This window comes from Sphingobium sp. RC1, from assembly GCF_059738765.1.
In genome coordinates, this window is the sequence record NZ_AP027309.1 from 351260 (window position 1) to 407546 (window position 56287).

Here is a 56287-nt window from a genome sequence, read left to right on the forward strand (position 1 = left end):
GATTGCAGTGTCATGCCCACCGCCATATCCCGCCGTTCGGGCAGGCCGGACGCTTCGCCCCGGTGGAACATATGCTGGTTGTCGGTCACCAGACCGCTGTTCCAGATGGGAGCGGACAGCCGCTGCGGTGCTTGGTCAGGCCCGTCGGGCCAAAAGGTGAAACCGCCGTCGATGTCGCTGTCATAATACCAGGCGATCACCTGGCCGGCTTTCACCTCCCATGGTTCGAACAGGCCGGACTTGGCCATGACCGCGCCCAGCCATGCGGGCATGTTGGTCGGGTCCAGCCCGCGCCAACTGCGGCCGTCGATATGGCCCGGATCAAAGCCGTGCGACGGTGCGTTGATGTTGAACTGGAAAAGATAGGGCGCGCCGTAGCGGGCGCCGTGCATCGCCTTCACAAGATCCAGCAATTTGCGGCTGTAGAAGATCTCATGTGCTTCTTCGATATAGGGCAGGCCGTTATTGCCGAAGGTGCCGCGAAAGGCGGGGGTCAACAGGTCTGATAGCTTCAGCCCTTCATTCCGTCCGCCCGATGGGCTGGAAACGGCGAGCATTTCTTCAGCGGATTTGAAGTGGATGGCCTGGATCAACTGCCATGGTCCCTGCGTGCGCAGGATGTGCATCATCCGCGCATATTCATCATCCGTGAAGATGTCGCTGATCGCACGGGGCGGCACGATCGGCGTCATGGGACGGCGGCGCTTCGATACTTCCATGAGTCCTCTCCATTATCCATTCGAACTTTATACTGGCGCTGCCGTGCATGCACCTATTGTCAGGCGGCCAATGCTTCTTCCGGTTCCGGGGGGAAGATGGACGGCTTGCCGGGATCATAGGTCTGGACCAGCAAGCGGATGAACTGTTGATCGGTGAGCGGATCGCTGGGCACCTCGAAAGTAGCGCCGCGTGCGCGAAGATCGGCGATCAGCATGTCGAATAGCTGATCATGGCTGATGTCGTCGGTGTGGTCGAGCGAGCGCTTGAGTTCGCTATAGTCCATGAAGATGTCCGCGCCCCAGTGGATGAGGAAACGGAATTCGTCTTCCGGTATCTTCTGGATAACCTTGCCGTCCGTGGTGATCTGCCAGCCATTGGGATCTTCGGGATCAGCGCTCATGAGCGAATTGATCGCGAGCCCTTCGGGTCGGCGCAGGGCGGCGGGGCCGCTGGCTTCTGCCGTGTGGTACATCATTTCATTTTCAACGACGACCGCGCGGCTCCACATCGGCGCCTTGATCTGGGCAGGCTGTCCCTGCGGGCCATCGGGCCAGTAGTTGAAGCCGCCGCCGATCTTGCCCCTGTAATACCAGGTGACGACCTGCGCCTTTTTTGCGCGCCAATGTTCGAACAGGCCGGATTTCACCATGATGTTCATCAGCCATACGGGGGATGTCTGCATCGAAACGCCCCGGAAGCGAGTGGCGTCAACATGGGGCGCCCCAGCACCGGGACACGGCCCCTGAATGTTGAACAGCATATTTTCGGGCCGGGCGTATTCTGCCTTCCAATATCCCCGAACCAGATCGAGGAATTTCTTGTTGAAGAAGCAGTCTTCGATATCAGGATGCTGGACTGTCGATCCTTGCGCAAGGTAGCCACGGAATACCGGCGAAAGGAACATGTCCCATGTGGGGGTAAAGCCTGCGGGAAGGCCGCCGGAGGTGGTGGCGACGACTTCTTCGGGTGACTTGAAATGTTGTGCCAGGATCAACGACCAGGGGCCGTTTTCCCGAACGACGTTCAGCATGCGGCGATGCTGGTCCTGCGTATAGGCGTTCTCGATGATCTGGGGCGGGGCGACCGGGCGGAACTGGGTGGTCATGCGAACTCTCCTGAGTATCTATATCGTCGGCCGCCTTATGATGTGTTGCCCGTTAAAGCAGTGGCGGTTCGGTAACTGAGTGAATCCTAACTTATTCCGCCTCGGCCTGCAAGATATGACAACATATGATGTAATTCAGACCGGTTCGCTCCCCGCCGTTTGGGGCAGCCATTCGCGAACCGCGGTTTTCAACAGCTTGCCGTTGGCATTGCGGGGAAGCGGCCCCTCCACGATGTAGACATGGTCGGGCACCTTGTAGTCGGACAGATGCCGTGCGCAGAAGTCGCGCAGGCTAGTGCCGTCTACCTGACCGGGCGCGACCACGAACGCTTCGACCCGTTCGCCCAGGACAGGGCAGGGCTTGCCGATCACGACGGCCTCAGTGACGGCCTCATGCGACATGAGCATGTTTTCGACCTCGATCGAATAGATTTTGAAGCCGCCGCGATTGATCATGTCCTTCATCCGGTCGAGCACGCGGATATAGCCGTTCGCGTCCATCGTGCCGATGTCGCCCGATTTCCAAAAGCCGCCGGTAAAGCCCCGCTCGGTTGCTTCCGGATTGTTCCAGTAGCGCGGTATCGTCATCGCGCCCGCGATCCAGATTTCGCCTTGCTCGCCGCGTGGGCGTTCGCGGCCTTCCTCATCCATGATGAGGATGTCGGCATAAGGCAGGGCCTGGCCGACCTTGTCCGGATGAGCGGGACCGTCCCCAAGCGGCATCATGACCGCCGGGGAGGAGGTTTCGGTCGATCCGTAGATGTTCACCAGCGTCAGTTGCGGCAGCTGCGCGGCCAATGTTTCGATGCTGGATTCGGCCATGGGCGCCCCGCCGAACGCGCCTATCCGCCAGCTGGACAGATCGAAATCCGCGAAGTCAGGCTCCATCAGGCATAGCTTGTACATGGCCGGGACCATGATGACGTAGCTCATGCGTTCGGCCTGCGCGAGTTCCAGGAAGGGGCGGGCCTTGAACGCGTGCTGCATCACCAGCTTGCCCGCTACCCGGATGCTGAGCATCAGGATCAGGGCTATGCCGGTCACATGCGAGGCAGGGACGGCGAGGATGATCGACTCGCCATCCTTCAGTTGCAGGTGCTGCTGGCTGCCGATGCAGTTGGTGACAAGGCCGAGATGCGTGAGCACCGCGCCCTTTGGACGGCCGGTGGTGCCGGAGGTGTAGAGGATGCAGAAGGGGTCATCTTCCCCAACGGCCGAGCGGTGTGGGGCGTCGGTCAGCGCTTCGGGTGTGGCGTTGGACCAATGGGCAGCTTCGTCGGAATAGCGGAGCCAGTGGCGCAGTTGGGGGTGGTCGGAGCGGCCGGGCAGTTGGTCTGCCAGCGCATCGTCATAGATGATGGCCGCGGCGCTGCTGTCATCGAGCAGATAGGCTGTTTCTGGCGCGCGCTGGCGGATATTCATGGGCACGGCGATCAGGCCGAGTCTTGCCGACGCCAGCAGCAGGGTGGAATAATCGGCACGGTTGGAGAGCAGGATGGCCAGCCTGTCGCCCGTCGCAAGGTCGAGGGATGTCAACCGCGCGGCGCAGGCGGCGACGCGGGTGGCGAGAAAGGCATAGCTCCACCGCTCTTCGCCTTCGACAAGGGCGATGGTGTCGGGCGATCGGCTGACGGCGTCCAGGAACATGGCGTAAATGTCTGCGGGGCGATCCTGATGACAATCGACCAGTCTGCCGTGATGCACTTCCTTGCGGAGTTGCAGATGCTTCATCTCTTTCTCGGTCCTCTCCATCCGGCCTGTTATGCTATGCCGGGAACAAAGCTCTTCTATGGCTTTCTAATTACACCTTGCATTGTGGTTCTTCCCTTGGCAAGCGCCAAGAAACGATAAGGAGCGGAGACGAGCCATGGCAGATCATGAGGATGGCGCGGCGATTGCCCGCAAGGTCGAGGATTTCGTTCGCGACGTGGTCGTTCCTTATGAGACGGACGGCCGTCGGGATGAACATGGTCCGCTGGACGCGCTGGTGCAGGAAATGCGCGGCAAGGCGCGAGAAGCTGGCGTGCTGACGCCGCATATCCGCGCCGACGGAACGCACCTTAGCCACCGGGCGACGGCGCGGGTGCTGCGTGCTTCGGGATTGTCGCCGCTGGGGCCGCTCGCCTGCAACACCAATGCGCCCGACGAAGGCAATATGTTCCTGTTGGGGAAGGTGGCTACGGCGGAGCAGAAGCGCCGTTACCTCGATCCGATGGTGGCGGGGAATGGGCGCTCCTGTTTCCTGATGACGGAGCTCGCGGCGGAAGGCGGGACCGGATCGGACCCGTCGATGATGCAGACCCGTGCGCGGATGGAGGGCGGCGAATGGGTGATCAATGGGCGCAAGGCGTTCGCCACCGGATTTGCCGGGGCCAGCTTTGCGATCCTGATGGCGAAGACGGAGCGTGACGATGGCGCAGCGGCGGCAACTATGTTCCTGGTTCCGTTGCCGCATCCGGCGCTGGTGCAGGAACGGCTGATCGGCACGATCGACAGCTCGATGCCCGGTGGTCATGCGGTGGTGAAGGTCGAGAATTTGCGCCTGCCGCCCGAAGCTGTGCTGGGCGCGCCGCATGAGGGCTTTGCCTATGCGCAGGTTCGGCTGGCTCCCGCGCGGCTGACGCACTGCATGCGCTGGCTGGGCGCTGCGACGCGGGCGAACGAGATTGCGACGGACTATGCGGTGAAGCGGCAGGCGTTCGGCAAGCCGCTGATCGATCATGAGGGCGTTGGCTTCATGCTGGCGGACAATCTGATCAACCTGAAACAGTGCGAGCTGATGATCGATTGGTGCGCGGACGTGTTGGACTCAGGCGAAAAGGCGATCACCGAAAGCTCGATGGCGAAGGTCGCCGTATCGGAAACATTGTTCCGGGTGGCCGACCGGTGCGTCCAGGTGATGGGCGGGACTGGGGTCAGCCATGACACGATCGTGGAGCAGGTATTCCGCGAAATCCGCGCCTTCCGCATTTATGACGGGCCGACGCAGGTGCATAAATGGTCGCTTGCCAAGAAGATCAAGCGCGAGGTGCTGGCGAAGTCATGAATGCCGAGGAGTTGAACGCCGGGCTTTCCGAAGTGCGCGAGGCGCATCGTTTCGATGAGGGTGCGTTGCGGGCATGGCTGAAGGAGCATGTGCCCGAGGCGGAAGGGCCGCTGACCGTGCGGCAGTTCAAGGGCGGGCAGTCCAATCCGACCTTCCGGCTGGACGTTCCGGGACGTTCCTTCGTCATGCGGCGCAAGCCGCCCGGCGTGACGGTACCCGGCGCCCATGCCGTGGATCGCGAGGCGCGGGTGATCGCGGCGCTGGGCAAGGAAGGTTTTCCGGTGCCCCGTATTTATGGGCTTTGCACGGACGATGCGGTGATCGGCAGCTGGTTCTATGTCATGGAGTGCGTCGACGGGCGCGTTTTCTGGAGTTCGCGTTTCGAGACCGTCGCGGCGGAGGAACGGGTTGCCTATTTCGACGCGATGAACGCGACCTTGGCTCAGCTTCACAATTTCGATCCCGTGGCGCTGGGCCTCGATGATTTCGGGAAGAAGGGCAATTATTTCGAGCGGCAGATCGCGCGGTGGTCGCGCCAATATCTGAATGACGAGGCGGCTGGCCGCGACGCCAACATGGATCGGCTGATCGAATGGTTACCAGCAAATATTCCCGCAGGGGATGAAAGCCGGATCGTCCATGGCGATTATCGGGCCGACAACATGGTGTTCCATCCGACCGAGCCGCGCGTCGCGGCGGTGCTGGATTGGGAGCTTTCGACGCTTGGCCATCCGTTGGCGGACTTCGTCAATCATCTGATGATGTACCGGCTGCCGCCCACCATCCTATCCGGCCTGCGGGGCGCCGACTTCGCCGCGCTGAAGCTGATGCCGGAGGAGGCGTATATCGCCGCCTATTGCCGCAGGACCGGGCGGGACGGGATCGGCCATATCGGCTTTTACCGCGCCTTCGCTCTTTTCCGGCTTGCGGCCATCTATCATGGCATTAAGGCAAGGGCACTGCGCGGCACGGCCGCATCAGCGCATGCAGAAGAACTGGCGGCGCAATATCCGCTGCTCGCCCAATTGGGATGGAGCGAGGCGGAAGCGGCCTGATCAAAGGGGAATGGTGGAATGAAGACCCGGATTACCGAGCTTACTGGCACGCGCTATCCCATTATCCAGGGTGGCATGCAGTGGGTGGGCCGCGCGGAGTTGGCTTCGGCGGTGTCCAATGCTGGCGGTCTGGGCATACTGACGGCGCTGACGCAGCCGACGCCCGAAGCGCTGGCCGCCGAGATCGAGCGGTGCCGGATGATGACCGACAAGCCGTTTGGCGTGAACCTGACCATATTGCCGACCGCGCAGCCGGTCCCTTACGAGGCCTATGCCGAGGTGATCGCGGGATCGGGCGTTGGCGTGGTCGAGACCGCCGGGCGCAGTCCCGCCGAATTCATCGCGCGGTTCAAGCAGGCGGGCGTCAAGATCGTGCACAAATGCACTGCCGTCCGCCATGCGCTGTCCGCACAACGGGCAGGCGTCGATGCCGTGTCGATCGACGGGTTTGAAGCGGCGGGGCATCCGGGCGAGGATGATATTCCGGGCATGGTGCTGATCCCGGCTGCGGCGCGCGCGCTGGAGATTCCGATCCTGGCGGCAGGCGGCATGGCGACCGGGCGCAGCATGGCGGCCGCACTGGCCCTGGGCGCTGAAGGCGTGACCATGGGCACCCGGTTCATGCTGACCAGGGAAGCGCCTATCCATGAGGCGATCAAGCAGGCGGTGGTGGAGGGAACGGAGCGTGACACGACGCTGATCTTCCGCCAGCTGCGCAACACGGCGCGCGTGTTCCGCAATGCCGTCGCCGAGGAGGTGAACGTCAAGGAACGGGAGCCCGGCGCGACGTTTGAGGATATCCGGCCGCTGGTCGCCGGTGCGCGTGGGCGCGCTGCGCTGGAGAGTGGCGAAGTGGATGGCGGTCTGGTTTGGGCAGGCCTGGGCATCGGTTTGATGGACGACATTCCGACATGTGCCGAACTGATCGAGCGCATCGTGGGCGAATGTCGCGAGGCGCTGGGCCGCGCCGTGGCGCTGACGGGGGAGGCATGAGTATGAGCTATAATACGATCCGCTATGAGGTCGAGGATGACGGCGTCCTGCTGCTGACGCTCAACCGGCCTGATAAGTTGAACGCCTTTACCGTCGAGATGTGCGAGGAGCTGGTCGATGCCTATGGCCGGGCCAGCCAGGATGATGCCGTTCGGGTGATCGTGGTGACGGGCGAGGGGCGTGCTTTCTGTGCAGGCATGGACCTGTCGGTCGGCGGCAATGTCTTTGGCCTGGACGAAAGCATGAAGCCGACGATGGAGGATTTGCGCGAGCGGGGCGATGATCCGGCAATCCTCAAAGGCGTGCGCGACACTGGCGGTCGCGTGGCGATGGCGATGTATGATTGCCTGAAGCCGATCGTCGGGGCTGTGAATGGCGCGGCGGTGGGTATTGGATCGACCATGCTGCTGCCGATGGATTTCCGCTTCGCATCGGACAAGGCGCGCTTCGGCTTTGTCTTTGGACGGCTGGGCATCACGATGGAGGCGTGCTCATCCTTCTTCCTGCCGCGCATCGTCGGTTTGGAACAGGCGATGGAATGGGCTTACAAGGCCGATATTTTCGACGCCGTCGAAGCGCACGACAAGGGGCTGGTCCGTGGTGTGTTCCCGGCCGAGACGCTGGTCGAGGAGGCCAAGGCCTTTGCGCGCTCGCTGGTCAAGGATCGCTCGCCCGTTTCGATCGCGCTGATCCGGCAGATGCTGAACCGCAACAGCGCGCAGCCCGATCCATGGCAGGCGCATCTGACGGAATCGCTGGCGGTGTTCTACACCAGCCAGGCGGACGGCCGGGAAGGTGTTCGTGCCTTCAATGAAAAACGGCCAGCGGAATTCACGGGGAAGGCGTCGCAGATGCCGCCCTTCTTCCCCTGGTATGGCGAAAAATAATTCAACGGAGAGAATTGAGATGATCACGCTGGAAGACAAGATCGCGATTCAGGAACTGGTCGCGCGTTTCACCCGCTGTTCCGACTTTGGCGATTGGGAAGGGCTTGCCGCTGTTTTCGCGCCCGAGGTGGTGACGGAGTTGGAAGGCCTACCGATCCGCTATGAAGGCATCGAGGCTCAGGTCGAGCATGCCAAGGAGTCGGACAATCAGGCCGAGGGCAAGAACCGCCATTATAATTTCAACATGATCGTGTCCGAGAAGGACGGCGCGGTACATGCCGAATATGCCTTCATGAACGTCAATGCGGGGCACGCGCCGATGAGTTCCAAGATCGTCGTGACCGGCCGTCAGCGGGACACGGTGGTGAAGACCGGCGACGGTTGGAAGATCGCACGCCGCTTCGTTCAGTTCGACCAGTCCTTCAGCCTTGATTTCTAAGCCACGGAGGAACGGTCGTGGACATTAAGGGTCTGTGCGCTGTCGTCACCGGCGGCGCTTCGGGGCTGGGCAGTGCGACTGCTGAAAGGCTGTCCGAGCTTGGCGCCCGCGTGGCGATCTTCGATTTGAATGAGGAGGCTGGCGCGCGTCTTGCCGAACGGTTGGGCGGCAGCTTCCATCATGTGGACGTGACCAACGCCGAGTCCGTTGACGCGGGGCTGGCGGCGGCAGAGGCGAAGCTGGGGACGCCGCGTGTGCTGGTGAACTGCGCTGGCGTGGCGCCGGGCTTCCGTGTCGTGGGCAAGGATGGTTCGCCCCATCCGCTGGATGCATTCCGCAAGGCCGTTGAAATCAACCTGATCGGTAGTTTCAACGTCATTTCCCGCTTTGCCGCCAAGCTCGCCGCTGCGGGGGTGGACGGGGAGGAAGCGGGCGTGATCGTCAATACGGCGTCTGTCGCCGCTTTTGACGGGCAGATCGGTCAGGCTGCTTACGCCGCATCCAAGGGTGGTGTCGTGGGCATGACGCTGCCGATCGCGCGAGACCTGGCGCAACATCGCATTCGCGTGATGACGATCGCGCCGGGCATTTTCCTGACGCCGATGCTGCAAGGCCTGCCGCAGGCGACGCAGGATTCGCTGGGCATGCAGGTGCCGCACCCGTCGCGGCTGGGTAAACCTGAAGAATTTGCGAAGCTGGTTCAGAATATCCTTGAAAACCCGATGCTGAACGGAGAGGTGATCCGTCTGGACGGCGCGATCCGCATGGGACCGCGCTGACCGTTCGCCATCAATTGGGTGTGTAAGAAGGATTGCTGCCATGACCGAGACCAGCCGGGATGTAACCAATTTGCCGGAAACCGAGGCGAAGCTGCGCGAATTTATCGAGCAGGGCGTCATATCGGGCGGCATCCTTGCGTGGGGAACCGCGGATGGTCCGGTTCGCTACCATGGCGAAGGCGTACTGGGCTATGCGCGCAAGGATGGCGTGGACGAGCGGTCCATCTTCCGCGTCTTTTCCCAGTCGAAGCCGATCACGGGCATCGGCGCGATGATGCTGATCGAGGATGGCATTATCGGGCTGGACCAGCCGATCGGCGAAATACTCCCGGCGTTCGCCGAGATGCGCGTCATCGAGGGTGACGACCCGGAAGTGACGCGGCCTGCGGCTCGCCCGATCACTGTCCGCCACCTGCTGACCCATACGGCGGGCTTTGGCATGGACGGCATGACGCTGGGCGAGCTTTACACGAAGCATGGCGTGGCCCCGGGTTCGCGGGATTGGGTGCCGGGTCCGGGCGATCTCCCGGTTCCGGCAACGCTCGCCGAATTGGGCGAGCGTATTGCCGCCCTGCCCTTGGCGACCGATCCGGGCACACGGTTCGATTACAGCGTCGCGCTGGACGTGCTTGGGCTGGTGATCGAAGTCGCGTCGGGCATGCCGTTCGAAACCTTCCTGAAGACGCGTCTGTTCGATCCGCTGGGCATGGTGGACACTGGCTTTTCCATCACGGCCGATCAGGCCGCCCGCTTTGCCGATCTCCCCCAGCAGGAGGAGGACGGGACATGGGCATTGGCCGATGATGCGGCGGACAGTCTCTATGCGCGGCCTTATTATCCGTCTGGTGGCGGCGGCCTTGTGTCGACGGCGCATGATTATTCGCGTTTTGCGGCCATGTTGCTCAACGAGGGGGAGTTGGACGGCGTACGCATTCTAAAGCCGGAAACGGTGCGGATCGCACGGTCGAACCTGCTGCCCGAAGCGGTGACGCATGTGGACGTGCCGATCGGCTATACGCTGTCGAACGTCGGCATGGGCGCAGGCATGTCCGTTTCCTTGGCGCCGAGTGAGCAGACCAACAGCTTCTTCGACTGGCCGGGTTCGGTGCCAGCGGGTGTGTTCGGCTGGCCGGGTGCTGCGGGGACGGCATGCTGGATGGACCCCGAACGCAAGTTCTTCCTCCTGTATCTCACGCAATATTGGCCATCCTGGCTGAACGGCAGCATGCGGCCAGAGATTGTGGCTGCGGCCTATCGCGATCTGGAGAAGCAATAAGGAGGAAAGCTGCCATGCCGATACTGGACAATGACGCCGACTTCACGCCTCGCCTGGGATCGCCTGGCACTGGCGTTGTGATCACGGGCGGAGCTTCCGGTATCGGCCTGGCGGCGGCGCATGCGCTGGCTGCCGTCGGGCGACCGGTCGCCCTGTGGGACATCAATGCGGAAGGCGCGGCCGGATCGGCGAGTATCATCGAGAGCCGCTATGGCGTGCGCGCGGCGGGTTTCAGCGTCGATCTGCGCAACCCGCAGGCCGTGACCCCCGCCGCCATCGCGACAAGGGCGGCGATCGGTGCGATCGGTGGCATCGTGCATTGTGCTGGCACGGCCGAAGCCACGGGCATCAATGGAGTGACGCCGGAGAACTGGGACGCGGGACTGGCGCTGCATGTCCGGTCGATCGTCCTCATGACCCAGGCTTTTCGTGAAGACCTGCGTAAGTCGCCCGGGAGCGCCATTGTCGCATTGTCATCCATTAACGCGACGCTGGGCAACGGGATGATCCCGATCTACAGCGCGGCGAAGGGCGCGGTAATATCGCTGGTCCATTCGATGGCGGATGAACTGGCTGCTGATGGGGTGCGCATCAATGCGGTTAGCCCCGGCATGATCGATACACCGATCATTGCGGAGACCAAGGCCCATTTGCCGGGGCATTTCGAGCGGCGGATCATGCTGGGCCGATACGGCGCGCCGGAGGAACTGGGGCGCGTCATCCGTTTCCTGATGTCGGATGAAGCGAGTTACATGACGGGCGCGGAGATTGTCGTGGACGGCGGCAACATCAATTCGCAACGGCAATAGGAATGCCATCGCACCGCGCTCGGGAAGAGGGCGCTGCGGTCAGGTCAGCCGTAGCCGACCCGCAGCAGCGCCCCGGCACGCCTTAGAGGCGGTTCACTTCCTTGGCGGTCAGGCTGGTGACCAGACCCTTTTCCGCCGTGCTGAGCGTGGTTACGGGAATAACCACGAAACGGCCGCTGTAGATGATCTGGACGGCGGTCGTTTCACCCGCGTTATTCTTCAGGAGGCGATCGATATAGCCGACCTTGCGGCCGTCGACCGTCTTCACAAGTGCATTGGCCTTGATCGCGGGCGCGTCGGCGGCGATCGCCGCAGTGGAAAGCGACAGCGACAGAGCCGCCGCGAAGGCAAAAGAAAGCTTCATGATAATCCCCTTGTGGATAGACGAGGGGGCCGATAGCACGCCGTAAAACGAATAATAAGACATCCTGTGTTGCAAAAAATGCAATTTGCGTTTCGGGTTCGGAATTTGGCGGATATGGGATGGGATCGGCGGCTGACAGCGCCTGATGATCGGAATGGGGAGGTTTCAGCCGGGATGATTGATGTGCTCTTCCACCTTCACGAAGGTCGGTTCGCATGACCGGTCAGGCGCGTGAGTCGGGGCCGCGCCTTGCGGCATTTTCGGTGACCAGCATCGCGACCGGCGGGTTCAACATTCCGCTCCAGACCTATTTGCCTGCCTTTTACGCGACGGTGATCGGCATGGATCTGGCGACCGTGGGGCTGGTCTTCATGATCAGCCGCCTGTGGAGCGCGGCGGCCGATCCGGTGATCGGATGGGCTTCGGACCACACACGCACACGCATTGGAAGGCGGAAACCCTGGATTTTGGGCGGCGGTGTGCTGTTCCTTCTGTCCCTGCTCGCGGTCTTTTCTCCGCCTGCCGGAGCCACGCCGCTCTATCTTGGCGGATGGTTGCTGCTGCTGTGCCTGGGGTGGACCGCCACGTCCACGCCGCTTTACGCCTGGGGCGGGGAGATGGCTTCATCGCCGGTCGAGCGAGCACGTGTCCAAGCCTATATCCAGACGGGGTCGTCCATCGGCATCTTTCTGGTGCTGGTTCTGCCTGCCGTGCTGGATGCGTTGGGACGGGGTAATCCTGAAGTCCGGGTCGGATCGATGGGGGCGCTGGTCGCCGCTGTCCTCGCTGTTGGCATGGTGCTGATCGCCTTTCTCTTTCGCGAGCCGTCGCTGCCGGAACGCCCGCCCGCAGGCGCGAACTGGCGGCAGGGGATGAAGGCGGTGCTGACCGATGCAGCACTTTGGCGGATCGTGGCGTCGGACTTTTTCGTCGCGCTGGGGCAGGGCTTTCGCACTGCCGTATTCCTGTTCTTCGTGACGCGTTACATGGGCATGGCTTCACCTGCCATGCTGCTGATGCTGCAATATGCATTCGGCATGTTCGCAGCGCCGCTATGGGCGCGGATCAGTTACCGGTTCGGGAGGCTAAGAACGCTGATCATGGCCGAGGGCGCGCAGGTTGCGATCAACCTGATGGTCCTGTTCCTGACGCCGGATCGCATGTGGCTGTTCATCCTGCTGATCGTGGGGCAGGGGCTGACGCAGGGATCGGGCAATCTGATGCTGCGGTCGATGATTTATGATGTGGCGGATCGTCATCGCGAGGGCAGCGGCGTGGAACGGGCCGGGCTGTTTTCATCCGTGTTCAATGTGACGACCAATGCGGCCTATGCGATCGCAGTGGGCATAGCCTTGTCCGTCGTGGGCTTGCTCGGATTTGATCCAAGGTCTTCAGGATCGGAAGGGGTCGCGGCCGTACATCTGTTTTTCGCGATCGGTCCCGCCGTTGGACATCTGCTGTCGATCCTTGTGATCAGCTGGAACCGCGGGAGCAGAGGTTTAAGGCTGGACGCTGAAAGCCGCCTGCCTTCCGCTTGATCCTCAGATTCCGATGAACGAGGGTTGCGTCAAAGGTCGATAACCTTTTCAGGGTTCATGATGCCATCCGGGTCAAGAGCCCGTTTGATCTGGCGCATGACCTCGACAGCGGCGCCATGCTCCGTAACGAGATGGGCTTTCTTGCCAATGCCGATGCCATGCTCGCCCGTGCAGCTACCCTCCATGGCGAGAGCGATTTCGACGATCCGTTCCGACAATGCCTTCGCCTTTCGCGTCTCGTCGGCCGAGTTTGGATCGAAGACGAGGATGACATGGAAGTTTCCGTCGCCGACATGACCCACGATCGGTGCGGTAAGGCCACTTGCCTCAATGGCACTGCGCGTTTCCTCTATACAGTCGCAAAGCCGCGAAATCGGCACGCAGACATCTGTTGCGATCGCCTTGCACCCCGGCCGCAGCGCGAGATTGGCATAATGGACCTTGTGGCGTGCTTCCCAAAGCGCGGTTCGGTCCTCTGTCTTCGTCGCCCAGGTGAATTGGCCGACGCCATTGTCCGCCGCGATCTGGCTGAAGCTTTCCGCCTGTTCCGCGACGCCTGCCGGTGTGCCGTGAAATTCCAGGAACAGCGTCGGACGTTCGCGATAGTTTGTCCGACTATAGGCATTTATCGCGCGGATCTGTAGCGGATCGAGCAATTCGATACGGGCGACGGGAAGGCCGATCTGGATCGTCTGGATTACTGCGTTCACCGCGCCGCGCAATGTTTCAAATTCGCAGACAGCGGCGGAAACCGCTTCGGGCTGACCGTAAAGGCGCAAGGTGACTTCGGTGATGATGCCGAGCGTGCCTTCGGACCCGACGAACAGCCCGGTGAGGTCGTACCCGGCCGCGGATTTACGCGCCCGCCCGCCGGTGTGGATGATCCGGCCATCGGCAAGCACCACCGTCAGTCCCAGCACATTCTGCCGCATCGTGCCGTAGCGAACCGCGTTGGTGCCGGAGGCGCGTGTCGAAGCCATGCCGCCGAGGGACGCGTCCGCGCCCGGATCGACGGGGAAGAACAGGCCCGTGTCGCGCAGTTCGCTATTCAGCTGCTTTCGGGTGACGCCCGCCTGCACGGTGCAGTCCAGGTCTTCCGTGCTGACGCGCAGGACCTGATTCATGCGGGAGAGGTCGATGCAAAGACCGCCTCTTGCCGCCAGAAAATTGCCTTCCAGCGATGTGCCGGTGCCGTAAGGCGTGACGGCGATGCCCCGTTCCTTGCAGAAAATGACTGCTGCGGCGACTTCCTCCGTGCTGAGGGGGAAGACAACCGCGTCCGGGGGCATGGCCGGATAGAAGGTCTCTGCCCGGCCATGATGATCGCGGATGGCAACGCTATCACTGAACCGATCGCCGAACATGACGCGCAGGGCGGACCAGTCAGCTTGCGGGACTTGTACCGCTGTTGCCATTTGCATCTCTCCTGTGGGTCAGTGACCCACGTTACAACGCTCCGGCATATTCCTCCACTGTGTTAGCTGGTGCGGTTTGAGCGCCCCTGACCAGCCGCCCCGGTCGGGCGCCGGTCGCGTTGTCGGTGCGGCGGATGATTTTGCCCGAAACGATGGTGGCGACGAAGCCGGTGGCTTTCTGGTCCAGCCGCCTGCCGCCTCCCGGCAGATCATAACGTATATGGGGGGCGTGGAGGCGCAGGGCTTCAAGGTCGATGATGTTGATGTCCGCCTTGTAGCCGGGCGCGATCCTGCCCCGGTCGCGCAGACCCATGGTCTCTGCCGGGCGTGAGGTGAGGGCGCGGATGGCCTGAGGGGTGCTGAGCTTTGGCCCGGCGCGATCGCGGGTCCAGTAAGTCAGCAAGAAGGTGGGATAGCTCGCGTCGCAGATCGCCGCATAATGAGCGCCGCCATCCCCCAGTCCCATCACCGTGTCCGGATGCATGATCAGGTCATGCACCGTGTCGAGGTTGCCATTATAGAAGTTGCCGAGTGTGTTGTAGAGCATCCCCCTGCCATCGCCGCCGTTCATCATGAGGTCGTAGGCGACCTCCTCCGGGGTGAGGTTCAGGTTGCGCGCTTGCGCTCCGACGCTGCTTTCCGCCGGTGGTTCATAATTGGGCGGGTCGGAGAGGGGGAAGATCCAGTCCCAGTTGCGGGTCATCATCGCCAGGGGATGGCCCTCATGCGGCTGTTCCGCGATAAATTTTGCGCGAAATTCCGGGTCGCGCAGATGCATGAGTTGTTGATCGAGCGGCAGGGTGGCGATCGCTTCATAGCTTGGGCAGAGCGAGAAGGGGTGGCTGGACAGTTCAAAGCCGCAGACCATGCCGACGGGGCGGGGAAGTATTTGCGGGCTGATCTTCAGGCCCTGCGCATTGGCCTCCTCGCAGATGCGTAGCGCGTCCTGCCAGACGGGCTCACCCGTGTTGGAGGTGCCAAGCGTGAAGGTGGCTGGCCGGTTCGCTGCCCTTGCGACGGTGAGAAGGTGGGCAAGCTCGTCAATCCAGCTGGAAAAGGGGGCGTCCAGCACCATCTGCAAGACGCCGGTGTCGGCGTCCCGCATGGCGCCCGCTATGGCTTTGAGTTCCTCGACATCGGCCTGATAGCTGGGGATATTCTCTCCAGCCTTTGTGCGGTGGATGAGCAGGCGTGAGGTTGCAAAGCCGATCGCGCCCGCATCCAGTGCTTCGCGGGTGAGGGCCTGCATCTTTTCAAGGTCGGCAGGGGTGGCGGTTTCGCGCTGCGCGCCGCGTTCGCCCATCACGAAGACGCGCAGCGGGCTGTGCGGCAGAAGCGCGGCAACGTCGATGTCGCGGGGACGGCTTTCGAGGGCGTTCAGATAGTCTGGGAAGCTTTCCCAATCCCAGCTGAGCCCTTCGGCCATGACGACGCCGGGAATGTCCTCGACACCCTCCATCAGACGGATCAAACGGTCGTGATCAGCAGCGCGGCAAGGCGCGAAGCCCACGCCGCAATTGCCGATCACGACCGTGGTCACGCCATGGGAGGAGGAGGGGGAGAGTTCCTCCGACCAGATGGCCTGACCATCATAATGGGTATGGATATCGACGAAGCCGGGGGTGACGGTGAGGCCGGTGGCGTCGATGACTTCGTGGGCTTCGCCGGTAAAGGGGCCGACGCTGACGATTTTTCCATCATGGATGACGACATCGCTAATGAAGGGCTCGCCGCCGCTGCCATCGACGATGGTGCCGCCGCGGATCAGCAGGTCGCATGTGCTCATTCGGCTGCCCTCGCTACAGGTTCGAGGCTGGTTTTGCCGTCCGACGCCCAGAAGGCGCCTTCTTGTGACGTATCGACCTCTTCGACGCCGCGCACGCCCAGCGCTTCGCGCGCCTCGGCCAGCGGCAGGTGGAATACGGTTTCAAGCTTCTTCATGAAGAGGGCGTCGCTCTGCTGCCCCACCTTCATGCCGCGCTGGATCGCATTGACGGCGGTGGGCCACACTTCGGGATAATGCAGCATCGTGCGCACGGTGTAGCGGAGCGATCCAAAGATCTGGATCATGTTGACCTCCGCCGCCAGATGCGGGTTGCGCATATGTTTGGGCACGTTGGTCAGGCGATACCAATAGGGCACCAGTTCGCCCATGAAATTGAAGCCGCCGCCGCACAGGATATGTTCGAAGTCATGCGTCTGGCCAGAGCGCAGATTATAATATTGAAGCTGCGTTTCGGGTTCTTTCCAGGGCGTGATCTGGATCTCATAATCTCCGGCAGTCATCTGCTGGTAGAAGATGCCGCCCAAAGAGCCGGGTTCATATTGTTGGAAATCTTCGATCTTGTAGGTCGAAATGAAGCCTTCGCTGAACCAGGCGTCCAGTTCGGGATTTACCTTCCTCTCCTGCGTGAACATGTCTTCGATCGCGTCGAAGTCGCGGAGTGAATCCAGGATCGGGAGGAACTCGTACATTTCGGCAGGCGGAGGCATGTCGGGACCGTTGCGCCGCAACAGGATCATCGCCAGCCATTCGCGCAGGCGCGGATTGTTCAGATATTTGGACGAGGAGATGAGTATGCTGCTGTCCGTTTCGACGGGCATCAGGCCGCGCGCGAGATAGGGAATGTCGACCATCTTTTGTCGTTCCTTCAATCAAGTACCAATTGCTTGTTGCCTGAACCCCAGGCGCTGATCCGTTCATCCCCCACCTTGAATTGCGGCAGCAGGTCGAAGAAGCTCTTGTCCGCGACGACGATGCGCTGGAGTCGGCGGGGCGTCATGCCGGTGAGGTCGCCGCGCGCATGCTGGAGCGCGATATTGTCCCAGATGACGAGGTCGCCATTGTTCCAATGGTGGCGGTAGATGCGATCTTCGCGATAGAGTTCGGCAAACAGGGCGTTCAGCGTGGCGTCGCTTTCCGGCTGGTCCATGCCGGTGATGCGGGCGGTCTGCATGTCGCTGATATAGAGGATGGGCTCGCCGGTCCGGGGGTGGGGGATGATGACCGGGCGTATCTGATGTGGCATGTCGGTCGAACTATCGTAGCCGACCGTCCGGTGCGTCTGGATCGGCGCGATCATGGTGACCGCTTCCCGGCCCGCGACGGCTGCTTTCAATGGTGGCGGAAGGGCGGTTGCTGCTACCGCTCCATTGGCGAAGTCGGTCCAGCTTTGCCCGTCATTTACGTCCACCGCGTGGAGGGAGATGATCTTGAAGGGTTCTTCGGTGAAGGCCAGATCGCTGTGCCAGGTGAGCGGCCCCGATCCGAGCGCGCCGTCGCTGGAGATTTCGCGATATTCACCGTGCGATCCCAGGACGCGGCCGAAATTTTCGAGCAGCCGGACCTGATCGGCTTCGCTGAGCTTCTGATCGCGGAACAGGATGAGCTTGTGGCGATCGAATAGCTCGGTCAGCCGCTGTTCGAAGCCGTCGGGCAGCGGCCATTGCAGCCGAACGCCGATTTCGACGCCGAACGGTTCCAGCGGCCGCTCCGTCCATGGCAATGCCATTTTATCGCTCTCCATCTTTCTATATGACCGAACGGTATCGAACCGTTCGGTTTTCGTCAAGAAGCATGGGTGCATCGGTGTCTGAGCCTGTTATAGCAGGTTCCAATGTGCGGGGATGCTGGATGAAAGTGGTAGCGGAGGTCGGGAGCCAACTGGCGTCGCCGCGCGTCCGGCATTTGCTGTCGTCGGCGCGCGCGCAGTTTGTCGAGCGCGGTTTCGACGCGGTGAGCATCGATTCGATCGCCCGCACCGCAGGCGTCAGCAAGGAAACGATCTACCGCCACTTCCCCGACAAGGAAGCGCTGTTCCGCGCGGCGCTGGATGCGCAGGGCGCGGAGTTCGATGCTCGCGCGGCGGCGGTGCATGAAGGCGCGGCTACTGGCGGATCGGAACTGGCGGGACTCGCGCGGGCGATTCTGGATTCTGCGCTGGATCAGGGAATGTTCGGTGCGCTCTGGGTTGCCGCTGGCGTGGCGCACAAGATGCCTGATCTGGCAGCATCACTACAAAGCGGGCAGGGCATGCGGCTGGAGCCCGTGCGGCTGGCGCTGGAGGAGTATGCGAGGGACAAGGGCGTTGACCGCCCGGTGCCGCTGGAACTGGCGCTGGATTTCGGATCGCTGGCGGTGGAAGGCCCCGTTGTCCTCATGGGTTTTCCGCCTGCTCCGCCAGAACATCGCGAGCGGATAGCGCAGCAAGCGGTCGCGCTTTTCGTTCAGGGTCTCCGGGCGGGAAAGCCGAGTGGCTTGCTTTCGCCGGAGCCGTTATTCGACGCCGAGCCGCCACTGCGTGAGGAGCCGCTTCCCCATATCCGAACCTTGCTCGATGTAGCAGGGCGCCATTTTCTGGATGAGGGGTATGAAGGCGCCAACCTGAACCTCATCGGGGAAGAGGCGCGCGTGGGGCGGGGTACGCTCTACCGGCATTTCGCCAGCAAGGCGGGGCTGTTTGCAGCTGCAATGCGCATAATGGCCGAAGATTGCGCGCCCGCGGCAAGCCCGCCAGCGTTGCCGTTAGGTGAAGCCGATCCGGCGGCATTAAGACGATATGTGGAAGCGGCCTTGGATAGCCTGGCTTCCAGCCGTTCAATCCGGTTACACCGCGTCGTCATCAGTCAGTCCCGCCGGGACGCTGCATTGGCGCGGGACGTCTACCTAATCCTGCGAAGGCCGTGGGTGACGGGGTTGATCCCCTGGCTGGAAAGCCTGGGCGTCAAAGAGAGTGCGGACTGGCATGCGCGCCAACTGTTGGTGCTTGCGATGCGTGGCAACCGTCTGCTGGCGGGCGGGCATTCCGTCTCAAAGCTTGAACGGCGGCATTATGCGGAACGTGCGGCGGCGATATTCCTGCGTGGGTTCATGGCAGTGATTTGAGCCTATCTCGAATCCGCCGAATCTGGTGAAGAAGGTTCCCAATTCACGTCCTACGGCGTGACAGGCGTTCCCGATCGGATGAATGCTGCGGTTTCGGGCTCGCATGATTTCATCTGCTCCAGAAATTGCTGGATGCGTGGTTCCGCGACGCCAAGCCCGCGCGCGCAGAAGAGGATCGCGTCGCGCAACACGCGATCTTCCTCATAGGGTATCGCAGTCTTTTCATGGCAGCGCGCCACCAGCATCATCGTGCTGATATGTTCTATGAAAGCGCCGACATTCGTTGTCGAAAGCGTTTCTCCGGAAATTCCCCCGTCGGCCCGTGCCGCCTGCAACGCCTTTTCCAGATTGGGCAGCGTCAGGCGCAAGGCCCGGCGATAGACGAGGCGAGCGTAGCCCCCGTCGCCGGCAAGGCTGCCCAAGACCATGCGCAAGCCTTCTGCATTGAGGGCGTACATCCCGGCGGTCGCATATCTGAAGGTGCGCCGCAAAATTTCGAGCAAGCCCTCTGTGCTGGCTTCGGCATCACCGAATGATCGGAAGACCCTGTTCTGGTCTGCGATCACCTCGCGCAATACGGCCCGATAGATGTGCGTCTTGGTAGGAAAATGGCGGAACAGCAGGGCTTCCGATACACCTGCGGCGCGGGCAATCTGCTGCGTCCGCGCGCCTTCCAACCCGTGGCGCGCGAAAACCGCCCTGGCGGCCGCGATGATGGAAGCGCGGCGGCCGATGCTGGAAAGACGGGTGGCGGACATCGTTTGTAATATTACTCCGGGATCAGGCTGGGCGGTCGGCGTCTCCGCCTTCGGGAAATGTGAGAAAGGCAGTTTAAGGCGTTAAGGATCGGAAACAAGGCAGATGCACGTTGACCCGCTATTCCGGCATGGCGCCTGCCGTGGCTTTCCCGTCAGGCCGGTCCTGTTCGATCGTCGCGATAAATCGGCTCAGCAGCGCCTTTTGCCGTTCGATCATCACTGGAGAGAGCGGGTCGATGCCTGCCAATCCTCGGGAAAGAGGGGCGGCCCAGAAATAGCCGAACATCATGTTGAAGATGGCAACGATCTGGAGGATCAGATCCTCAGCCGGAGGCTCGACCTCGGCCGCGCGTGTGATCCGCCGTCCATAATCCATCAACCGTTCTACCCAGGCCATGCCGATCTCGTCCCGATCCGATGGGGGCGACAGGATCGACCGGATAAGCAGCATGGACACATTGGGATGCTGCGCCAGCACATCGATCAGCCTGTCGGACAGCGTGCGAAAGGAGGCTTCTCGCGGCGACCGGTTGATGGTCGCTTCCATCTCGTCCGCCAAGGGTTGGAGCGCCCGTTGCAGAACTTGCCGGTACAGGGCGTCCTTGCTTTCGAAATGCTTGTACAGGCCGGGCTGCTGGATGTTCGCCGCTGCGGCGATGTCGCGTAATGCGGTCGCTTCATAGCCCTTCTGCGCGAATAGCAGTTCCGCCGTGTCCAGCAAGCGGTCGGCGGTGCGCTGTCCCTTGCTGGTGCGTTGGACGACATGTTCGCTGATGGCGCGCTGGGCGGTGCTGGTCATGGGTTTGTTCGTAACGGGCCGACCGGGATTTGGCCATATGTCGCGGCTGATCTGGTCGGAAAGCACAGCCATTCCTATATGGTCAGGGGTCGCCGCCACCCATGTGGCAGGGTGCGCATTGTCCTTGACAGTTACGTGTGGGGGCGCATGAGCGCCTGCAAGTGCGGAACGGCGCATCCCATTGCTCAGAGGATCAGAGATGGAAGATATTTACATTGTCAGCGGCGTCAGGACGGCGATTGGCGATTTCGGCGGCTCGTTGAAGCCCTTCATGCCTTCGCAGCTCGGCAGCATCGTCGTGAAGGAAGCGCTGTCCCGTGCCGGTGTGTCGGCTTCCGACGTTGAGCATGTCGTGATGGGTCAGGTCATGCCGACCAGCGCCCGCGATGGCATGCTGTCGCGCATTATCGCCTTGCAGGCGGGGGTTCCGTTCGAGGTTCCGGCGCTGACACTGAACAGGCTTTGCGGATCGGGCGTGCAGGCGATTGTATCGGCCGCGCAGATGATGAAGCTGGGTGAAGCGTCGATTACCGTCGCGGGTGGCGCTGAATCGATGTCCAATGTGCCTTACCATGATCATGGCGCGCGCTGGGGCCGGAAGATGGGCGACAATCCGGTAGAGGATGCGCTGGTCTGCGGGCTTCAGGATGCGAGCGGCGGATACCATATGGGCGTGACGGCGGAAAACTGCGCCGAACGTCATGGCATCACGCGCGAACAGCAGGATGCGCTCGCGGTCGAAGGGCATCAGCGCGCGGTGCGGGCCATCGCGGAAGGCCGGTTCAAGGAACAGATCGTGCCGGTCGAGGTCAAGACGCGCAAGGGCGTGACCATGTTCGACACGGACGAACATCCCCGCGCCGACACCAGCGCCGAGACGCTGGCTGCCATGCGTCCTGCGTTCAAGAAAGATGGCGGTACGGTTACCGCAGGCAACGCGTCCGGCATCAATGATGGCGCGGCCGCCGTCGTCCTGGCGACGGCAAGCGAAGTGGAACGGCGCGGGCTGAAACCGCTAGCGAAGATACTTGCCTGGGGCCATGCGGGGGTGGAACCGGAATATATGGGTGAAGGCCCGATCAAGGCGGTGCCGGTTGCCCTGAAGCGGGCCGGGCTGACGCTGGATCAGATGGACGTGATCGAAGCCAACGAAGCCTTCGCGGCGCAGGCTCTTTCGGTAGCCAACGCGTTGCAGTTCGATGGGGAAAAGCTGAACCCGAACGGATCGGGCATCGCGCTTGGTCATCCTGTCGGCGCGACTGGCACGATCCTGACGATCAAGGCCGCTTATGAACTGAAGCGGATCGGCGGCCGCTATGCCCTTATCACCATGTGCATCGGCGGCGGCCAGGGCATCGCGCTGGTGATCGAGAATATCGACTGACGATTGAATATCACGCCGAACCCCGGACATTCGGGGTTCGGCCTGACTGTCGATGCCCGTAGGAGAGCAGCTCTGCTGCTTTCGACGTTCCTATCCTGAACATGATGCGTCATGTTCTCTCCTTATTTCGAGAACTCAATCACTTGTCGTGCGTTTGGACGAGGCGGCGGTTTGACCACCCGCTGGCATGGAGTAGATCATGTCCGTTCTCGTCGAGTTTCCCGGAGGCGCATGCCGCGAAGTTCCCAGTCAGCTCCGGGCGATCGGTCCACGGCAGAATGGTGCGCCTGAATTCGAACAGGTCCCGCTCAATTGCGATCCCCAGTGGAAATTTGAACGCAAAGATGGCCGCTGGGTCGCGGTGCGTCGCCAGGGACAGTTGTTGGCGCTACGTCCCGCTACCCCTGCGTGGTGGCATTTTGTCACACTTATGATGGAGCCTGAACGGTTCTCGACCGTTGCGGGCATTGCGGATCAGGGAGTCGAGGCGGGGCTTCAATCGGCGGCCTGATCCCGACCGATGGGATCACCGATCAATCCCGATCGGGGTCATTCGATGATCCCGCGACCCACTTGCCCGAAGGTGAACTTGCGGTGGTCGTCCCAGTCGCGATAGCGTGCATCCAGCACGATCGCCGGTAAGAGGCGACACAGATGCAACGGCTTCGGCTCGAGGGAAAACAAGCCTCAAGAGGAGAGAGAGATGACGGACATGTTGATCCGTGGCGGCACGGTGGTCGATGGCACAGGCGCGCCCGGCTATGCTGCTGACGTGCGCGTGGCAGGCGGCAGGATCACCGAGATCGGCGCGGGTCTGACCGCCGCCGCCGGTGAGGAAGTGGTGGATGCCAGCGGATGCTATGTGACGCCGGGCTTCATCGAAAGCCATACCCATTATGACGCGACGATGTGGTGGCAGCCGGATTTGGATCCCTTGCCGGGGAACGGGGCGACGACGGTGATTTTGGGCAATTGCGGATTTAGCGCAGCGCCGCTTTCGAAGGAAAAGGCCGCGCAATTGGAGATGATCAAGATTTTCTCCTTCTTCGAGGATATTCCCTTGAAGCCCTTCCTCCAGAACGTCCCCTGGGACTGGGAGAAGTGGTCGGAATATAAGGCGTCGATGGCGCGCAACATCAGCCTGCCTGCCAATTACTCTGCGTTCGTCGGCCATATTGCCCTGCGTCTCGCTGCGATGGGCGTTGAAGCATGGGATCGCGCGGCAACGGCTGAAGAGATTGCGCGCATGGCCGAACTGCTGGAGGATGCGCTGGCCGCTGGCGCTCTTGGGCTCTCGGACAATCTGCACGACCATGATGGCGACGACCGCGCCATCCCCACATTGCTTGCCGATGATGCGGAGTTCGAAGCGCTATTTGCGGTGATGGAGCGCTATCCCGGCACCACCTATCAGGTCATCATCGACACCTTCATGCGCAAGACCGGACCGGAAAGTCTGGAGCGGCTCGGGCGGCTGACGAAAGGCCGGGCGATCCGTATGCAGGTGGCGGGTGGCATTCCGACGCTGGAATTCCAGAAGGATATTCTGCCCCGATTGCAGGACACCCTTGCGAAGCTGAAGGAAGAAGGGATCGATGTCTGGCCAGGCTACGCGCATGTCTCGCCGACCAGCACGCTGAGCCTCGTCAAGTCGCTTATCTTCGCCCAGTCCAATGACTATATCTGGCATGAGGTTGTCCTTGCCGAAACGCACGAGGAAAAGGCACGCTTGCTTGCCGATCCCGATTGGCGGGCGCGGGCGCGGGAGAGTTGGGACACCAAGGCCTGGCCGCATTCGCCGATGAACAATCCGCAGGACTTGTATCTGCTGGATAGCGAAAATGGCACCGGACCCGTGGGCGGCACTTTGAAGGAATTTGCAGAGTCGCGTGGCCTGCACCGTTCGGACGCGATGGCGCAGTGGATTCTTGAGAATGGCACCAAATCCACCGTGCATATGGCGCCCTTCCCGAAGGATGAGGACCTGACCATCCAGTTGATGTTGGACCCGCAGACGGTTGGGAATATCTCCGACGCGGGCGCGCATCTTCAGATGCTGTGCGGTGGTGGTGAGAATATTCTGCTCTTCACCAAATATGTCCGCGAAGGCTTGCTGACGGTGGAGCAGGCGATCCATGTAAAGACGGGCAAGCTCGCCAATTTCTTCGGCCTGCATGATACGGGCGAGATCAAGGTCGGGCGCCGCGCCGACATTGCCGTCTTCAACCTGAGCGAGGTCGAATATCGCAATATGGAAAAGCGGTTCGACGTGCCCGATGGCGACGGCGGTACGACATGGCGCTTCACCCGTCCGGCGGCGCCCATGCGGCTTACGCTGGTGAATGGGGTCAAGACCTTCGATGGCAACAGCTATACCGGCGCCCGTCCGGGCGAATATCTGGTGCCCACCGCTGCGGCGAATGACGCGCTGGCTTCGTTGGAAGCCGCTGAATAAAGAAACGGGTGCGGGCGGTGCATGCCGTTCGCACCTCGTCCTTGCAAAAGGGAATATCGATTTGGCTAAATTCGGTGCGATCGACCAGATCGGGATATTGGTGGATGATCTCGATGCCAGCATAAATCGCTGGATCGACCATTCGGGCGTGGGTCCATGGACCGTATTCCGTAATGTCGCGCTGGATGGCCAATATCGTGGCGAGCCGACGCGGGTCACGATGCATGTCGGATTGTGCTATCAGGATGGCGTGCAAATTGAACTGATAGAGGCCACGAACGACGCTCCGTCACCCTATCGGGCTGATAATGGGTCGCGCTTGCTGGGCCTTCATCACATCGCCCGCATAGTCGATGATCTGGACGCCGCCGTTGAGACGGCGGTGGCGGGGGGCATGGAAGTGCTTTTCACGGCGCATAATCCTGCCACGCGCGTCGCCTATTTGCGCGTCCCCGGCGAGCCAGGGCAATTATTCGAATTTATCTGCGGCCCTGACATGCGCGGCATGTGCGAAGCGGGGATCGCGGCGGCTCGCGACTGGGACGGCAGCGATCCTGTAACGGTGATCGACTTCGCGGCAATGTAGTAGGCGGCTGCCCCTCATCAGAGGGGCAGTGCCAATCCTGATCTTACTCCGCGGCCATGGAGGTCATGCCCTGATGGCTTGGCCTCGGGTCTTCGCTGATTGCGGTGGTCCATGCCCATTCACCCGGCTTTGGCGGATTAGTGATGCCGAATTCCTCGCGAATATCTGTCACCTGCCAGTCGAGATAGTCGCGATAGGGGATTAGGAAGAGGGGATGCTTCCAGTTACGGCCCTGTGCCGCGCCAATGTCTTCAGCGTCCAGCTCTATCTTCACCGACTCAGGATAGAATAGCCCGCTCTTCATCATCGTCTTGGCGCGCAGATAGGAGCTGACGCGGTTGAAGAAGGATGCGAGTTCGGGCGTGAAATATTTATAAAGCGCTCGCATGTTCGCTGCCAGCAGCGCTATTTCACCCGCATGATTGGTTTCAAAACCCGTGATCATATGTTCGATGTCATGGGTATGAGTCCGCTCCTTCATGTAGAAGTCGAAATCGGTCTCTATCTCCATCCCCTGGAAGAAATGGTCCATATTATAGCCGCTGTTGACCACGAAATCGTAGATCACGGCACGTAGCGTGCCGGGCTCCGCTCCTGCCAGTTCCTCATTTTTGAACAGCGAGACCTTTTTGCCGTCCAGCCAGGTCTTGAATTCAGGAAGCCGTGCCTTTTCTTCTTCGAACAGCTGGAAGATGCGGGGCCAGTTTTCCAGTTCCATCAATATCTTCACGACGTCGGGAATATAGGCCGTGTTAGGCAGTTCAGCCCCGTTCCGCCGCAGCATCTCCTGAGCGATCAGCGCGCGCAGTTGCGGGTGGTTGAGATAGGGCGAAGAACTGATCAAGACGGAGCTTTCGGTCGTGAAGCCCGGCCCCGAGCCGTTATAATATGCAAAATCCGCGCTGCTTACGCGCGCTGCGATCTCGTTTTCCATCATCTCTCTCCTCTTCATTCTGTCTTTTAGAAACTCACCCCAAGTTCGACACCGTAGGTCCGCCCGCGTTCGTAGCTGCGGTCAACGTATCTGCTTTGTAGGGAATGCCGCTCAATATCCCTCTCGTGACGTTGCTGGTGGATACCTTGCCATAAGCGGTCATCCGGTTGGTTGGCCGCCAGATCACGATTGCACGTGGTGACGCGCAGCTGCCCGCGTTGCTCCGCCCGATGGCGGTCACGGCGACGGGCACCTTCTGCAGGCTTCCCTCGCGCCGTTGTGCTGTCACCATGATGTCGGCCAACTGCCCTTGGGCCACAGCCTGTGGGGCCGGGTCGGCAGTCTGCGCCAGAGCCGCTGTCGTTTCGAGCGATGATAGGCCCGCTAACGCAAAGGCAATAGATGAACGCATGGCAATCCCTTCCTTTCGTCGGGCGATGCCATCCCTCGGTATAGGCCGTGCTTCGTTTAGAAGCTCGGTCCACCATCCGGGACCGAACACGCGTGTGCGCATCCGAAAACGGACGTTTGGCGGTGTTCCGCCATTATATTGTTCATGATGCAGCCTGATCTGCGACGCATGGCCGCGAGCCCTTTCTGCATCCTCTCCTGACAGCTTCGGCCACCGATCAGCTCTTCGGCCGAGCCATCTTGTTTGCATGCAGCGTGTCTTGAAATGATCCCTTCGTCAAGTATCATCCACAATCAGCGAGGTTTCAGCGGCGCCACCGGACATGCTACTGCAAGAACAGCGTGCCATTCCCCCGGCAGGGCCGAGGTGCGGCGATCCGCCTGCGCGATTTCCCGCAGTTCGGACCTGAAACGCTCGATCCTTTCCGCGACGCGCGCGACGCCCACGGGCGACAGCTTGACCGTTTCCACGCCGAAGATCGTATCGGGGTCGCCATAGTTCAAATTGAAAAACAGATGCTTCATATGCTGTTCGAAATGCCTGCGCATGGGTTCGCGTTGCCACACATGGGCCGGGTCCAGCCGCGCGCGCAGACGCCCTCCCGGCAGGCGATCGATCAGCGCCAGCCTTTCCAGTCGTTCGACATGTTGCGCGATATGTTCGGGCGGTATGCCAAAGCCTTCCTCGGCTTCGGACACAGGCCAACCCGTGACGATGATGAAGAATATGGTCGATAATTCGGGGCTTGTGGTCAGCGCCTTTTCCTGCGCCAGCGTCAGCTTGTCCGATGACCGATCGCGCACGGCGGCCTCTTCGGCGATTTCGGTGAGCGTGGTGTCGGCGAGCGCGCACAGTTGCGACAAGGTGCGCAGGCCCAGCCCGCGTCCATGCAGCCATCGTTTGACGGTAGCGGTGCCCACGCCAAGCTTATTCGCGACGTCGGCCTGGGTCAGGCCCGCTGCTCGCAGTCGCCGCCGGAGCGCCGCCAGCAGCAGTTCATGTTCCATTCCGAAAGGGTCGTTGGACGGATCAGAGGGGCTCATCAGATGATCCCTTCCCATGCTGCAAGGATGATGTGGGTCGGCCACGGCGCTAGATCATATCCCGCGATGTTCGATCGTGGATGGTTCCGCGATCGATATCCATCCCTCGACTCTTCGGCTGCACGGCTTTCGTGCAGCCGAAGCTTCTTGTCTTCTCCAGTCATGGCCTCTCCAGCTTATTCTTTTAGGAAGGGTAAGTAACTCGACGCCGCTGACAAGGTCCAACTGACCCTCGCCCCACTGGAGCATTTTCCTATCGCATTCGCGCATGCTTGTGCATAGTTTCGCTCTAGGAGCAGCGTGGGGGGTGAATGGAATGGGCCAGTTTCTCGATTATCTTCAGGCGCGAGCGGACGAGGAAGACGTGTCGGACTGGTTCCTGGTCAGTCAGGATATGATCGACCAGTTCGCCGAAGCGACCAAGGATCATCAATATATCCATGTCGATCCGGAGCGCGCGAAGCAGTCACCCTTCGGCGGGACGATCGCTCATGGTTTCCTGACGCTTTCACTCTTGCCGCACCTGTGCGCCGATGCGCGAGGCGACATCGTTCCCGACGGCGCTACGGAGATTAATTATGGCAGCAACAAGCTGCGTTTCCTGGCGCCCGTTCGATCCGGCAAACGTGTGCGCGGAAGGTTCAAGCCGCTGGAGATCGTCGAAAAGCGGCCGGGGCAGATTCAGCTGACCACCGAGGCGACGGTAGAGATAGAAGGTGAGAGCAAGCCCGCCCTCATTTGCGAATGGATAACCCAATTCCAGCTTTGATCCGGCAATCGTCGGAGTAAGCGGATTGGGCTATCCATTTAGGCTGCGGTGTTGGTCGCGTGGAGACCGAAGGCCATGCGCGCGGCGTTGATGGTGTATTCATACTCCTCGCCACCGGGTACGAGGTCGTGCCAGTTCTTGTTCGTGATCGCCGCGAAACTGTCCTGCCATATTTTGCAGGCGATCAGTTGTATTTCTGTTTCCTTGGGGGCGCGCTGTGCTTCCAGGCAATCACGCAATATCGCGTGAAAAACGGCGCCCCTTAATGGTGCGTGCTTCATTGGCATCCTCTCCAGGCAACTGATTCTCTGTCCAGATTGCCGAGGGGAAAGTTGCATAGAGGAGAAAAGACGTCAACTACGTCTCAAAATTTCCATGGGTATTTAACATGTATTACATTGTGGTTTGACTGTTGCCATGCCGACTTTTACTTTATGAACATTGCCGTTCATTATGTAAGCCATTGATTGGGAAGGCCGCAGGCTCTTTCTGGATGCGGCCTTCCCCGGCATCAGAAGCTGAACTTCATGCCGCCCCTCACCGTTCGCGGTTCGACCACGCGGCTTAGCCTCCCTTCGACAGGCTCCGCATCGGCGGCGGGAAGATAGGATTCGTAATAATAAGCGATGTCCTTGTCCCGGCTGCCAAGGATGTTGAGCAGTTCGGCATAGACTTGCACCCGTTTTCCCTTCCAGGCGGCGCGGGCGTTGACGACCGTGCTACCGGAATCCCGCAGGCTATTGTCCTCAATCAGTGGCGAAGGGCCAAGATGACGGACGCGGATGCTGGCTTCCCATGGGTCAAGCACGATGGCTGCGCCAGCGGACGCGGCATTTTTGAAGGCGTTGGGGATATGGTCGCCATTGGTGTAGCGGCTGTGGCTGGCAGTGTAGTTGCCGTCGAAAGCGAGCCAGGGGAGCGGCCGCCAGAAGGCGACAAGCTCATAGCCATGGCGGCGGCTGGCTCCGCTCGGTTCGACCGCGTTGGAGTCGCCGACGAAACGCAGTTCGCTGCCGACATTCAGCCACCAATAGGTCGCGGTGAAGGTTAAGCCGGGCAGTTGCAGGCGGCCGCCCAATTCCTTGCCGGTGCCGCGCACGAGCATGGGAACAGGCGTATCGACATTGACCGCGCCGCGCGCATCGTTGGAATGGAAGCCCCGGCCCCAATTGGCATAAAGTTCGACGCGCGGCGTGATCGCCCAGGCGGCCGACGCCTTGGGCGAGACGAGCGTGTCCGAACCGCTGCCTTCGCCAAGCGCCGCCGCAACTGTGTCGCGTGCGCGGACGTCATAATGATAATAGTCGCCGCGCACGCCTCCAGTGATACGTAGGCCGGGGAGCGGCGTGACGGTCGCTTCGCCATAGAGGGCGGCTGAACCTTGCTTGACGCGATAGCGGCCGAGCGAGGAGAGGAGGGCGCGGTTCGCGGTGCGGTTGACGCCGACATTGCCGATCGCGTCATAGCGGTTTTCCGTGCCCAGTTTCAGTTGCAGCGCCGGGTCGATATCCCAACGCTTTTCGCCTGTGAAGCCGAGGACCCAGCGGCGGTCGAACTGCTCGATCTGCGCGCTGGTGCCGTCGGGGTCGGTGTAGGTGGGGTTGGAGAACATCGTCCAGTCGTAGAACTGGGCATAAAGATTGGCGCGCCATGTCGCCTGAACGGTGGCGAGATTACCGATAATGCGGGTGGTTTCACCGCGCGCGGACGGATCGGGCGAACAGAAGACATCGGGGCAGAGCGGCGTGCCGACGATCCTTTCGGGGATCTGCTCGGTCGGGCGCCATGTGGCGCGATAGGCGTGGAGCGTGGCGTCGATCTTCCCCGCCCCGGCGGGGAGCGTATATTTGGCGAAACCCGCATAGTGACGCAGATGTTCAGGTTCCTGCCACGGCCCGTCATACATCTTTGCCTGGGCGACGAGGGTGAGATTACCCGCGCCCGCCTTTACCGTGCCGCCCGACGCCAGCCTGCGCCAGCCGAAGGAGCCGCCCTCCGCCGCGACCCATGGGCGGTCATAGCCGTCGATCGTGGTCATATAGGCGGCGCCCGCAAGCGCGAAGTCGCCGCCATCGGCGCGATAGGGACCTTTGCGAAAATCCTCCCGTGCGATGATTTCGGGGATGAGGCCGTTGAGGTCGAGATAGCCCTGACCATGGCCATGGGTGCGGAAGTTCATCTGCACCCCGTCAATATAGGTGGTGAAGTCCGACCCATGGTCGAGATTGAAGCCGCGCAGAAAATATTGATTGGCCTTGCCGCTGCCCGAATGCTGGGCGGCGACCAGCCCCGGAACGGCTTCGAGCAGTTCTGCAACGCGCAGCAGCGGGCGGACGAGAAGGTCCGCGCCGCCGACGCTGCCTTCGCTCGCCGCATGGGCGGTGCCGATCTTGTCCTCGCCCCGGCCAAAGACGATGATGGTGCTGGCGTCTTCGCCCGCATCGGCCGTTTCGGCTGCGAAGGCTGGCAGGGGTAGGAGCGTGGCGGTCAGCGCGCAGGCGGCGCGGTGGAAAGGATTGGGCAGTTTCACTTCATGCACTCCGGGCGTCTGGCGACATCCGGCAAGAGACCTGTCGTCAGGCGACGACCGGCGCACGCAGACGGCCGGACGCCCCCAAGGCGGCCGCCAGCGTCACCGAAGCGGCCTCTTGCCGCTCGTTCGTCGCTCAGACGGAAACTACCGTGCCGCGGCCATCCCCTGGACCAAGGCAAGAGCGACCAGACGCTGGCAGGTATCCTGGCTCGCGGGTCATCGCTTGATGCACGGCCTTCCCAGGCCTCGCAGGATTTAGCGTCCGGCCCAGTGACTTGCCCCAACCTGCCTGTGAGGTGGGGCGATGTGCATCGCGCTCGCCGCTTACAGTTGCAGGGACAGCCTTGGCTTGGGGAGGCGGATGCCTCCTTTACCATGTTCCCTTTTAAGCCTCTTTCGAGGCACCGGCGCGATCATTTCCCCAGGGGTTGCCCGGGTGAGTGGGCGATAGCGGAGGTGGGGGGGGTGGGCAAGGGGGGTGATGGGCGGGTGGAGTGGGTGGAGTGGGGCAACATCACTCCCTCTCCCCTTCAGGGGAGAGGGCTGGGGAGAGGGGAGCGGCCTCGGTTGCTTGCAGTCCCCTCTCCCGCCGTCGCTTCGCTCGGCACCCTCTCCCCTGAAGGGGAGAGGGGATGACGTGCGCCCGTTTGTCGCGCCAAGATCAGTTCAGGGTCGCGCCGCGCTCTCGTTGGAGGCGCAGCGCCATGGCCTGGTAGCGGACGGCGCGTTCGTTGTGGAGGGCGATGGTTGCCTGGTCGGCGCCGCGCAGGCGGGCTTCCCTGGCTTGCCGCGCTTCCTGGGCGGCGCAGGCGGAAAAATGTGACGCGTCATTGGGGCGCATGGCCCTTATCCTCTCTCAATCTCTTATGGCTCGAACGATAACATCGGCCTGTTTCCCGCTGCCATTACGCAGGTTAACTCCGGAAAGCTTCTGTTTTTTGACAGCAGGCTTGCAAATCATTGCGGCAGAGGATTTCTGCGCTTTTCAGGCAGTTGAGCGGGTGGCGCTAAGGTGCTTCTTGCTATCAGCCGCCCCGGTTCCACGATGCATCGCGGAAGGTTTCACGCAAGAAGCCGATGAAGGCGTCTACGGCGGCGGGACGGCCTGCGGCGCGGGGGTGGACGGCGTGAACGGCGAGGTCAACGGGGCCTTCCCAGCTATCGAGGACGCGGACGAGGTTGCCTTTTGCGATCAGGTCGCCCACGTCCCAGAGCGAGCGCAAGACGATCCCGACGCCGGTAAGGGCAAGTTCGCGCACGATTTCGCTGCTGTTGGTGCGGACATGGCTTTGGCCATCGATCAGCTTGCGCGCGCGACCATTCACCAGCCGCCAGGGCAATTGTCCATCGGCCGCGAGCAGGCGGTGGCGGGGGAGGTCGGCGATCTTGTCCGGAATGCCATGCGCGGCGAGATAGGCTGGGCTGGCACAGAGGATGCGGCGGTTGGTGGCGAGATGATGCCCCTCCAAATGGAGAGGAATGTCGCTGGTGATGCGGATCGCCACGTCGATACGCTCGGCGAGCAGGTCTTCATAGGCGTCGGACAGGTTGAGTTCGAGGTCGACGCGCGGATGGAGGTCCAGGAAGCGACCGACATGAGGCGCCACATGCAGGCGGCCGAAGGAGGTGGGAGCCGAAATGCGCAGCGGCCCGGACGCACTCCGGTGCCGACTGGTGACGCGTTGCTCCGCCTGCTGGATGGCGTCGAGGATGGCGACAAGGTCGCGGTGCAGGCTGGCGCCTTCCTCCGTCAGGGCAAGGCGGCGCGTGGTGCGATGGATGAGGCGGACGCCGAGGCGCGCTTCCAGCCGGGAGATGCGTTTCGACATCATGGCAGGCGAGATGTTCAATATGCGGCCTGCCGCCGAAAGGCTGCCTGCCTCCACCGCGCGGGCGAAGAGAAGATAATCGGGATCCATCGATGATCTTTTCCTGTGAGGAACAGATGCTTTGAGTTCTTGTTGTCTAGTGCGAGGATGGAGAGGGGTCTATAGGCTTTCGTCACAGTATTTTGGATGGAGAGTTGCCCATGGACGGCATGATCGAGAAATCGGGTGTTATGGTCGCCGCCGAGCTGGCGCGCTTTATCGATGGAGAAGTCCTGCCAGGGACGGGGATCGCAGCGGAAGCATTTTGGCAGGGCGTGGCTGCGATTTTCGAGCGGTTCGCGCCGCTTAATGCGGCTCTGCTGGAAAAGCGCGACGCGATTCAGGCGCAGATCGACAGCTGGCATGGCGAGGAAGCGGCGCGGCCGTTTGATGCGGAGGCCTATCGGGCTTTCCTGACCCAGATCGGCTATCTGGTGCCGGAGCCTGCGCCTTTTTCCATCGGGTCGGGTCGGGTGGATGCAGAGCTGGCGACCATGGCCGGGCCGCAGTTGGTGGTGCCTATCCTAAATGCGCGGTTCCTGTTGAACGCGGCCAATGCGCGTTGGGGCAGCCTTTACGATGCGCTGTATGGGACCGATGCGATCCCCGGCGCGGCGGCGGGCAAAGGCTATGATCCAGCGCGCGGCGCACAGGTGATTGGGTGGGCCAAGGCATTCCTGGATCGGGTGGTTCCTCTGGCGGAAGGAAGTTGGGCGGATTGGGCGGGTGGCACGCCGGTCTTGCGCGACCCCGCGCAACTTGCCGGGCGGGCAGGGGATAACATCCTGCTTCGCAACAATGGGCTGCATATTGAGCTGGTGATCGACGCAAGCCATGCGATCGGGCGGGATGACCCGGTGCATCTGGCCGATGTCGTTCTGGAATCGGCCCTGTCCACCATTTGCGATCTGGAGGATTCCGTTGCGGCGGTCGATGCGGCGGACAAGGTGGCGGCCTATGCCAACTGGCTCGGCCTGATGAAGGGCGATCTTGAGGACAGCTTCGAGAAGAATGGCGCGATGATGACGCGGCGGTTGAATGGCGACCGGGCCTATGTCGCGCCTGATGGGAGCAGCTTGAAGCTGCCGGGGCGGTCATTGCTGTTCGTGCGCAATGTCGGGCATTTGATGACGACGCCTGCGGTGCGGCTGTCCAATGGGAACGAGGCGCCCGAAGGGATATTGGATGGGATCGTTACCAGCCTGATCGCCTTGCACGACATTCGACGGAATGGGCGTTTCGTCAACAGCCGGGCGGGCAGTATCTATATCGTGAAGCCCAAGATGCATGGGCCGGAGGAGGCCGCCTTTACCAATGACCTGTTCGACGCGATCGAGGATCTGCTGGGGCTGGAGCGGCATCAGTTGAAGGTCGGCGTGATGGACGAGGAGCGGCGGACCTCGGCGAACCTCGCGGCCTGCATTCATGCGGTGCGAGATCGGATCGTCTTCATCAATACGGGCTTTCTGGATCGAACGGGGGACGAAATCCATACGTCGATGCGGGCGGGGCCGATGATCCGCAAGGGCGAGATGAAGGGCGCGGCGTGGATCAAGGCTTATGAGGATCGCAATGTGCAGATCGGGCTCGCCTGCGGACTGTCGGGGAAGGCGCAGATCGGGAAGGGCATGTGGGCGGCTCCGGACAGGATGGCGGACATGCTGGAGCAGAAGATTGGGCACCCGATGACGGGGGCGAATACGGCTTGGGTGCCTTCGCCGACGGCTGCGACCTTGCACGCTACGCACTATCATGAGGTTGATGTTTTTGCGCGGCAGGAGGAGCGGAAGGCTGAAGCAGTGGCGGGGTTGGACACGCTGCTGACGATCCCGCTAGCGGCGGGGGCGAACTGGTCGGCGCAAGATGTTCGCGACGAGCTGGATAATAATGCGCAGGGGATATTGGGCTATGTCGTGCGCTGGGTGGATCAGGGCGTCGGCTGCTCCAAGGTGCCGGATATTCATGACGTGGGGCTGATGGAGGACCGGGCGACGTTGCGGATTTCTTCGCAGCATATCGCCAATTGGCTGCTGCATGGCGTCTGTTCTGCGGACGAGGTTGACGCGGCGCTGCGGCGGATGGCGGCCAAGGTCGATGCGCAGAATGCGGACGATCCGCTTTACCAGCCGATGAGCGGGCGGGAGGAGGAGAGCATCGCCTTCCAGGCAGCGCGGGCGCTGGTGTTTGAGGGGGTGGCGCAGCCTAACGGTTATACCGAGCCGTTGCTGCATGCCTATCGGGCGCGGGTGAAGATGCCTGCTTGAACGGTCGTTCGGGCTTGGGTTTTCGCGCGGAGGCGCGGAGGGGTTGCGTGTAAGGTGAGTGGGTGCATCTTGCTGGCTTCGCGTGGGAAGCGAGGTTTTGAGGGACGCGCTGCGCGGGCTGGTTTGTCTCCAAGGCGCCGCGTCTCCGCGTGAAAATTAGCCTTGGAGGTGTTTGATCAGGGCGCGGGCTGCTCTCGTGACGTCATCCCATGTCTCATCGAAGCCTTCGTCCTCGCCGAAATAGGGGACGGTGACGCTGGTGCCTTCGCGGCCGGGGATCAGGTCCATGAGGAGGCGGAGGTCGGCGGTGCCGTCGGAGGGGCGGATGCGGCGGAGGTTTTTGAGGTTTTCCGCGTCGAGGGCGAAGATGTGGTCGAAGCAGTGGAAGTCCTGCGCGGCGACTTGGCGGCCGCGATAGGTGGATATGTCTATGCCGTGGCGGAGGGCAACGGCCTGCGCGCGGCTATCGGGCGGGCAGTCCACGTGCCAGTCGCCGGTTCCTGCTGAATCGACCTTGATGGGTAAGCCTGCGCGTTCCGCTTCGGCACGTAGGGCGGCTTCGGCCAGCGGCGAGCGGCAGATATTGCCGAGGCAGACGAAAAGGACGGAGACGCTCATCCTTCGGCTGCTGCGGTGGAGAGGCCCAACTGGGGCACGCCGATCGAGCGGCGGCCGCCGAAATCGGTGCGGGCGACGATGACGCCGATCTTTTCCATATAGTCGATGAGGCGGCGAACTCGGCCCTGCGAGCTGGTGCCATAGGCGCGGGCGAGGGCGGTGTCGTCGGGGCAGGGCAGGCCCTGCATCGCGGCGCGGGCGATGAGGAGGAAAGGGGCGAGCATGTCTTCGGGCAGGGGCTGGGCGGCCTTCATCGCGTCTTCCCAGCGGGGGTCGGCGGCGTCGAGCATGCCCGCCTGCGCCATGGCGAAACGCTTGCGGAAGGCGGAGAGGTCTAACGGCGGCGTGCGCAGGCCCTTCATGCGGCAGCGGACGCCGAAATCCTGATAGAGGCTGGAGACGCTGGGTTGCGCATCGCCGAGATCGGCGACGATTTCCTCAAGGACAGCGATGACCACCGGCTCATTTTGGCCAAAGTCGAGTTCAGGCGCGGCGGGCTTGGCGAGCGGCGCGGTGGCGAGCGCGCGCATCAGTTCCTCGGCCGGGAGCGGCGGTGGGTCGGCGCGGGGCGGGGGAGAGGGCAGAGCGTCCTCTTCGCCTGCACCGGCGAACAGCAGTTCCTGAAAATTTTCGGTCGCGGTTGCCGGGGGTGGCATCAGCTTGTGGGTGCCGCCGCGCGTGCTGGTTTTCACGGTGCCGATCTTCACCGCCACGGGGCGGCGGCAGATGGCGGGGCCAAGCGCGAGGAAGCGGCCGCGTTCGAGATCGCGTATCTGTTCGGCCTGGCGGCGCTCCATGCCGAGCAAGTCGGCGGCGCGGGCCATGTCGATGTCGAGGAAGGTGCGGCCCATGAGGAAGTTGGAGGCTTCGGCCGCGACATTCTTGGCGAGCTTGGCAAGGCGCTGGGTAGCGATGACGCCCGCAAGGCCGCGCTTTCGGCCCCGGCACATGAGGTTGGTCATGGCGGCCAGCGACAGGCGGCGGGCTTCGTCGGAGACGTCTCCGGCGGCGACGGGGGCGAACATCTGGGCTTCATCCACGACGACGAGGGCGGGATACCAATGGTCGCGAGGGGCGTCGAACAGGGTCGAGAGGAAGGTGGCGGCGCATTTCATCTGCGCTTCCAGTTCCAGGCTTTCGAGGCTGAGGACGACCGAGGCGCGATGTTCGCGGATGCGCGCGGCCATCTTGACGATCTCGCGCTCATTATAGTCGCCCGCGTCGATGACCACATGGCCATATTTGTCGGCCAGTGTGACGAAGTCGCCTTCGGGGTCGATGACGACCTGTTGGACGAGGGGCGCGCTTTCTTCCAGCAGGCGGCGCAGGAGATGCGACTTGCCGGAGCCCGAATTGCCCTGAACAAGCAGGCGGGTGGCGAGCAATTCCTCGACGTCGATCGGAACGGGGTTGCCGTTGCCGTCGGTTCCTATGCTGATGGTGGCGGTCACGGACTTCCTTTGGCCCATGCGGTGGGATTCGCGCAAGGGTGGTGTGATTTGTCAGCTCACCTCCGTTCGGGCTGAGCCTGTCGAGGCCTTTCACTTCTCCTTCTCCTGAAAGGAAGGAGGAAAGTAGAGCCCTTCGACAAGCTCAGGGCGAACGGTGTGAGAGGGGTGCGCAGGTAGGAGCCCAGTTCAGAGCGCAGGCCTGGGCTCCTCCCTGCGCAGTAGCACGATGTGTTGATGCTTGACCCATAGGTTGTTGCGGCGCAGCATCGATCTCATGGCGACTCTTTCATCCCCTGTTCCTCCGGTTACGCAAAATCCGGACATTCGTTATCTTGGCCGACTGCTTGGCGATGTGATCCGGGCTTATGGCGGCGAGAGGCTCTATAGGCAGACGGAATATATCCGGTCGGCTTCTGTGGACCGGGCGCGGGGCATTCATGGCGCCGATGTGGTGGATACCGGGCTGGAGGCGCTGAGCTTGGACGACACATTGTCGTTCGTGCGCGGATTCATGTTGTTTTCGATGCTCGCCAATCTGGCCGAGGATCGGCAGGGGGTGGCGGCTGATCCGGACGCCGACGTGAAGTCGGCGATCGAGCGGCTCGAATCGCATGGGATTGGTCGCGATGCCGTAATGGCGCTGCTCGACCATGCGCTGATCGTGCCGGTGCTAACCGCTCACCCGACCGAGGTGCGGCGCAAGAGTATGATCGATCATAAGAACCGTATCGCCGACCTGATGCTGCTGAAGGATGCGGGGCGTGAAGAAACGGAGGATGGCGAAAATCTGGACGAGGCGATCGCGCGGCAGATCGCTCTGCTGTGGCAGACGCGACCTTTGCGGCGGCAGAAGCTGTTCGTGCAGGATGAGATAGACAATGTCCTGACCTATTTCCGCGACGTGTTCCTGCCGGTGCTGCCTGCGCTTTATGCGCGGTGGGAGCGGGTGCTGGGGGGCCGGCCGCCCAGCTTCCTGCGGGTAGGAAACTGGATCGGCGGGGACCGGGACGGCAATCCGTTCGTGCAGGCGCCGCAGTTGCGATCGGCGCTGGGGCGCGGGTGCGAGGCGGCGCTGGCCTATTATCTGGACGCGGTGCATGCGTTGGGCGCAGAGCTGTCCTTGTCGACGGAATTGGCGCAGGTGCCGCAGGCGGTGCTAGATCTGGCGGAAGCGAGCGGCGATAGCTCGCCTAGCCGGGGGGATGAGCCCTATCGCCGTGCGCTATCCGGTATTTATGCGCGGCTGGCGGCGACCTATCGGGCGTTGGTGGGGAAGGAACCGCCGCGTCCTTCGCGCTTGGTCGGCGAGGCCTATGCGCTGCCGGGCGATTTGCGGCGTGATCTGGTTACGGTGGCGCAGGGGCTGGCGAGTGAGGGCGATGGCGCTTTGGCGACCGGCGGGGCGCTGGGGCGGTTGATCCGGGCGGTGGAGACGTTTGGTTTTCACTTGGCTACGCTGGACATGCGGCAGAATAGCGATGTGCATCAACGCGTCGTTGCCGAGTTGCTGAAGGTCGCGGGCGTGGCGGAGGATTATGTTGCGTTGGATGAGGATGCGCGGGTAGCGCTGCTGCGCGGCGAACTGGCGAGCAACCGGCCGTTGGGGTCGCGCTTTTCGGAATATTCGGAGGAGACGGCTTCCGAACTGGCGATCGTGCAGGCGGCGGCGGATGCGCACAAGACTTACGGGCCTGCCTGCATCAGCCATTATATCATTTCCAAAGCGGAGAGCGTTTCGGACCTGCTGGAGGTCAACCTGTTGTTGAAGGAAGCGGGGTTGTGGCGCGCGGGCAAGGATAGCGGCCCGGCGCAGGCGGCGATCATGGCGGTGCCGCTGTTCGAGACGATCGCCGACCTTGAGGCGGCTCCGGACATCATGGCGGCCTATTTTGGCCTGCCGGAGATTGCGGGCGTCGTGCGCGGGCGCGGTCATCAGGAAGTGATGATCGGCTATTCCGACAGCAACAAGGATGGCGGCTATATCACCTCCACCTGGTCGCTGTATCAGGCGAGCAAGGCGCTGGCCCCGGTGTTCGAGGATGCGGGGACAGGGATGCAGTTGTTCCATGGCCGGGGCGGTGCCGTAGGGCGTGGCGGTGGTTCATCCTTCGCGGCGATACAGGCGCAGCCGCGTGGCACGGTGCAGGGGCGCATCCGGATCACGGAACAGGGCGAGGTGATCGCGGCGAAGTTCGGCACGCGTGATGTGGCGATGACCAATTTGGAGGCGATGACGAGCGCGACTTTGCTCGCCAGTCTGGAGCCGGAGGGGATTTCCGATCGGGATGCTGCGCGCTTTGCGGGGGCGATGGATGAGCTTTCGAAGACGGCTTTCGCGGCCTATCGCGAGCTGGTTTATGGAACGGGGGGGTTCAAGGAGTTTTTCCGGCAGCTGACGCCGATCCAGGAGATTTCGGGCCTGAAGATCGGATCGCGCCCTGCGAGCCGGACCAAGAGCACACGGATCGAGGATTTGCGGGCGATACCATGGGTGTTCAGCTGGGCGCAGGCGCGGGTGATGCTGCCGGGCTGGTATGGCATGGGGCAGGCGTTCGAGGCTTTCAAGGACAAGGCGTTGTTGGCGGACATGGCGCAAAGCTGGTCCTTCCTGCAATCAGCGCTCGCCAATCTGGAGATGGTGCTGGCGAAGTCGGATTTGGGGATTGCAGCGCATTATCTGCCGCTGGTCGAGGATCAGGCGGCGGGCGGGGCGATTTTCGAGCGTATTCGTGAGGGGTGGCAGCTGACGCATGACGGGCTGCTGGCGGCGAGCGGGCAGTCGCGGTTGCTGGAGAAGAATCCGAAGCTGGATGAATCAATCCGGCTGCGGCTGCCCTATATCGAGCCGCTGAACCTGTTGCAGGTGGAGTTGATGAAGCGCCATCGCGGCGGAGAGAATGATCCGCGGATCAAGGAAGGGATCGAGCTGTCGATCAACGCGATCGCCACGGCGCTGCGCAACAGTGGATGAGTGGGGGAATTCGGGACGGCTGCAGTCCATGCCGCCCCGAACCCCTGGCCTCCCCATAAAGGGAGGCGCGAGCCGATAAGAACGGGCGCCTGGACGTGCGCCCGCTGTCCGAAATGCTAATCTATCCAATGAGATGAAGGTCGGATGAACATGAATGCCGACACGCGACGAGCAGAGCCTGGCTTTCATTCACAACCAATTCAACCTGTAGGCGTTATCCTGTCTGTATTGGAGAAAAGGAGAAAGGCAATGACGTGGTCCGGACAGAAGTTTCTGGCTGCGATTAGCCTTGCCGGTGCGGTGGCACTGGGCGGCTGCGCCTATGATGACGGCTATTATGGCGGCGTGAGCGTGGGATCAGGCTATTACGGCGGTGGTTACTACGACGATTATTATGGCCCCGGCTATTATGGTTCGGGCTATTACGGCCCCGGCTATGGATGGTACGGGGATTATTATTATCCCGGCAGTGGCTATTATGTGTTTGACCGGGGCGGACGCCGTCATCGCTGGAATGATGATCAGCGCCGTTATTGGGAAGGCCGTCGCAATGAACGAGGCGATCATTGGCGCGGCAGTTTGGCGCGACCGGAAGATGGTCGGCTCTATCGCGATGGACGCCCCGTGAGAGATGGGCGCTGGCGCGGGCGGGACCGTAATGATGCCACGGCTGCTCCCCCGCCAGTTCAGAGCCAGCCGCGCGCGGGTAGTCCGCGCGGCAGTTGGGGCGGTGGACGGTCCGGGTCGGGATCAGGCTCAGGTTCGGGTTCCAACTCCGGCAATGGCAGTTCCGATGGCAATCACTGGCGCGGGACGTTGCGTCGCTGATGCGGGCTGGGTGGGGCGCTGTAACGCTTATCGCATGCCTCTCGCTCGCCGCCTGTGACGGGCGGGAGGAAAGCGCGATCGACAATCTCGCCAATGGCGCCAATGCGACGCAGGTGGAAAACAGCTTCCGCGCGGAGGCGCAAGCGGCGCTGGAGCCGCTAAGGCCGCCTGAACCGGGCACGCCGGGTGGATTGCCGCCGGACGCCGCGCCGATCGAGGAAGGATCGATCGATCCCAAGGGGCCGCAGGGCGCCGCACAGGTAGTGCAGGGCTATTATGGTCTGTTGGAAGAACGCCGCTTCGACGACGCGCAAGACCTTTGGAATCAGAAGGGCGCGGTTGGTGCGGAGGATGACGAGGTCTTTGCTCGGCGATTCCGTAATTTCAGCGAAATCCACGCGCATGTCGGGGCGCCCAGTGAGATGGAGGGCGCGGCGGGGTCGCTTTATGTGACGGTGCCGGTGCAGGTTTACGGGCGGCTCGCGGCCAATGGAAAGCCCTGGTACATGCTGCGGCAGGTGACGCTGCGCCGGGTAAACGAAGTGCCGGGGTCGAGCGAGGCTGACCGGCGGTGGCATATCGAGACGATCGGAGCTTATGTTGCGCCGGTTGAGGGTGAGGCTGAGGTCGGGAACAACGCCTCAGCGGCACGCTGATATTGGAGCGAGCGGAGATGGCTCCGCTCGCCCTTGCGCCTTATCAGGAAACGGCGGCCTTCAGAATCTTGCCCGGGGTGCGGGGCGGTTCGCCCTTGGGGAGGGCGTCTACATGTTCCATGCCGGAGGTGACTTCGCCCCAGACGGTGTACTGGCCGTCGAGGAAGGTAGCGTCGTCGAAGCAGATGAAGAACTGGCTGTTCGCGCTGTTCGGGTTCGACGAGCGGGCCATGGAGCAGACGCCGCGGACATGCGGTTCGCGGCTGAATTCCGCCTTGATGTCAGGAAGCTTCGACCCGCCCATGCCGGTGCCGGTCGGATCACCGCCCTGCGCCATGAAGCCGGGGATGACGCGGTGGAAGACGACGCCGTCGTAAAAGCCCCTTCCTTCGCCAGTTCGGTGATGCGCTCAACATGGCCGGGCGCCAGGTCGGGACGCAGCTTGATGACGACGTCGCCGCCGCTGTCGAGGGTAAGGGTGAGCGTTTCGTCTGCCATGGAAATCTCCTCTTGAGGGGGAGTGGGGAAATGTTGGTCCATATAGAGCGTTAGGACCGGGATGGAAGCGCCTCAATCAATCTTTGGGGCATTGCTTTTAATTCATTCATGAGCAAAAGCAGCCAAATGTTACAGGAACCGGACAGTAGGGGACGCGATGAGCGAGCGAGCCGATATGGCCGAACCCCGGCCGGACGAACTGCCTGTTGACGACAAGATCGTTGAACAGCCCGAATCCCGTCATGACGAGGATGATCGGCTAAGGCCCGCATTTGTTTCCGCCGTGTTGGACGCGGTGGAGGATGACGACCGCGATCGCGCGCGCGAACTGGTTTCGCCGCTGCACCCCGCCGACATTGCCGACCTTCTGGAACTCACCCCGTCCGACCGGCGCGGGGAGGTGGCGGCGGCGCTGGGCGATCTGGTCGGCGCGGAGGTGCTGTCCGAGCTTAACGACTATGTCCGCGATGACCTGCTCGATGCGCTGGAGCCCAAGCAGGTTGCCGAATTCGCCGCCGAGCTGGATACCGACGACGCGGTCGCGATCATCGAGGATATGGAGGAGGCCGATCAGCAGGCCGTCCTCGATGCGATGGAGCCGGAAGATCGGGCGGCCATCGAAAATGCGCTGTCCTATCCGGAAGAATCCGCCGGTCGTCTGATGCAGCGCGACCTGGTCGCCGTGCCCGAGCATATGACGGTCGGGCAAGTGATCGACTATCTGCGCGACAATCGCGACCTCACTACGGATTTCTGGGAAATATTCGTGGTGGACGAGGCGCACAAGCCTATCGGCACCTGCCAGTTGAGCTGGATACTTACCTGCCCGCGTTCCATCGCGATGGCCGACGTCATGAAGCGCGAGCAGACGCTGATCCCGGTCGATATGGATCAGGAAGAAGTGGCGCTGCGCTTCCAGAAATATGCGTTGATTTCCGCCGCCGTGGTGGACGCGAGCGGGCGGCTGGTCGGCATGATCACGGTCGATGACATCGTCCACATCATTTCCGAAGAGGCGGGCGAGGATATCCTCCGTCTGTCCGGTGCGGGCGAGGGCGACATCAACCAGCCGATATTGGAGACGGTGCGGACACGCCTTTCCTGGCTGGTGGTAAATTTGGGCACGGCGGTGCTGGCGGCTTCTGTGGTCGGGCTGTTTCAGGCCACCATTTCGAAATATGTGGTGCTGGCCGTGCTGATGCCGATCGTGTCCGGCATGGGCGGGAATGCGGGGACGCAGACCATGGCGGTGGCGGTGCGCGCTCTGGCGACGAACCAGCTGACCAGTTCGAACACGATCCGGCAGATCGCGCGCGAATTCCGCATTGCGAGCGCCAACGGTACGGCGCTGGGGATATTGATCGGCGTCGCGGTGGGGCTGATCTACGGCAATCATGACCTTGGCCTTGTCATTGCCATGGCGATGCTGATCAACAATCTGGTCGCGGGGTTGGCGGGCATATTGGTGCCGGTGACGCTCGATCGGTTCGATATCGATCCAGCGGTGTCTTCGGCGGTGTTCGTGACGACGATGACCGATGTGATGGGCTTCTTTTCCTTCCTTGGGCTGGCGACGATCTGGGGTTTGTGACGGGGCTTGACCGTTCGCGTTCAGCGCCCATCTTCTGCTGATGCCGCTTCATCTCACCAAGATCGCCTTTGGCAGCGAAAGCCCTGCGACGCTGCGTGCCTGGCTGGAAAGTCATGGCGAAGAGGCGCGATTGACCACGCGCTATTTGCCCAAGCGGGTGGCGGAGATGGAGGGTGGGTCGCTTTATTGGATACATCAGCACAGGCTGGTGGGGCGCAGTCCACTAATCGGGTTTCAGGAAACGGGGCAGGGGCGGTTCTGGATCAGGCTGGAACCCCGGTTGATCGCGGTGCGGGGTGCGCCGAAGCGGGCGCATCAGGGGTGGCGCTATCTGGAGGCGAAGGATGCGTCGCCGGATCTCGGGTCGGGCGAGGTGGATGATCTGGACGCGATGCCGCCCGCGATGCTGGGGGAGTTGGCGCGGTTGGGGTTGGTTTGATGGATCGGCATTGAGCGAACATCCGTTCGCCCTGAGCTTGTCGAAGGGCTTCACTTTTCTTCAGGGCCAGTATTTGAAGGAAAGTGGAGGGCTTCGACAGGCTCAGCCCGAACGGGGGTGAGGTTATTTTGCGGGCGGTCAAACCCTTCGCCAAGCTCAGGGCGAACTGGCGTGGACGGTTAGGCCGCCTTGCCCTGAAGCGCCTTCTGGCGGCGTCTCTGCACCGAAGACCCAATCCCCAACGCTTCCCGATATTTCGCGACCGTGCGGCGGGCGAGGTCCATGCCCTTGGCGCGGAGCAGGTCGACCAGTGTATCGTCTGACAGGATCGCGTCGGGCGCTTCGGCGGCGATCAGAGCCTTGATGTGGCTCTTTACCGCTTCGGCAGAGACAGCGCCGTCGCCGCTGGCCGCCGCGACGCCGCTGGTGAAGAAATATTTGAGTTCATAGACGCCGCGCGGGCAGGACAGATATTTGTTTGATGTCACGCGGCTGACGGTGGATTCGTGCATGCCGATGGCTTCGGCCACCATTTTGAGCGTCAGGGGCTTTAAGTGCGCGACGCCCTTGCGGAAGAAATCTTCCTGGCAGCGGACGATTTCAGTCGCGACCTTGATGATCGTCTTTTGCCGTTGGTCGAGCGCCTTCACCAGCCAGTTGGCGCTGGCGAGACAGTCGGCGAGCCATGCCTTTGACGCGCGGTTTTGTGGGCCAGACGCCAGCTGCACATAATAGCTGCGATTGATGAGCAGGCGGGGGAGGGTTGCGCTGTTGATTTCGATCGACCAGCCATCGCGCGCTGGGTTGACGAAGATGTCCGGGGTCACCGGCGCGGCGCGATCGGTGGAATAGCGCAGGCCGGGCTTGGGATCATAGCCGCGCAGTTCGCGGATCATGTCCGCCATATCTTCTTCATCCACGCCGCAGATGCGGCGCAGCTGGGGGATGGCGCCACGGGCCAGCAGGTCTAGATTGGCGAGCATCTTCGCCATGCAGGGGTCGTATCGATCCGCCTCCTTGGCCTGAAGTGTCAGGCATTCGGCGAGCGAGCGGGCGCCGACGCCCGTAGGATCGAAGCTGTGGATGACGTCCAGAACCTGTTCCGCCTGCGTGAGCGGGACGCCGAGGGCGTAGGCGGTTTCGAGGAGGTTGGCTTCCAGATAGCCCGCTTCGTCAATCTGGCCGATCAACTGCGTGGCGATGAGCAGGTCCATGCCATCGAGCGCGCTGCGCGCCTGGTCCATCAGATGTTCCTGAAGGCCGATTTCCGGATTGGCGAAGCTGTCGAAGTCGATCGCTTCGCCGCCGCCCTGAAGCATCTCGGAACCGCCAGACCCCACGGCGCTGACGGCGCGATCGGAGGGGCCGTCGTCGATGAAGGTTTCCGCGCCATAATCGACGTCGAGAGGGGCGTCGGATTCGGCGTGGCCTTGACCGATCAGGGCGTCGATCGCGCCCGTTTCGGGGGCTAGGGCAGGAAGGTCGATCTGCGCGTCTATGCCATCGGCGGCGGGCGCGTTGTCTATGGGGCCGCCCGTCTCCAGCAACGGGTTTTTTTCAAGCTCGGCGGCGACGAAGGCGTCGATTTCGAGATTGGAGAGGGCCAGCAGTTTGATCGCCTGCTGAAGCTGCGGCGTCATTACCAGCGACTGGCTTTGCCGCAGGTCGAGACGAGGCCCGAGCGCCATCAGCCGGAGCCCTTGCCGTCATGCTGAAGGGAAGGGCTGGGGCCAGTCATTTCAGAGCGAGAAATTCTCGCCCAGATAGAGGCGGCGGACTTCGGCATTGGCGACGAGTTCAGTGGGGCTGCCGGTGAAGAGCACCTGCCCGCCATAGATGATGCAGGCGCGATCGACGATTTCTAGCGTCTCGCGCACATTATGGTCGGTGATGAGGACGCCGATTCCCCGCGTTTTGAGCTGCTTCACCAGGTCGCGAATGTCGGCGATGGACAGCGGATCGATGCCCGCGAAAGGCTCGTCGAGCAGGACGATGGACGGGTTGGCAGCGAGGGCGCGCGCGATTTCGCAGCGGCGGCGTTCACCGCCGGACAACGCCATGGCGGACGAGTTGGCGAGCCGCACGAGGCCGAATTCGTCGAGCAATTGCGCAAGGCGAGCGTCGCGGGCGGACTTGTCGGGCTCGGCGAGTTCCAGCACGGCGCTGATATTCTGGGCGACGGTGAGGCCGCGGAAGATGGACGTTTCCTGCGGTAGATAGCCGAGGCCCAGGATAGCGCGGCGATACATGGGCAGGCCGGTAATGTCCTCGCCATCAAGGATGATGCGGCCATGATCGGGGCGCACCAGGCCCATGACCGAATAGAAGCAGGTCGTCTTTCCCGCGCCGTTGGGGCCGAGCAGGCCGACGACCTCACCCTTCCCGACTGTCAGCGAGACATCGGTCAGGACGGCGCGTTTGTCATAGCTTTTGGCGATGGAGACGACGGACAGTCCGTCGCTCACTTCCTGAGCGGACATGCGCGTGCTGGCGCTTTGTCTATCCTGAATCACGACGTCGTCCATTACTCACCCTTGCTGCGACATGATTAGCGCCAAGTAAAATACCCGCGTGGCCGAGGCAATTGGCAAGCTTTGTGCATGGGATGGCCGCCGGGGCAAGGGGAAAATCGGTGATCTTGGCATCCAGGGCGTCAAAAGCTTGATTTGGTGGGCCGCAGGGGTCAGGGCGGTAAAGCTGAGCCACCCGGTTGCAGGGCCAAGCTATACGCTACTGTGCAATCGACGCGGATAATAAGAGGCGAGGAATGAGGATAGAAGCGCTGATCCGGGAGCCGGTGGAGTCGCTGATCGAGCAGGCTGAGGCGATGACCCTGGCCTCGTTCGGGGCGACCGTCACCTATTCGCGCAAGGTCTTCATCCCGCTGACGCACCTGTGCCGTGATGTTTGCCATTATTGCACCTTTGCCAAGGCGCCGCGCAATGCGGGCGCGCCCTATCTGTCGATCGAGCAGGTGCTGGAGATTGCGCGCGCGGGGGAGGCGGCGGGATGCCGAGAGGCGCTGTTCACGCTGGGGGACCGGCCGGAGGATCGCTATTCGGTGGCGCGGAATGGGCTGGCGGGGCTGGGTCATGACACGACGCTAAGCTATCTGCGTGAGGCGGCGGCTGCGGTGCTGGCGGAAACCAGTCTGCTGCCGCATCTGAACCCCGGCATCATGAGTGACGATGATCTGGCGATGCTGCGACCGGTCGCAGCGTCCATGGGGCTGATGCTGGAAAGCATGGCGGCGCGGCTGGGCGAAAAGGGCGGGCCGCATCATGGTTCGCCCGACAAGGTTCCGGCGGTGCGGCTGGAGGCGATCGAGGCTGCGGGGAGAGCACGGGTGCCCTTTACCACCGGGCTGCTGATCGGCATCGGCGAGACGCGGATGGAGCGGGTCGAGGCGCTGCTGGCGATCCGCGACGTTCATGCGCGGCATGGGCATATTCAAGAAGTTATCATCCAGAATTTCCGGGCCAAGCCGGGGACGCGGATGGTCGATCATGTCGAGCCACCGCTGGAAGAGCATTTGTGGACGGTCGCCGCCGCGCGGTTGATCCTGGGGCCGGATATGACGATCCAGGCGCCCCCCAATCTCCAGCCCGATGGCCTTGCGGCGCTGATGCGCGCGGGGGTCAATGACTGGGGCGGGGTGTCTCCGGTGACGCCGGACCATGTGAACCCGGAAGCACCCTGGCCGCATCTGATGACGCTTGGCGCGGCGACGGCGGCGGCCGGGCGCGTGCTGACCGAAAGGCTGGCGGTGGGGCCGGTCTACGCCAGGGAGCCGGAGCGCTGGCTGGAGCCGGACATCGCGCTGAAGGTCCGTCGGGCGGTGGATGCGAGGGGGCTGCCGATCGTCGAGCGATGGCGCGCGGGAGCGGGTGAGGCGCCGCCGCTGCTGCTACTTGGCGGACGGACGCTGTCGGCCAAGCGGATCGATGCGATATTGGACAAGGCGACGGCGGGTCGAGGGCTGGACGAGAGCGAGATCGTCACGCTGTTCCAGGCTACGGGTTCCGATGTGCGGCGGGTTATGGATGCCGCCGATGCATTACGGCGCGAAGCGGTGGGTGACGCGGTTACTTATGTCATCAACCGCAACATCAATTATACGAACATCTGCACCTTTAAATGTGGTTTCTGCGCCTTTTCCAAGGGGACGGCGAAGGCGCTGCGGGGGCCTGCCTACCGGCTCGATCTGGACGAGGTGGGACGCCGCGCGGCAGAGGCGCAGGCGCGGGGCGCGACCGAAGTATGCCTCCAGGGCGGCATCCATCCGGACTATGATGGCCACACCTATCTGTCGATTGTGAAGGCGGTGCGGGACGCTGCACCGGGCATCCATGTCCATGCCTTTTCTCCTCTGGAGATTACGCATGGGGCATCGACGCTGGGCATGGGGCTGGAACCCTATCTGGCGATGTTGAAGGAGGCGGGACTGTCGACCCTGCCCGGCACGGCAGCCGAAATACTGCATGAGGAGGTGCGGGCGATCATCTGCCCGGACAAGCTGTCGGCGGATGAATGGGTGGCAGTCATGCGCGCCGCGCATAGGGTCGGTCTGAAAAGCACCGCGACGATCATGTTCGGGCATGTCGATGATTATCGCCATTGGGCGCGGCATCTGCGGGTGGTGCGCGATCTTCAGGCGGAGACGGGCGGCTTTACCGAGTTCGTGCCGCTGCCCTTCGTCCATATGGAAGCGCCGATGTGGCGGAGGGGCAAGGCGCGGTCTGGCCCGAGCTTCCGTGAAGCGATGCTGATGCAGGCGGTGGCGCGGATCGTGCTGCATGGTGCTATTCCGAACATTCAGGCGAGTTGGGTGAAGCTGGGTGAGGAGGGCGTAATTGCCGCCCTTGGCGCGGGGGTCAATGATCTGGGAGGAGTGTTGATGGACGAGTCGATCACGCGTGCGGCAGGTGGCGCGCATGGCCAATTTTTCGACGTGGAGCGCATGCACCGCACGGCCGAGGCGGCTGGCCGTTTCGCCCGCCAGCGCACGACGCTTTATGGCATGATCAAGCAGGAGGTAGCCGCCTGATGGGCGATGAAACTGGAACCCCCCGGTCGCGGCGCTTGCGATCATTGCTGTTCGTACCGGGCGATCGGCCCGAGCGGATGCGCAAGGCGTTGGGAAGCGGCGCGGATGCGCTGATCCTCGATCTTGAGGATTCCGTTGCCATCAGTGCCAAGGCGGGGGCGCGGGACGAGGTTGCGGCGTTTCTGAAGGAGGCTGCGGACACCGAAGTCATGCTTTTCGTCCGGGTGAATCCGCTCGACGGCGGACTCACGGATGCGGACCTCGACGCGGTGATTGAGGGCCGCCCGGCCGGGATCATGTTGCCAAAGGCAGAGGGCGCGGCGTCGATCACGGATCTGGACGAGCGATTGCGCAAGAGAGGCGATGGCCGGGCGCTAATCCTGCCTATCGCCACGGAAACGCCCAAGGCGATCTTCCGGTTGGGTGAATATGGTGATGTGCCGGAGCGGTTGGCGGGCCTTACCTGGGGTGCGGAGGATTTGCCTGCTGCGATTGGTGCCCTTTCCGCGCGGCATGCCGATGGTAGCTATACGCCGCCTTATGAGATAGCGCGTGCGCTCACGCTATTTGCCGCCTACGCGGCTGACGTGGCACCGATCGAGACGGTGTATCCGGCGATTCGGGATTTGGACGGTCTCGCGGCCTATGCGCAGCGGGGCGCGCGCGACGGTTTTCTGGGCATGATGGCCGTGCACCCCGACCAGGTGCCCGTGATCAATGCCGCCTTTACGCCGTCGGAAGAGGAGATTGCGCGGGCGCAGGCGGTGGTAGATGCCTTTGCGGCCAATCCTGGTGCCGGGGTCCTGACATTGGATGGCAAGATGATCGACCGACCTCACCTTAAAAAAGCGCAGGCGCTGCTGGCTCGTTGTTGAGCCTGATCCGCCCGGCTTGACGGTCCCTCTCCCATATGGGAGAGGGTCGCATGGGTTCTCTTTGGGCTGATCAGAATGAGCTGTTCCTGCCTCTGGTGGACGGCATTCATGAAAGTCCGCCTTTTGGCGCCTTTATCCGCAATCTGGTGGGGCGGACCTATGCGCGGCGGGCTTTCCTGATCATCTCGCTGGCCAATGCCATGCCTGAGCAGGAGCCGACCGTAATCCACATCGCCGCGCCGCGCGCGTCGCAGGAGCCGCCTTTGGACTTTCGGCGGCTGGATGCGTTGCGCCTGCACCCTTATGGATCGCTGCGTCCGGGGCGCGTCTATGCGCTGGACGAGATGCTGAATTATGATGACGCGGATGAACTGGCGCGGCAGCGCGAGGCGCTGAATGAAATGAACATCCGCTATGGCCGGTGGATGCGTGTGGCGGCGGGCGGGGTGGCTGACGCGCATTTTCTGCTGGTGAGGGAGCGGGAGGATTTTTCCGCCTCTGCCGTTGCTGTGCTGTCGAGCATTGTCCCGCATTTCGCTGCGGCCCTACGGACGCTGGTGGCATTGATCGAGGCGCGATTGCAGGTTGCCATGGCGCAGGGCGCGCTGTCGCGGTTGGGCGTTGCGCAGTTGGCGTTCGATTGGGGCGGTCGGGTGATGGCCGCTGATCCTGCGGCCGAGGCGCTGCTGGCCTTCACGATGAAGCCGGGACCAAGTCCGGAGCGGCGGTTGCAATTGCTGCCCGAAGCTGCCCATGCGCTCAACCGGGCCTGCGCTGAAATGGCGTCGGCGCCGCCCGGCGCGACGCGGGTGATCCGGATCGACGATAGCAGGGATATCGACCTGCTGCTTCGCAAGTCGGACCTGGCCTTAAGCGAACCGTGCGCCTTGCCTGCGGTGATCGGCATAGTGCGCACCGCCCGCCGCGAGCCTGCGCAGGCGGCGACGGGGACTTTGGCGGCGTTGCACGGGTTGTCGGGCAGCGAGGCGGCACTCGCTCACGCGCTGAGTCTGGGCGAAAGCATCGTTGGTGCGGGTGAGCAGCTTAATCTGACCACGGAGACGGCGCGTAATTATTCCAAGCGGATATATGAAAAGACGGGGGCGAAGGGGCAGGCGGATCTGGTTCGGCTGATCCTCACGGGGCTGGCGCCCTTTGCGTGATGGCTGGCGATCCAGCCATTTCCGCTGTTTTGAAACTGCAGATTTTTCATCGTCCGACTGCAAGTTTCACGGCCTGTTGTCTGGCGCTTTGACAGGAAAGTGGATAAAGGGCCGCCCAACGCTACGCATATCAATTTGGAGGGGCAGGCGACTATGAGCAATAAGAAGGCAGCCCTCGAAGGCATCCGCGTCATCGACATGACCCGCGTGCTCGCAGGCCCGGTGGGCGCGCAGATATTGGGCGATCTGGGCGCCGACGTGATCAAGGTGGAACGTCCGGGCGTGGGAGATGATGGCCGGGTATATGGTCTTGCCGAGGTAAAGGGCAAGGACGGGATGAACGTCCGCCAAGCGGGCTTTTTCACGGCGGCTAACCGCAACAAGCGGTCGATCACGCTGAACCATAGCAAGCCCGAGGGGCAGGAAATCCTGCGCAAGCTGGTGGAGACGGCGGACGTCCTGATTGAAAATTACAAGGTGGGCGATCTCAAGCGGTTCGGCCTGGATTATGAGAGCCTGAAGGCGATCAATCCGGGCCTTATCTATTGTTCGGTTACAGGCTTTGGCCAAACGGGGCCGATGGCCGCCCGGCCCGGCTATGATGGTTTGTTTCAGGCGACGGGCGGGATGATGGCCGTCACCGGCATTCCGGATGGGCAGCCGGGAGCTGGGCCGCTCAAGGCGGGACCGAGCCTCGTTGATTTCATCACCGGCCATAATGTCGCCATTTCCATATTGGCGGCACTCCAGCATCGTAACCGGACTGGTGAAGGGCAGCATATCGATATCGCCCTTCTGGATAGTTCGGTGGCAATGATCAGTCATATCATGCAGGATTATCTGTTGAGTGGCGCGGTCCCGCCGCGCCTTGGCAATGGCGGCAATGGCGGTGGTCCCGCCGATCTTATCCATACCAAGGACGGCATGCTGTATCTCACCGCTGGCGGTGACGAGCATTGGCGGCGCTTGACGGTGCTGATGGGCCAGCCTGAACTATATCAGGACTCCCGCTTCGATGAGAATTTCAAGCGCGGCAAGTTGAACCGCATGGAATTGATCGACATCATCAACGTTTGGAGCCGGACCTTCACCTCCGAGGAGCTTCAGGCGAAGTTCGATGAGGTGAGCATTCCCGCCGCGCGCTACAATGAGCTGCCTGAGGTTTGGGAAGATCCGCAGGTCCAGCATCGCGGCCTTCGGGTGACGACGCAGCATCCCTGGGCGGAGGCCGGTACGGTCGACCTGATCGGAAGTCCGCTGGCCAATATGTCGGAGTCTCCGGCAACGATCCGCCGCCCGCCTCCGCTTCTTGGCGAACATAGTGCCGAGGTGTTGGGCGAACTCGGCTATGACGAAGCACGCATCGCCGAACTGCAAGAATCGAAGATCATCTGATCGGGTGGCTCCGGCGGCTCTTATGGTGCCGCCGGAGCTTATCCTCATCCTCTGGGTTCTCTTGGCATAGCTAATCCTCGTTCAGCGATGATGTTGCGCTGGATTTGGTCGGTTCCGGCATAGATGGTGTCGGATCGGGACATGAGGTGCATGGTTGTGAGGGAGCCCATGCGTTCGTCGTTGATGCCTATTTCCCCCTCTTGTCCCATGACCGCCATGGCAAGGTCGCCCAATGCGACGTGCCAGCGGGACCAGTAGAGTTTGTAGGTATAGGCGGCGCCTGTGAGTTCGGGGTTGGCTTCGCCGCCGGAGAGCATGCGCAGGGCGTTGTAGCGCATGATCTTGAGGCCTGCATGGGCGGTGGCGATTTTCTGGCGGGTGAGCGGGTCTTGTGCCTTGCCGTTGGCCTTGGCGATGGCGATGATGTCGTCGAGTTCGTTCCTGAACTGCATCTGCTGGGCGAGGGTGGAGACCCCGCGCTCAAAGCCAAGGAGCGCCATGGCGACCTTCCAGCCTTCGCCTTCCTGGCCGATGCGGTCGATCGCGAGCGCCTCTGCCCCGTCGAAGAACACCTCGGCAAACTCGGCCTCGCCGGTCATCTGGCGGATCGGGCGGGCATCGACCCCGGGCTGGTCCATGGGGACCATGAGGAAGGAGAGGCCCTTGTTGCCGACGCTGCCGGGCTCTGTGCGGGCAACGACGAAGCACCAGTCGGCGATCGTGCCCATCGAGGTCCAGATCTTCTGCCCGTCGATGATGTACTTGTCACCCTCGAGCCGCGCCTTGGTCTTGACGTTGGCAAGGTCGGAGCCTGCGCCGGGTTCAGAATAGCCCTGACACCAGATCGCCTTGCCGGTGGCGATGTCGGGCAGGAACCGGGCCTTCTGCTCCTCGGTCCCCATGGCGATCAGCGTCGGCCCGAGCAGTTCGACGCCAAGGTGCCCGGCGCGGGGCGGACCCTTGGCCCGGGCATATTCCTCGGCGAAGATGATCTGCTGCGCGATCGAGGCACCCCGCCCGCCCCATATCTCGGGCCAGCCAATGACGCTCCAGCGCGCCTCGCCCAGCGCCGCTTCCCAGGCGCGGCGAAGCTCGACATTGTCGACCTGGTTGGTCTGGCCGCGGATGGCCTTGAACGGGCCGGAGAGCTGTTCGTTGAGCCAGCTCGCGGCCTCCTCGCGGAAGGCTTTGAGTTCAGGGGCGAAGGCAAGTTGCATGGATCAGGCGACCTCGAACAGACCGGCCGCGCCCATGCCGCCCGCGACGCACATGGAGACGACCACATATTTGACGCCGCGGCGCTTGCCTTCGATGAGGGCGTGGCCGACGAGGCGCGAGCCGGTCATGGCGAAGGGATGGCCGATGGCGATGCCGCCGCCATTGACGTTGAGCTTCTCCGGATCGAGCCCAAGCGTGCGCTGGCAATAGATCGCCTGGTTGGCAAAGGCTTCATTGAGCTCCCACAGGCCAATGTCGTCGATCTTGAGGCCGGTGCGCTCCAGCAGCTTGGGGATGGCGAACACGGGGCCAATGCCCATTTCGTCCGCGCCGCAGCCTGCGACCTGAAAACCCCGATAGATGCCGAGGACGGGGAGCCCTTCCTTCTGCGCGGTGGCAAGGTCCATGACGACCTGGGCCGATGCGCCATCGGAGAGCTGGCTGGCGTTACCGGCGGTGACGTGCTTGCCTTCCTTGATGACCGTGCCGTTCTTGAACACGGGCTTCAATTCAGCGAGCTTCTCATAAGTGGTGCCAGCGCGGATGCCTTCATCCTTGGTGATGGTCAGTTCTTCCTTGCCGGTCTCATTGCCTTCCTTGTCGAACAGCGCCTTGGTGACCGTGATCGGCACGATCTCGTCATCGAACTTGCCTGCTTCCTGGGCGGCGGCGGCGCGCTGCTGCGACTGTGCGGCAAAGCGGTCCTGGTCCTCGCGGCTGATGCCATAGCGTTCCGCGACGATCTCGGCGGTCTCGATCATCACCATATAGGCGTTGGGATCGCGTTCCTTGATGAACTCGGAGCGGTTGCGGAAGGCGGGATAGTGCTTGTCGATGGTGAGCGAGACATTCTCGACCCCGCCCGAGACGGCGCAGTCGATCTCGTTGGCGATGATGCCGCGCGCGGCAAAGGCGAGCGCGTTCAAACCGGACGAGCATTTGCGGTCCATCGAGAAACCGGCCGTGGTGTCGGGGAGGACCGAGCCGTGGACGGTGAGGCGGCCGACATTGTAGCTTTGCGTGTTCCACTGGTTGGCAACGCCCAGATACACGTCATCGACGCGCGCGGGATCGATGCCTGCGCGGGCGATGGCGGCATCGACTACATGGGAGGACATGAACGGCGCTTCGGTGTCGTTGAACGCGCCGCGATAGGCTTTGCCGACGCCGGTGCGGGCGGTGGAGATGATGGCTGCTTCACGCATGTTTATCGATCCTTGAATTAAAAGCCGTGCATGTTGGACTGGCCCCAATAGGCGCGCATTTCGGTCACTTCATTGGCTTCGTTGAAGCGGAAGGTGTCGATGACGTCGATGCGCATGGCCTTGCCGTCATGGTTGAGGTTCACCGAGAAGGGGAAGACGGCATAGTCGCCCGCGACCCGAACCGGGCCTTCGAGCTTCAGCTTCGCGCCGGTCTGCATCGATTCGGCATAGAAGGCGCGGATCGCCTCGCGGCCCTTGCGGATGGGCGAGCCGATCGGGTCTTCGACCGTGGCGTCCTGCGCATAGAGGGCGGCGACCTGGTCGGCGCTGCCCGCTTCGAACGCTGCGACATAGGCGTTGACGGCGGCTTCCATTTTTACAGGATCGGGCATGGCTTTGGCTCCGGCTAGGGCAGGGGTGAGGAGGGTAGCGGCAAGTGCGATCAGGAGGCGGGCGGCCATGGCCTTAGCCTTCCGGGAAATAGCGGTTGATGGTATCGACCACGCAGGCGGGCTTGGCGGTAGGCTGACCATCTGGACCTTCGATCTCGACGGTGACGCGGATCACCGCCTGGATGGCGCCGCCCTTCACTTCCTCGACCGAGACGATTTCGCCCGAGCCCCGGATGCGCGAGCCGACCACGACCGGATTGAGGAAGCGGGTCTTGTCCATGCCGACATTGACCCCTGCGGAAAAACGCCGGACCTCGATAATCTGCGGCATGAACAGGTTGACGAGGGAGAGGGTGAGGTAACCATGGGCGATGGTCGCGCCGAACGGGCCATCTTTCGCGCGGATCGGATCGACATGGATCCACTGATGGTCGCCGGTGCATGTCGCAAAGGCGTCGATGCGCGACTGCTCGATGGTGAGCCAGTCCGACGTGTCGAGCTTTGCCCCTTCCTTGCCCAGCAGGTCTCGCGGATTTTCGAAGATGGTCGCCATTGTTACGCCCGCTGGCTCGAGACCGCGACGATTTCGCCGGTCATGTAGGAGGAGAGATCGGAGGCGAGGAACATCATCACATTGGCGATTTCCCAGACCTCGGCGGGGCGCTTGAAGGCTTCCTTCTCGACCAGCTTGTCGAGCGCTTCCTGCGTCGTCACCTTGGCGAGGAAGGGGTGCATGGCAAGGCTGGGCGAGACCGCATTGATGCGCACGCCATGTTCGGCCGCCTCGATCGCGGCGCAGCGGGTGAAGGCCATGACCCCTGCCT

General features: G+C 62.3%; 51 protein-coding genes, 1 pseudogene and 1 riboswitch (2 of these 53 cut by a window edge). Of the genes and pseudogenes, 25 read left to right on the forward strand and 27 right to left on the reverse strand.

Annotation, left to right across the window (positions count from 1 at the left end; translation table 11 throughout):
- The 3 genes from AC6JBC_RS17860 to AC6JBC_RS17870 all read right to left on the reverse strand — a co-directional run.
- Nucleotides 1–719: the 5' portion of a hypothetical protein gene (locus AC6JBC_RS17860; RefSeq protein ID WP_498026800.1), read on the reverse strand. Its footprint begins 349 nt before the window's first position; 719 of the gene's 1068 nt are visible here — the first part of the coding sequence; the start codon lies at nt 717–719; the stop codon falls past the left edge of the window.
- A gap of 59 nt (nt 720–778) precedes the next feature.
- A complete protein-coding gene (locus tag AC6JBC_RS17865; protein WP_498026801.1) occupies nt 779–1825 on the reverse strand; it encodes a hypothetical protein in 1047 nt (348 codons plus the stop codon).
- Nucleotides 1826–1960: 135 nt separating this feature from the next.
- Nucleotides 1961–3556, reverse strand: coding sequence for a class I adenylate-forming enzyme family protein (locus AC6JBC_RS17870; RefSeq protein WP_498026802.1), 1596 nt, complete (start codon nt 3554–3556; stop codon nt 1961–1963).
- Nucleotides 3557–3692: 136 nt separating this feature from the next.
- On the opposite strand from AC6JBC_RS17870, the gene AC6JBC_RS17875 reads away from it, so the two are divergent.
- The 8 genes from AC6JBC_RS17875 to AC6JBC_RS17910 are packed head-to-tail and all read left to right on the forward strand — an operon-like array spanning nt 3693 to nt 11109.
- A complete protein-coding gene (locus AC6JBC_RS17875) occupies nt 3693–4871 on the forward strand; it encodes an acyl-CoA dehydrogenase family protein (RefSeq protein ID WP_498026803.1) in 1179 nt (392 codons plus the stop codon).
- Complete coding sequence (locus AC6JBC_RS17880; protein WP_498026804.1) at nt 4868–5926, forward strand: phosphotransferase family protein; 1059 nt, start codon at nt 4868–4870, stop codon at nt 5924–5926. Before AC6JBC_RS17875 ends, AC6JBC_RS17880 begins: the two co-directional genes overlap by 4 nt.
- An 18-nt stretch (nt 5927–5944) precedes the next feature.
- On the forward strand, nt 5945–6919 hold the full coding sequence (locus tag AC6JBC_RS17885; RefSeq protein WP_498026805.1) for an NAD(P)H-dependent flavin oxidoreductase: 975 nt from the start codon (nt 5945–5947) through the stop codon (nt 6917–6919).
- A 2-nt stretch (nt 6920–6921) separates the two neighbouring features.
- Complete coding sequence (locus AC6JBC_RS17890; RefSeq protein ID WP_498026806.1) at nt 6922–7806, forward strand: crotonase/enoyl-CoA hydratase family protein; 885 nt, start codon at nt 6922–6924, stop codon at nt 7804–7806.
- Nucleotides 7807–7825: 19 nt separating this feature from the next.
- Nucleotides 7826–8245: a nuclear transport factor 2 family protein gene (locus AC6JBC_RS17895; RefSeq protein ID WP_498026807.1), complete on the forward strand. Its 420-nt coding sequence runs from the start codon at nt 7826–7828 to the stop codon at nt 8243–8245.
- Between the two features lie 17 nt (nt 8246–8262).
- A complete protein-coding gene (locus AC6JBC_RS17900) occupies nt 8263–9024 on the forward strand; it encodes a 3-hydroxyacyl-CoA dehydrogenase (RefSeq protein WP_498026808.1) in 762 nt (253 codons plus the stop codon).
- Nucleotides 9025–9064: 40 nt separating this feature from the next.
- Nucleotides 9065–10300: a serine hydrolase domain-containing protein gene (locus AC6JBC_RS17905; protein WP_498026809.1), complete on the forward strand. Its 1236-nt coding sequence runs from the start codon at nt 9065–9067 to the stop codon at nt 10298–10300.
- A 14-nt stretch (nt 10301–10314) separates the two neighbouring features.
- Nucleotides 10315–11109 (forward strand): SDR family NAD(P)-dependent oxidoreductase, encoded by a 795-nt coding sequence (locus AC6JBC_RS17910; protein WP_498026810.1) that lies wholly within the window; start codon nt 10315–10317, stop codon nt 11107–11109.
- Between the two features lie 82 nt (nt 11110–11191).
- Here the strand turns inward: AC6JBC_RS17910 and AC6JBC_RS17915 are convergent, their stop codons facing one another.
- A complete protein-coding gene (locus AC6JBC_RS17915; protein ID WP_498026811.1) occupies nt 11192–11473 on the reverse strand; it encodes a hypothetical protein in 282 nt (93 codons plus the stop codon).
- 215 nt (nt 11474–11688) lie between these two features.
- Between AC6JBC_RS17915 and AC6JBC_RS17920 the strand changes: the two genes are divergently transcribed.
- Complete coding sequence (locus tag AC6JBC_RS17920; protein WP_498026812.1) at nt 11689–13011, forward strand: MFS transporter; 1323 nt, start codon at nt 11689–11691, stop codon at nt 13009–13011.
- A gap of 29 nt (nt 13012–13040) precedes the next feature.
- On the opposite strand, the gene AC6JBC_RS17925 is transcribed toward AC6JBC_RS17920, so the two are convergent.
- Genes AC6JBC_RS17925 through AC6JBC_RS17940 form a run of 4 tightly spaced genes read right to left on the reverse strand, consistent with a single transcriptional unit; the run spans nt 13041 to nt 17938 of the window.
- A complete protein-coding gene (locus AC6JBC_RS17925; RefSeq protein WP_498026813.1) occupies nt 13041–14426 on the reverse strand; it encodes an FAD-binding oxidoreductase in 1386 nt (461 codons plus the stop codon).
- A gap of 31 nt (nt 14427–14457) precedes the next feature.
- A complete protein-coding gene (locus AC6JBC_RS17930) occupies nt 14458–16212 on the reverse strand; it encodes an N-acyl-D-amino-acid deacylase family protein (protein WP_498026814.1) in 1755 nt (584 codons plus the stop codon).
- Nucleotides 16209–17063: a hypothetical protein gene (locus AC6JBC_RS17935; protein WP_498026815.1), complete on the reverse strand. Its 855-nt coding sequence runs from the start codon at nt 17061–17063 to the stop codon at nt 16209–16211. Before AC6JBC_RS17935 ends, AC6JBC_RS17930 begins: the two co-directional genes overlap by 4 nt.
- Before the next feature lie 14 nt (nt 17064–17077).
- Nucleotides 17078–17938 (reverse strand): TauD/TfdA dioxygenase family protein, encoded by an 861-nt coding sequence (locus tag AC6JBC_RS17940; RefSeq protein WP_498026816.1) that lies wholly within the window; start codon nt 17936–17938, stop codon nt 17078–17080.
- A 122-nt stretch (nt 17939–18060) separates the two neighbouring features.
- Here AC6JBC_RS17940 and AC6JBC_RS17945 point away from each other — a divergent pair, with 122 nt between their 5' ends.
- Entirely contained in the window at nt 18061–19311 is a 1251-nt protein-coding gene (locus AC6JBC_RS17945; protein WP_498026817.1) for a TetR/AcrR family transcriptional regulator, read from the forward strand.
- A 50-nt stretch (nt 19312–19361) separates the two neighbouring features.
- On the opposite strand, the gene AC6JBC_RS17950 is transcribed toward AC6JBC_RS17945, so the two are convergent.
- Nucleotides 19362–20069, reverse strand: a complete 708-nt coding sequence (locus tag AC6JBC_RS17950; RefSeq protein ID WP_498026818.1) for a TetR/AcrR family transcriptional regulator — start codon at nt 20067–20069, stop codon at nt 19362–19364.
- Between the two features lie 118 nt (nt 20070–20187).
- Nucleotides 20188–20868, reverse strand: coding sequence for a TetR/AcrR family transcriptional regulator (locus AC6JBC_RS17955; RefSeq protein WP_498026819.1), 681 nt, complete (start codon nt 20866–20868; stop codon nt 20188–20190).
- Between the two features lie 199 nt (nt 20869–21067).
- Here AC6JBC_RS17955 and bktB point away from each other — a divergent pair, with 199 nt between their 5' ends.
- The 4 genes from bktB to AC6JBC_RS17975 all read left to right on the forward strand — a co-directional run bounded on the left by bktB (nt 21068) and on the right by AC6JBC_RS17975 (nt 25293).
- Entirely contained in the window at nt 21068–22252 is a 1185-nt protein-coding gene (gene bktB / locus AC6JBC_RS17960; RefSeq protein WP_498026821.1) for a beta-ketothiolase BktB, read from the forward strand.
- A 199-nt stretch (nt 22253–22451) separates the two neighbouring features.
- Nucleotides 22452–22763 (forward strand): hypothetical protein, encoded by a 312-nt coding sequence (locus AC6JBC_RS17965; RefSeq protein ID WP_498026822.1) that lies wholly within the window; start codon nt 22452–22454, stop codon nt 22761–22763.
- 192 nt (nt 22764–22955) lie between these two features.
- Entirely contained in the window at nt 22956–24707 is a 1752-nt protein-coding gene (locus AC6JBC_RS17970) for an N-acyl-D-amino-acid deacylase family protein (protein ID WP_498026823.1), read from the forward strand.
- A 55-nt stretch (nt 24708–24762) separates the two neighbouring features.
- A complete protein-coding gene (locus tag AC6JBC_RS17975) occupies nt 24763–25293 on the forward strand; it encodes a VOC family protein (protein WP_498026847.1) in 531 nt (176 codons plus the stop codon).
- A 43-nt stretch (nt 25294–25336) separates the two neighbouring features.
- Here the strand turns inward: AC6JBC_RS17975 and AC6JBC_RS17980 are convergent, their stop codons facing one another.
- The 3 genes from AC6JBC_RS17980 to AC6JBC_RS17990 form a co-directional block, all read right to left on the reverse strand.
- Nucleotides 25337–26227 (reverse strand): hypothetical protein, encoded by an 891-nt coding sequence (locus tag AC6JBC_RS17980; protein WP_498026824.1) that lies wholly within the window; start codon nt 26225–26227, stop codon nt 25337–25339.
- 34 nt (nt 26228–26261) lie between these two features.
- A complete protein-coding gene (locus tag AC6JBC_RS17985; RefSeq protein WP_498026825.1) occupies nt 26262–26639 on the reverse strand; it encodes a hypothetical protein in 378 nt (125 codons plus the stop codon).
- 293 nt (nt 26640–26932) lie between these two features.
- A complete protein-coding gene (locus tag AC6JBC_RS17990; RefSeq protein WP_498026826.1) occupies nt 26933–27682 on the reverse strand; it encodes a helix-turn-helix domain-containing protein in 750 nt (249 codons plus the stop codon).
- Between the two features lie 316 nt (nt 27683–27998).
- Between AC6JBC_RS17990 and AC6JBC_RS17995 the strand changes: the two genes are divergently transcribed.
- Nucleotides 27999–28451, forward strand: a complete 453-nt coding sequence (locus AC6JBC_RS17995; protein ID WP_498026827.1) for a MaoC family dehydratase — start codon at nt 27999–28001, stop codon at nt 28449–28451.
- A 38-nt stretch (nt 28452–28489) separates the two neighbouring features.
- On the opposite strand, the gene AC6JBC_RS18000 is transcribed toward AC6JBC_RS17995, so the two are convergent.
- From AC6JBC_RS18000 to AC6JBC_RS18015, 4 genes are all read right to left on the reverse strand, one after another.
- Entirely contained in the window at nt 28490–28732 is a 243-nt protein-coding gene (locus AC6JBC_RS18000) for a hypothetical protein (protein ID WP_464789616.1), read from the reverse strand.
- Nucleotides 28733–28962: 230 nt separating this feature from the next.
- Nucleotides 28963–30921 (reverse strand): TonB-dependent receptor, encoded by a 1959-nt coding sequence (locus AC6JBC_RS18005; RefSeq protein WP_498026848.1) that lies wholly within the window; start codon nt 30919–30921, stop codon nt 28963–28965.
- 240 nt (nt 30922–31161) lie between these two features.
- A riboswitch (cobalamin riboswitch) is annotated at nt 31162–31408 on the reverse strand.
- A gap of 237 nt (nt 31409–31645) precedes the next feature.
- Entirely contained in the window at nt 31646–31825 is a 180-nt protein-coding gene (locus AC6JBC_RS18010; protein ID WP_449469801.1) for a hypothetical protein, read from the reverse strand.
- Between the two features lie 184 nt (nt 31826–32009).
- The gene (locus tag AC6JBC_RS18015; protein WP_498026828.1) at nt 32010–32903 is read right to left on the reverse strand and encodes a LysR family transcriptional regulator; all 894 of its coding nucleotides are present in this window, start codon (nt 32901–32903) and stop codon (nt 32010–32012) included.
- A 110-nt stretch (nt 32904–33013) separates the two neighbouring features.
- Between AC6JBC_RS18015 and AC6JBC_RS18020 the strand changes: the two genes are divergently transcribed.
- Complete coding sequence (locus tag AC6JBC_RS18020) at nt 33014–35116, forward strand: malate synthase G (RefSeq protein WP_498026829.1); 2103 nt, start codon at nt 33014–33016, stop codon at nt 35114–35116.
- A gap of 156 nt (nt 35117–35272) precedes the next feature.
- On the opposite strand, the gene AC6JBC_RS18025 is transcribed toward AC6JBC_RS18020, so the two are convergent.
- Both AC6JBC_RS18025 and AC6JBC_RS18030 read right to left on the reverse strand, forming a co-directional pair.
- Nucleotides 35273–35734, reverse strand: coding sequence for a low molecular weight protein-tyrosine-phosphatase (locus AC6JBC_RS18025; RefSeq protein WP_498026830.1), 462 nt, complete (start codon nt 35732–35734; stop codon nt 35273–35275).
- A complete protein-coding gene (locus AC6JBC_RS18030; RefSeq protein WP_498026831.1) occupies nt 35731–37185 on the reverse strand; it encodes a helicase HerA domain-containing protein in 1455 nt (484 codons plus the stop codon). The genes AC6JBC_RS18025 and AC6JBC_RS18030 overlap by 4 nt, the downstream gene beginning before the upstream one ends.
- Before the next feature lie 274 nt (nt 37186–37459).
- Here AC6JBC_RS18030 and ppc point away from each other — a divergent pair, with 274 nt between their 5' ends.
- The 3 genes from ppc (at nt 37460) to AC6JBC_RS18045 (ending at nt 41640) form a co-directional block, all read left to right on the forward strand.
- On the forward strand, nt 37460–40156 hold the full coding sequence (gene ppc, locus AC6JBC_RS18035; protein WP_498026832.1) for a phosphoenolpyruvate carboxylase: 2697 nt from the start codon (nt 37460–37462) through the stop codon (nt 40154–40156).
- A gap of 249 nt (nt 40157–40405) precedes the next feature.
- Nucleotides 40406–40984 carry a hypothetical protein gene (locus AC6JBC_RS18040; RefSeq protein WP_498026833.1) on the forward strand — a complete coding sequence of 193 codons (579 nt, stop codon included), beginning with the start codon at nt 40406–40408 and terminating at the stop codon, nt 40982–40984.
- Nucleotides 40984–41640 (forward strand): hypothetical protein, encoded by a 657-nt coding sequence (locus AC6JBC_RS18045; RefSeq protein ID WP_464789623.1) that lies wholly within the window; start codon nt 40984–40986, stop codon nt 41638–41640. Before AC6JBC_RS18040 ends, AC6JBC_RS18045 begins: the two co-directional genes overlap by 1 nt.
- 43 nt (nt 41641–41683) lie before the next feature.
- Here the strand turns inward: AC6JBC_RS18045 and AC6JBC_RS18050 are convergent.
- Nucleotides 41684–42138: pseudogene (locus AC6JBC_RS18050) on the reverse strand (peptidylprolyl isomerase).
- Nucleotides 42139–42295: 157 nt separating this feature from the next.
- On the opposite strand from AC6JBC_RS18050, the gene mgtE reads away from it, so the two are divergent.
- Both mgtE and AC6JBC_RS18060 read left to right on the forward strand, forming a co-directional pair.
- Complete coding sequence (gene mgtE, locus AC6JBC_RS18055; RefSeq protein WP_498026834.1) at nt 42296–43729, forward strand: magnesium transporter; 1434 nt, start codon at nt 42296–42298, stop codon at nt 43727–43729.
- A 40-nt stretch (nt 43730–43769) separates the two neighbouring features.
- The gene (locus tag AC6JBC_RS18060) at nt 43770–44168 is read left to right on the forward strand and encodes a DUF1489 family protein (RefSeq protein WP_498026835.1); all 399 of its coding nucleotides are present in this window, start codon (nt 43770–43772) and stop codon (nt 44166–44168) included.
- A 179-nt stretch (nt 44169–44347) separates the two neighbouring features.
- Here AC6JBC_RS18060 and rpoN read toward each other — a convergent pair whose 3' ends face one another.
- Both rpoN and lptB read right to left on the reverse strand, forming a co-directional pair.
- Nucleotides 44348–45856: an RNA polymerase factor sigma-54 gene (gene rpoN, locus AC6JBC_RS18065; protein ID WP_498026836.1), complete on the reverse strand. Its 1509-nt coding sequence runs from the start codon at nt 45854–45856 to the stop codon at nt 44348–44350.
- A gap of 51 nt (nt 45857–45907) precedes the next feature.
- Nucleotides 45908–46693, reverse strand: coding sequence for an LPS export ABC transporter ATP-binding protein (gene lptB / locus AC6JBC_RS18070; RefSeq protein ID WP_498026837.1), 786 nt, complete (start codon nt 46691–46693; stop codon nt 45908–45910).
- 242 nt (nt 46694–46935) lie between these two features.
- Here lptB and cofH point away from each other — a divergent pair, with 242 nt between their 5' ends.
- The 4 genes from cofH (at nt 46936) to AC6JBC_RS18090 (ending at nt 52648) form a co-directional block, all read left to right on the forward strand.
- Nucleotides 46936–49215, forward strand: coding sequence for a 5-amino-6-(D-ribitylamino)uracil--L-tyrosine 4-hydroxyphenyl transferase CofH (cofH, locus tag AC6JBC_RS18075; protein ID WP_498026838.1), 2280 nt, complete (start codon nt 46936–46938; stop codon nt 49213–49215).
- The gene (locus AC6JBC_RS18080) at nt 49215–50090 is read left to right on the forward strand and encodes an HpcH/HpaI aldolase/citrate lyase family protein (protein ID WP_498026839.1); all 876 of its coding nucleotides are present in this window, start codon (nt 49215–49217) and stop codon (nt 50088–50090) included. The genes cofH and AC6JBC_RS18080 overlap by 1 nt, the downstream gene beginning before the upstream one ends.
- Before the next feature lie 50 nt (nt 50091–50140).
- Nucleotides 50141–51253, forward strand: a complete 1113-nt coding sequence (locus AC6JBC_RS18085) for a helix-turn-helix transcriptional regulator (protein ID WP_498026840.1) — start codon at nt 50141–50143, stop codon at nt 51251–51253.
- A gap of 153 nt (nt 51254–51406) precedes the next feature.
- Nucleotides 51407–52648 carry a CaiB/BaiF CoA transferase family protein gene (locus tag AC6JBC_RS18090; protein ID WP_498026841.1) on the forward strand — a complete coding sequence of 414 codons (1242 nt, stop codon included), beginning with the start codon at nt 51407–51409 and terminating at the stop codon, nt 52646–52648.
- A 44-nt stretch (nt 52649–52692) separates the two neighbouring features.
- Here the strand turns inward: AC6JBC_RS18090 and AC6JBC_RS18095 are convergent, their stop codons facing one another.
- The 5 genes in view from AC6JBC_RS18095 to AC6JBC_RS18115 are tightly spaced (at most 17 nt apart) and all read right to left on the reverse strand, a layout consistent with a single transcriptional unit that may run on beyond the window.
- Nucleotides 52693–53865, reverse strand: coding sequence for an acyl-CoA dehydrogenase family protein (locus AC6JBC_RS18095; protein WP_498026531.1), 1173 nt, complete (start codon nt 53863–53865; stop codon nt 52693–52695).
- Nucleotides 53866–53868: 3 nt separating this feature from the next.
- Nucleotides 53869–55071 carry an acetyl-CoA C-acyltransferase gene (locus AC6JBC_RS18100; protein WP_498026530.1) on the reverse strand — a complete coding sequence of 401 codons (1203 nt, stop codon included), beginning with the start codon at nt 55069–55071 and terminating at the stop codon, nt 53869–53871.
- 17 nt (nt 55072–55088) lie between these two features.
- Nucleotides 55089–55532, reverse strand: a complete 444-nt coding sequence (locus tag AC6JBC_RS18105; RefSeq protein ID WP_498026529.1) for a nuclear transport factor 2 family protein — start codon at nt 55530–55532, stop codon at nt 55089–55091.
- A gap of 4 nt (nt 55533–55536) precedes the next feature.
- Complete coding sequence (locus AC6JBC_RS18110; RefSeq protein WP_498026528.1) at nt 55537–56016, reverse strand: MaoC family dehydratase; 480 nt, start codon at nt 56014–56016, stop codon at nt 55537–55539.
- 2 nt (nt 56017–56018) lie between these two features.
- A protein-coding gene (locus AC6JBC_RS18115) for an SDR family oxidoreductase (RefSeq protein ID WP_498026527.1) crosses the window boundary here: on the reverse strand, nt 56019–56287 show its 3' end. The gene runs 523 nt beyond the window's last position; only the last 269 of its 792 coding nucleotides appear in the window; its start codon lies beyond the right edge, outside the window; the stop codon is at nt 56019–56021.

Excerpts from the sequence above, each read along its gene's own strand:
- AC6JBC_RS17865 (WP_498026801.1), bottom strand. The coding sequence starts at position 1,825 with ATGACCACCCAGTTCCGCCCGGTCGCCCCGCCCCAGATCATCGAGAAC.
- AC6JBC_RS17870 (WP_498026802.1), bottom strand. The coding sequence starts at position 3,556 with ATGAAGCATCTGCAACTCCGCAAGGAAGTGCATCACGGCAGACTGGTC.
- AC6JBC_RS17875 (WP_498026803.1), top strand. The coding sequence starts at position 3,693 with ATGGCAGATCATGAGGATGGCGCGGCGATTGCCCGCAAGGTCGAGGAT.
- AC6JBC_RS17880 (WP_498026804.1), top strand. The coding sequence starts at position 4,868 with ATGAATGCCGAGGAGTTGAACGCCGGGCTTTCCGAAGTGCGCGAGGCG.
- AC6JBC_RS17885 (WP_498026805.1), top strand. The coding sequence starts at position 5,945 with ATGAAGACCCGGATTACCGAGCTTACTGGCACGCGCTATCCCATTATC.
- AC6JBC_RS17890 (WP_498026806.1), top strand. The coding sequence starts at position 6,922 with ATGAGCTATAATACGATCCGCTATGAGGTCGAGGATGACGGCGTCCTG.
- AC6JBC_RS17895 (WP_498026807.1), top strand. The coding sequence starts at position 7,826 with ATGATCACGCTGGAAGACAAGATCGCGATTCAGGAACTGGTCGCGCGT.
- AC6JBC_RS17905 (WP_498026809.1), top strand. The coding sequence starts at position 9,065 with ATGACCGAGACCAGCCGGGATGTAACCAATTTGCCGGAAACCGAGGCG.
- AC6JBC_RS17910 (WP_498026810.1), top strand. The coding sequence starts at position 10,315 with ATGCCGATACTGGACAATGACGCCGACTTCACGCCTCGCCTGGGATCG.
- AC6JBC_RS17915 (WP_498026811.1), bottom strand. The coding sequence starts at position 11,473 with ATGAAGCTTTCTTTTGCCTTCGCGGCGGCTCTGTCGCTGTCGCTTTCC.
- AC6JBC_RS17920 (WP_498026812.1), top strand. The coding sequence starts at position 11,689 with ATGACCGGTCAGGCGCGTGAGTCGGGGCCGCGCCTTGCGGCATTTTCG.
- AC6JBC_RS17925 (WP_498026813.1), bottom strand. The coding sequence starts at position 14,426 with ATGGCAACAGCGGTACAAGTCCCGCAAGCTGACTGGTCCGCCCTGCGC.
- AC6JBC_RS17930 (WP_498026814.1), bottom strand. The coding sequence starts at position 16,212 with ATGAGCACATGCGACCTGCTGATCCGCGGCGGCACCATCGTCGATGGC.
- AC6JBC_RS17935 (WP_498026815.1), bottom strand. The coding sequence starts at position 17,063 with ATGGTCGACATTCCCTATCTCGCGCGCGGCCTGATGCCCGTCGAAACG.
- AC6JBC_RS17940 (WP_498026816.1), bottom strand. The coding sequence starts at position 17,938 with ATGGCATTGCCATGGACGGAGCGGCCGCTGGAACCGTTCGGCGTCGAA.
- AC6JBC_RS17945 (WP_498026817.1), top strand. The coding sequence starts at position 18,061 with ATGAAAGTGGTAGCGGAGGTCGGGAGCCAACTGGCGTCGCCGCGCGTC.
- AC6JBC_RS17950 (WP_498026818.1), bottom strand. The coding sequence starts at position 20,069 with ATGTCCGCCACCCGTCTTTCCAGCATCGGCCGCCGCGCTTCCATCATC.
- AC6JBC_RS17955 (WP_498026819.1), bottom strand. The coding sequence starts at position 20,868 with ATGACCAGCACCGCCCAGCGCGCCATCAGCGAACATGTCGTCCAACGC.
- bktB (WP_498026821.1), top strand. The coding sequence starts at position 21,068 with ATGGAAGATATTTACATTGTCAGCGGCGTCAGGACGGCGATTGGCGAT.
- AC6JBC_RS17965 (WP_498026822.1), top strand. The coding sequence starts at position 22,452 with ATGTCCGTTCTCGTCGAGTTTCCCGGAGGCGCATGCCGCGAAGTTCCC.
- AC6JBC_RS17970 (WP_498026823.1), top strand. The coding sequence starts at position 22,956 with ATGACGGACATGTTGATCCGTGGCGGCACGGTGGTCGATGGCACAGGC.
- AC6JBC_RS17980 (WP_498026824.1), bottom strand. The coding sequence starts at position 26,227 with ATGGAAAACGAGATCGCAGCGCGCGTAAGCAGCGCGGATTTTGCATAT.
- AC6JBC_RS17985 (WP_498026825.1), bottom strand. The coding sequence starts at position 26,639 with ATGCGTTCATCTATTGCCTTTGCGTTAGCGGGCCTATCATCGCTCGAA.
- AC6JBC_RS17990 (WP_498026826.1), bottom strand. The coding sequence starts at position 27,682 with ATGAGCCCCTCTGATCCGTCCAACGACCCTTTCGGAATGGAACATGAA.
- AC6JBC_RS17995 (WP_498026827.1), top strand. The coding sequence starts at position 27,999 with ATGGGCCAGTTTCTCGATTATCTTCAGGCGCGAGCGGACGAGGAAGAC.
- AC6JBC_RS18000 (WP_464789616.1), bottom strand. The coding sequence starts at position 28,732 with ATGAAGCACGCACCATTAAGGGGCGCCGTTTTTCACGCGATATTGCGT.
- AC6JBC_RS18010 (WP_449469801.1), bottom strand. The coding sequence starts at position 31,825 with ATGCGCCCCAATGACGCGTCACATTTTTCCGCCTGCGCCGCCCAGGAA.
- AC6JBC_RS18015 (WP_498026828.1), bottom strand. The coding sequence starts at position 32,903 with ATGGATCCCGATTATCTTCTCTTCGCCCGCGCGGTGGAGGCAGGCAGC.
- AC6JBC_RS18020 (WP_498026829.1), top strand. The coding sequence starts at position 33,014 with ATGGACGGCATGATCGAGAAATCGGGTGTTATGGTCGCCGCCGAGCTG.
- AC6JBC_RS18025 (WP_498026830.1), bottom strand. The coding sequence starts at position 35,734 with ATGAGCGTCTCCGTCCTTTTCGTCTGCCTCGGCAATATCTGCCGCTCG.
- ppc (WP_498026832.1), top strand. The coding sequence starts at position 37,460 with ATGGCGACTCTTTCATCCCCTGTTCCTCCGGTTACGCAAAATCCGGAC.
- AC6JBC_RS18040 (WP_498026833.1), top strand. The coding sequence starts at position 40,406 with ATGACGTGGTCCGGACAGAAGTTTCTGGCTGCGATTAGCCTTGCCGGT.
- AC6JBC_RS18045 (WP_464789623.1), top strand. The coding sequence starts at position 40,984 with ATGCGGGCTGGGTGGGGCGCTGTAACGCTTATCGCATGCCTCTCGCTC.
- mgtE (WP_498026834.1), top strand. The coding sequence starts at position 42,296 with ATGAGCGAGCGAGCCGATATGGCCGAACCCCGGCCGGACGAACTGCCT.
- AC6JBC_RS18060 (WP_498026835.1), top strand. The coding sequence starts at position 43,770 with ATGCCGCTTCATCTCACCAAGATCGCCTTTGGCAGCGAAAGCCCTGCG.
- rpoN (WP_498026836.1), bottom strand. The coding sequence starts at position 45,856 with ATGGCGCTCGGGCCTCGTCTCGACCTGCGGCAAAGCCAGTCGCTGGTA.
- lptB (WP_498026837.1), bottom strand. The coding sequence starts at position 46,693 with ATGGACGACGTCGTGATTCAGGATAGACAAAGCGCCAGCACGCGCATG.
- cofH (WP_498026838.1), top strand. The coding sequence starts at position 46,936 with ATGAGGATAGAAGCGCTGATCCGGGAGCCGGTGGAGTCGCTGATCGAG.
- AC6JBC_RS18080 (WP_498026839.1), top strand. The coding sequence starts at position 49,215 with ATGGGCGATGAAACTGGAACCCCCCGGTCGCGGCGCTTGCGATCATTG.
- AC6JBC_RS18085 (WP_498026840.1), top strand. The coding sequence starts at position 50,141 with ATGGGTTCTCTTTGGGCTGATCAGAATGAGCTGTTCCTGCCTCTGGTG.
- AC6JBC_RS18090 (WP_498026841.1), top strand. The coding sequence starts at position 51,407 with ATGAGCAATAAGAAGGCAGCCCTCGAAGGCATCCGCGTCATCGACATG.
- AC6JBC_RS18095 (WP_498026531.1), bottom strand. The coding sequence starts at position 53,865 with ATGCAACTTGCCTTCGCCCCTGAACTCAAAGCCTTCCGCGAGGAGGCC.
- AC6JBC_RS18100 (WP_498026530.1), bottom strand. The coding sequence starts at position 55,071 with ATGCGTGAAGCAGCCATCATCTCCACCGCCCGCACCGGCGTCGGCAAA.
- AC6JBC_RS18105 (WP_498026529.1), bottom strand. The coding sequence starts at position 55,532 with ATGGCCGCCCGCCTCCTGATCGCACTTGCCGCTACCCTCCTCACCCCT.
- AC6JBC_RS18110 (WP_498026528.1), bottom strand. The coding sequence starts at position 56,016 with ATGGCGACCATCTTCGAAAATCCGCGAGACCTGCTGGGCAAGGAAGGG.